This window comes from Streptomyces sp. NPDC029164 (genome assembly GCF_055563995.1).
In genome coordinates, this window is record NZ_JBVHWW010000005.1 from 156,068 (window position 1) to 213,738 (window position 57,671).

Annotated in this window: 40 protein-coding genes and 1 pseudogene (1 of these 41 cut by a window edge); 28 read left to right on the forward strand and 13 right to left on the reverse strand. The window is 70.6% G+C overall.

The features are described from left to right. Nucleotides 1–251: 251 nt before the first annotated feature. From ACZ4VT_RS07220 to ACZ4VT_RS07230, 3 genes are all read left to right on the forward strand, one after another. Nucleotides 252–1,454, forward strand: coding sequence for a cytochrome P450 family protein (locus ACZ4VT_RS07220; RefSeq protein WP_467947402.1), 1,203 nt, complete (start codon nt 252–254; stop codon nt 1,452–1,454). A 66-nt stretch (nt 1,455–1,520) separates the two neighbouring features. Then, nucleotides 1,521–2,786 (forward strand): beta-ketoacyl-[acyl-carrier-protein] synthase family protein, encoded by a 1,266-nt coding sequence (locus ACZ4VT_RS07225; RefSeq protein WP_467947404.1) that lies wholly within the window; start codon nt 1,521–1,523, stop codon nt 2,784–2,786. Further along, nucleotides 2,779–4,011, forward strand: a complete 1,233-nt coding sequence (locus ACZ4VT_RS07230; RefSeq protein WP_467947406.1) for a ketosynthase chain-length factor — start codon at nt 2,779–2,781, stop codon at nt 4,009–4,011. Before ACZ4VT_RS07225 ends, ACZ4VT_RS07230 begins: the two co-directional genes overlap by 8 nt. Before the next feature lie 115 nt (nt 4,012–4,126). On the opposite strand, the gene ACZ4VT_RS07235 is transcribed toward ACZ4VT_RS07230, so the two are convergent. After that, on the reverse strand, nt 4,127–5,131 hold the full coding sequence (locus tag ACZ4VT_RS07235) for a ketoacyl-ACP synthase III family protein (RefSeq protein WP_467947407.1): 1,005 nt from the start codon (nt 5,129–5,131) through the stop codon (nt 4,127–4,129). Nucleotides 5,132–5,333: 202 nt separating this feature from the next. Between ACZ4VT_RS07235 and ACZ4VT_RS07240 the strand changes: the two genes are divergently transcribed. From ACZ4VT_RS07240 to ACZ4VT_RS07255, 4 genes are all read left to right on the forward strand, one after another. Continuing rightward, nucleotides 5,334–5,591 (forward strand): acyl carrier protein, encoded by a 258-nt coding sequence (locus tag ACZ4VT_RS07240; RefSeq protein ID WP_467947408.1) that lies wholly within the window; start codon nt 5,334–5,336, stop codon nt 5,589–5,591. Nucleotides 5,592–5,634: 43 nt separating this feature from the next. Next, a complete protein-coding gene (locus ACZ4VT_RS07245; RefSeq protein ID WP_467947410.1) occupies nt 5,635–6,444 on the forward strand; it encodes a methyltransferase domain-containing protein in 810 nt (269 codons plus the stop codon). Nucleotides 6,445–6,952: 508 nt separating this feature from the next. Continuing rightward, on the forward strand, nt 6,953–7,609 hold the full coding sequence (locus ACZ4VT_RS07250) for a response regulator (RefSeq protein WP_467947412.1): 657 nt from the start codon (nt 6,953–6,955) through the stop codon (nt 7,607–7,609). A 198-nt stretch (nt 7,610–7,807) separates the two neighbouring features. Continuing rightward, the gene (locus ACZ4VT_RS07255; protein WP_467947413.1) at nt 7,808–8,557 is read left to right on the forward strand and encodes an SDR family oxidoreductase; all 750 of its coding nucleotides are present in this window, start codon (nt 7,808–7,810) and stop codon (nt 8,555–8,557) included. Nucleotides 8,558–8,638: 81 nt separating this feature from the next. Here ACZ4VT_RS07255 and ACZ4VT_RS07260 read toward each other — a convergent pair whose 3' ends face one another. Further along, nucleotides 8,639–9,451 carry an AfsR/SARP family transcriptional regulator gene (locus ACZ4VT_RS07260; protein ID WP_467947414.1) on the reverse strand — a complete coding sequence of 271 codons (813 nt, stop codon included), beginning with the start codon at nt 9,449–9,451 and terminating at the stop codon, nt 8,639–8,641. Nucleotides 9,452–9,671: 220 nt separating this feature from the next. On the opposite strand from ACZ4VT_RS07260, the gene ACZ4VT_RS07265 reads away from it, so the two are divergent. Then, entirely contained in the window at nt 9,672–23,036 is a 13,365-nt protein-coding gene (locus ACZ4VT_RS07265; RefSeq protein ID WP_467947416.1) for an SDR family NAD(P)-dependent oxidoreductase, read from the forward strand. Nucleotides 23,037–23,055: 19 nt separating this feature from the next. Beyond that, complete coding sequence (gene fabV, locus ACZ4VT_RS07270; RefSeq protein WP_467947417.1) at nt 23,056–24,276, forward strand: enoyl-[acyl-carrier-protein] reductase FabV; 1,221 nt, start codon at nt 23,056–23,058, stop codon at nt 24,274–24,276. 24 nt (nt 24,277–24,300) lie between these two features. On the opposite strand, the gene ACZ4VT_RS07275 is transcribed toward fabV, so the two are convergent. From ACZ4VT_RS07275 to ACZ4VT_RS07305, 7 genes are all read right to left on the reverse strand, one after another. After that, complete coding sequence (locus ACZ4VT_RS07275; RefSeq protein ID WP_467947419.1) at nt 24,301–25,122, reverse strand: enoyl-CoA hydratase/isomerase family protein; 822 nt, start codon at nt 25,120–25,122, stop codon at nt 24,301–24,303. Then, a complete protein-coding gene (locus tag ACZ4VT_RS07280) occupies nt 25,119–26,366 on the reverse strand; it encodes a cytochrome P450 (protein ID WP_467947420.1) in 1,248 nt (415 codons plus the stop codon). Before ACZ4VT_RS07280 ends, ACZ4VT_RS07275 begins: the two co-directional genes overlap by 4 nt. 104 nt (nt 26,367–26,470) lie before the next feature. After that, entirely contained in the window at nt 26,471–27,859 is a 1,389-nt protein-coding gene (locus ACZ4VT_RS07285) for a cytochrome P450 family protein (RefSeq protein WP_467947422.1), read from the reverse strand. Nucleotides 27,860–27,869: 10 nt separating this feature from the next. After that, complete coding sequence (locus tag ACZ4VT_RS07290; RefSeq protein WP_351287091.1) at nt 27,870–28,430, reverse strand: GTP-binding protein; 561 nt, start codon at nt 28,428–28,430, stop codon at nt 27,870–27,872. Nucleotides 28,431–28,433: 3 nt separating this feature from the next. Continuing rightward, nucleotides 28,434–28,826 carry a DUF742 domain-containing protein gene (locus ACZ4VT_RS07295; protein ID WP_467947424.1) on the reverse strand — a complete coding sequence of 131 codons (393 nt, stop codon included), beginning with the start codon at nt 28,824–28,826 and terminating at the stop codon, nt 28,434–28,436. Next, nucleotides 28,819–29,661, reverse strand: coding sequence for a roadblock/LC7 domain-containing protein (locus ACZ4VT_RS07300; protein ID WP_467947426.1), 843 nt, complete (start codon nt 29,659–29,661; stop codon nt 28,819–28,821). Before ACZ4VT_RS07300 ends, ACZ4VT_RS07295 begins: the two co-directional genes overlap by 8 nt. Then, nucleotides 29,658–30,845 carry an ATP-binding protein gene (locus ACZ4VT_RS07305; RefSeq protein ID WP_467947427.1) on the reverse strand — a complete coding sequence of 396 codons (1,188 nt, stop codon included), beginning with the start codon at nt 30,843–30,845 and terminating at the stop codon, nt 29,658–29,660. The genes ACZ4VT_RS07300 and ACZ4VT_RS07305 overlap by 4 nt, the downstream gene beginning before the upstream one ends. 838 nt (nt 30,846–31,683) lie before the next feature. On the opposite strand from ACZ4VT_RS07305, the gene ACZ4VT_RS07310 reads away from it, so the two are divergent. The 19 genes from ACZ4VT_RS07310 to ACZ4VT_RS07400 all read left to right on the forward strand — a co-directional run bounded on the left by ACZ4VT_RS07310 (nt 31,684) and on the right by ACZ4VT_RS07400 (nt 52,925). Then, entirely contained in the window at nt 31,684–32,346 is a 663-nt protein-coding gene (locus tag ACZ4VT_RS07310) for a hydrolase (RefSeq protein ID WP_467947429.1), read from the forward strand. A 5-nt stretch (nt 32,347–32,351) separates the two neighbouring features. Next, complete coding sequence (locus ACZ4VT_RS07315) at nt 32,352–32,858, forward strand: DoxX family membrane protein (RefSeq protein ID WP_467947431.1); 507 nt, start codon at nt 32,352–32,354, stop codon at nt 32,856–32,858. 92 nt (nt 32,859–32,950) lie between these two features. Then, nucleotides 32,951–33,529: a Dps family protein gene (locus tag ACZ4VT_RS07320; protein ID WP_467947433.1), complete on the forward strand. Its 579-nt coding sequence runs from the start codon at nt 32,951–32,953 to the stop codon at nt 33,527–33,529. After that, nucleotides 33,529–34,968 (forward strand): dihydrolipoyl dehydrogenase family protein, encoded by a 1,440-nt coding sequence (locus ACZ4VT_RS07325; protein WP_467947435.1) that lies wholly within the window; start codon nt 33,529–33,531, stop codon nt 34,966–34,968. The genes ACZ4VT_RS07320 and ACZ4VT_RS07325 overlap by 1 nt, the downstream gene beginning before the upstream one ends. A gap of 224 nt (nt 34,969–35,192) precedes the next feature. Beyond that, the gene (locus tag ACZ4VT_RS07330; RefSeq protein WP_467947437.1) at nt 35,193–36,146 is read left to right on the forward strand and encodes an alpha/beta hydrolase; all 954 of its coding nucleotides are present in this window, start codon (nt 35,193–35,195) and stop codon (nt 36,144–36,146) included. Then, complete coding sequence (locus ACZ4VT_RS07335) at nt 36,143–38,029, forward strand: amidohydrolase (RefSeq protein WP_467947439.1); 1,887 nt, start codon at nt 36,143–36,145, stop codon at nt 38,027–38,029. Before ACZ4VT_RS07330 ends, ACZ4VT_RS07335 begins: the two co-directional genes overlap by 4 nt. Before the next feature lie 16 nt (nt 38,030–38,045). After that, complete coding sequence (locus ACZ4VT_RS07340) at nt 38,046–38,780, forward strand: GPR1/FUN34/YaaH family transporter (RefSeq protein WP_467947441.1); 735 nt, start codon at nt 38,046–38,048, stop codon at nt 38,778–38,780. A 46-nt stretch (nt 38,781–38,826) separates the two neighbouring features. Beyond that, nucleotides 38,827–39,141, forward strand: a complete 315-nt coding sequence (locus tag ACZ4VT_RS07345) for a GNAT family N-acetyltransferase (protein ID WP_467947443.1) — start codon at nt 38,827–38,829, stop codon at nt 39,139–39,141. A gap of 76 nt (nt 39,142–39,217) precedes the next feature. Beyond that, entirely contained in the window at nt 39,218–39,943 is a 726-nt protein-coding gene (locus ACZ4VT_RS07350; protein ID WP_467947445.1) for an alpha/beta fold hydrolase, read from the forward strand. A 104-nt stretch (nt 39,944–40,047) separates the two neighbouring features. Further along, a complete protein-coding gene (locus tag ACZ4VT_RS07355; protein WP_467947447.1) occupies nt 40,048–40,248 on the forward strand; it encodes a hypothetical protein in 201 nt (66 codons plus the stop codon). Between the two features lie 26 nt (nt 40,249–40,274). Beyond that, nucleotides 40,275–43,013 (forward strand): helix-turn-helix transcriptional regulator, encoded by a 2,739-nt coding sequence (locus ACZ4VT_RS07360; RefSeq protein ID WP_467947449.1) that lies wholly within the window; start codon nt 40,275–40,277, stop codon nt 43,011–43,013. 134 nt (nt 43,014–43,147) lie between these two features. Then, nucleotides 43,148–43,984, forward strand: coding sequence for an alpha/beta fold hydrolase (locus ACZ4VT_RS07365; RefSeq protein WP_467947450.1), 837 nt, complete (start codon nt 43,148–43,150; stop codon nt 43,982–43,984). Nucleotides 43,985–44,086: 102 nt separating this feature from the next. Then, complete coding sequence (locus ACZ4VT_RS07370) at nt 44,087–45,172, forward strand: LLM class flavin-dependent oxidoreductase (protein ID WP_467947452.1); 1,086 nt, start codon at nt 44,087–44,089, stop codon at nt 45,170–45,172. Next, a complete protein-coding gene (locus tag ACZ4VT_RS07375) occupies nt 45,169–45,783 on the forward strand; it encodes an FMN reductase (protein WP_467947453.1) in 615 nt (204 codons plus the stop codon). Before ACZ4VT_RS07370 ends, ACZ4VT_RS07375 begins: the two co-directional genes overlap by 4 nt. Before the next feature lie 59 nt (nt 45,784–45,842). Further along, nucleotides 45,843–48,716: a helix-turn-helix transcriptional regulator gene (locus ACZ4VT_RS07380; RefSeq protein WP_467947455.1), complete on the forward strand. Its 2,874-nt coding sequence runs from the start codon at nt 45,843–45,845 to the stop codon at nt 48,714–48,716. A gap of 136 nt (nt 48,717–48,852) precedes the next feature. Further along, the gene (locus ACZ4VT_RS07385; protein WP_467947457.1) at nt 48,853–50,100 is read left to right on the forward strand and encodes a PucR family transcriptional regulator; all 1,248 of its coding nucleotides are present in this window, start codon (nt 48,853–48,855) and stop codon (nt 50,098–50,100) included. Nucleotides 50,101–50,238: 138 nt separating this feature from the next. Next, on the forward strand, nt 50,239–51,090 hold the full coding sequence (locus tag ACZ4VT_RS07390; RefSeq protein ID WP_467947459.1) for an alpha/beta fold hydrolase: 852 nt from the start codon (nt 50,239–50,241) through the stop codon (nt 51,088–51,090). A gap of 41 nt (nt 51,091–51,131) precedes the next feature. After that, complete coding sequence (locus ACZ4VT_RS07395; RefSeq protein WP_467947461.1) at nt 51,132–52,040, forward strand: helix-turn-helix domain-containing protein; 909 nt, start codon at nt 51,132–51,134, stop codon at nt 52,038–52,040. Between the two features lie 171 nt (nt 52,041–52,211). Then, nucleotides 52,212–52,925: an alpha/beta fold hydrolase gene (locus ACZ4VT_RS07400; protein WP_467947462.1), complete on the forward strand. Its 714-nt coding sequence runs from the start codon at nt 52,212–52,214 to the stop codon at nt 52,923–52,925. A 231-nt stretch (nt 52,926–53,156) separates the two neighbouring features. Here ACZ4VT_RS07400 and ACZ4VT_RS07405 read toward each other — a convergent pair whose 3' ends face one another. From ACZ4VT_RS07405 to ACZ4VT_RS07420, 4 genes and pseudogenes are all read right to left on the reverse strand, one after another. Then, nucleotides 53,157–53,345, reverse strand: a complete 189-nt coding sequence (locus ACZ4VT_RS07405) for a hypothetical protein (protein WP_467947464.1) — start codon at nt 53,343–53,345, stop codon at nt 53,157–53,159. A gap of 35 nt (nt 53,346–53,380) precedes the next feature. Further along, nucleotides 53,381–53,473, reverse strand: a pseudogene (locus ACZ4VT_RS07410) (CorA family divalent cation transporter); the annotation flags it as partial. A 461-nt stretch (nt 53,474–53,934) separates the two neighbouring features. Next, on the reverse strand, nt 53,935–54,399 hold the full coding sequence (locus tag ACZ4VT_RS07415; RefSeq protein ID WP_467947466.1) for a hypothetical protein: 465 nt from the start codon (nt 54,397–54,399) through the stop codon (nt 53,935–53,937). Next, nucleotides 54,386–57,671: the 3' portion of a putative T7SS-secreted protein gene (locus ACZ4VT_RS07420; protein WP_467947468.1), read on the reverse strand. Its footprint extends 1,304 nt past the window's final position; the window shows 3,286 of its 4,590 coding nt (coding positions 1,305–4,590); its start codon lies off the right edge, out of view; it ends in the stop codon at nt 54,386–54,388. Before ACZ4VT_RS07420 ends, ACZ4VT_RS07415 begins: the two co-directional genes overlap by 14 nt.

Sequence of the window (57,671 nt, forward strand, 5' to 3'; positions counted from 1 at the left end):
GTTCTCACGGCGGGCACGGCCATCGCTTGGGCTGTCCTTTTGCCGTTCGGCGGCCGTACGCCCCCCGAACCGCGTTCGTCCGGTTCGAACCGGACACGAACTCCTCTCGAACCGGTGCCGCGAAGCTGGGCGCACAACGTCGCCTTCCTGGCTGTCCGCGCATGCGCGCCGCCCTACCGCACCTTCGGCACAGCACGGCGGGCCGAATCATCCCGGTTGTGAACTGAGCACCAATGCAGAGGAGGCGGACGATGGACTTCGGCGCGGATCCCTATCCCAAGTACGCGTGGCTGCGTGAGGAAGAGCCGGTCCGGCAGGTCATGGAAGGCCAGGGCCTCTACGGATTGCTGGTGACCCGGTACGAAGACGTACGGATGTTGCTGGGCGATCCCAGGATGAGCAAGGACCCGCGCAACGCGCCGCTCGACTGGCAGGCGGCGGGCAAGGGACGCCCGCTGGAGGACCGGACCGGGCTCGGGACGCACCTGCTCACCACTGACGGGATCGAGCACACACGGCTGCGCCGGCTGGTCTCGACCGCCTTCACCGCCCGCCGCGTCGAGGGCCTGCGCGGCCAGGTGCAGCAGATCACGGACGGGCTGCTCGACGAGATCGTGCCGAGGGGACGCGTCGACCTGGTCACCGAGTTCGCGTTCCCGCTGGCGATCACGGTGATCTGCGAGCTGCTGGGAGTACCCTCGGCGGACCAGGACGTGTTCCGCCAGTGGACGAAGGACTTCCGCCGGTGGACGAACAACACCGGCTCCGGCCGGACCGACAACGCGAACGCGCGGCCGGTCGGACTGCGTGACCTCCTCGGGTACCTCACCGAGCTGGTCGCCAAGCGCCGCGACGAGCCGGCGGACGGTCTGGTCGACGCGCTGATCGCGGCCAGGGACGACGACGACCGGCTGAATGAGACCGAGCTGCTGTCGATGATGTCCCTGTTGCTGGTCGGGGGCTTCGAGACGACCGTCAACCTGATCGGGAACGGCACGCTCGCCCTCCTGCGCCACCCCGACCAACTCGCGCTGCTGCGCGAGCAACCGGATCTCGTGGATTCGGCCCTGGAGGAGATGCTCCGGTACGACGGGTCGTTCGAGACGGCGACCTGGCGGTTCCCGCTCGAGCCCATGGAGATCGCGGGTACCCGCATAGAGAAGGGCCACCCGGTGCTCTTGTCACTGGCCTCGGCCAACCGGGATCAGGCGAAGTTCAAGGAAGCGGACCATTTCGACGTCGCCCGTTCCGAGAACGGGCACGTGGCGTTCGGACGTGGTGCGCACTTCTGCCTCGGCGCCCCGCTGGCCAGGCTGGAGGGCCGGATCGCGTTCGACGGGCTGCTGCGCAGGCTGCCCGGACTCGCGTTGGCCGTACCGCCTGAGCAACTGCGATGGCAGCGGAGCCTCACGATCCGCGGATTGGAATCGCTGCCCGTCACGTTCGATGCCTGACCTCCGCTATCAGGAAGAGATTCCCATGCCACGTGTTGAATTGAGCGCGCGAGCGGTGAGCACACGATGAATCGACGGGTCGCCATCACCGGCATCGGCGTGCGCGCCCCGGGCGGTGGAAACGCCAAGGAGTTCTGGGAGCTGATCTCGTCCGGCACCGCGGCCATTCGCACCATCTCGCTGTTCGACCCGTCCGGGTTCCGTTCCCAGGTCGCGGGCGAGTGCGACTTCGATCCGGTGGCGGAGGGCTTCTTCGCGCAGGAGATCCGGCGGATGGACCGGAGCGCGCAGCTCGCCATCGCCGCGACCAGGGAAGCGGTCGCGGACGCCGACCTCGACATGGACACGATTGACCCGCATCGCACCGGGACCAGCATCGGCAGCGCCATCGGCGGCACGATGAGCCTGGACCGGGAATACAACGTGCTGTCCGACGGCGGCCGCAAATGGCTCCTCGATCACGAGTACGCGATACCGCACCTGTTCAAGTATCTCGTCCCGACGTCGATCGCCGCCGACGTGGCCTGGGAGGTCGGTGCCGAAGGCCCCGTGGCGCTGGTGTCCACGGGGTGCACCGCCGGCATCGAATCGGTGTCCCACGCGGCGCAGCTGATCCGCGAAGGCTCCGCCGACGTGATGCTGGCCGGCGGCACGGACGCGCCCCTCTCGCCGGTCTGTGTCGCCTCCTTCGACGCGATCAAGGCGACGACGCCTCGTAACGACGACCCGGCCACCGCGTCCCGCCCGTTCGACCGCACCCGGAACGGGTTCGTGCTCGCCGAAGGCAGCGCGATGCTGGTGCTGGAGGAGTGGAACCACGCCAGGGCACGCGGCGCGCGCGTCTACGCGGAGATCGGCGGCTGGGGCGTGCGCTCGAACGCGTTCCACATGACCGGGCTCCGGCCCGAGGGCACCGAAATGGCCGAGGCCGTCGAGGTGGCGCTGCGGATGGCCAAGCGCGCCCCCGAGCAGGTGGACTACGTGAACGCGCACGGCTCCAGCACACAACAGAACGACCGGCACGAGACGGACGCGTTCAAGCGCAGCCTCGGCGACCACGCGTTCCGGACGCCGGTGAGCTCCATCAAGTCCATGATCGGCCACTCGCTGGGCGCGATCGGCTCGATCGAGATCGCGGCCTGCGCCCTGGCCATCCAATCCGGGCTGATCCCGCCGACAGCCAACCTGCACGAGCCCGACCCGGCGCTGGGCCTCGACTACGTTCCGCTGGAAGCGCGGCCGGCGGACCTGCGCACGGTACTCAAGGTGGGCAGTGGGTTCGGTGGTTTCCAGAGCGCCATGGTGCTGACCAAGGGGGATTCCGATGAGTGACACCGTCCCCGCGCCGACGCGCCAGCGCGCGGTGATCACCGGCATCGGGGTGGTCGCGCCGAACGGGTTCGACGCCGACGAATACTGGGACGCCGTGCTGCACGGGCGCAGTGGCATCGAACGGATCACCCGGTTCGATCCGGCGCCGTACCCGGTCAGGCTGGCGGGCGAGGTCGCCGACTACGACGTCGGCGAGCACGTCCCCGGCCGGCTGGTGCCGCAGACCGACCAGGCCACCCGGCTGGCGCTGATCGCGACGGACGCCGCCGTCGGCGACTCCGACCTGGAGCTGGCCGCCATCCCCGGTGATCAGGTCGGTATCGTCACGGGCATCTCCGCGGGCGGGCTCGAGTACAGCCAGCGCGAGTTGGAGAAGCTGTGGAGCCTCGGCAGCCACCGTGTGAGCGCCTACCTCTCGTTCTCCTGGTTCTACGCGGTGAACACGGGCCAGATCTCCATCCGGCACGGACTCCACGGCGCCGGCGGGGTGTTGACCGGCCAGACGAGCGGGCTGGACTCCATCGCGCAGGCCCGCCGGTACGTGGCCGACGGTCTGCCGGTGGTGATGTGCGGCGCGACGGACAGCACGATGTGTCCGCTCGGGTGGGTGATCGAGCTGACGACCGGCAGGATGAGCACGGTGAGCGACCCGGCGCGGGCCTATCTGCCGTTTGACGCCGCCGCGTCCGGCCACCTGCCGGGTGAGGGGGGCGCCATGCTCATCGTCGAGGAGGCCGGGCACGCACGCGCTCGTGGGGTCCAGCCGTACGGAGAGATCGCCGGGTACGCCTCCACCTTCGACCCACGGCCCGGTTCGGCACGGGAACCCGGGCTGCGCCGGGCGATCGAGCTCGCGCTGTCGGACGCCGGTGTGAGGCCGGCCGACGTCGACGTGGTCTTCGCGGACGCGGCCGGGGTCGCCGAACTCGACCGCGCCGAAGCGGCCGCCGTGACCGCCGTGTTCGGACCGCGGGCCGTTCCGGTGACAGCGCCGAAGACGATGACCGGCCGGCTGTATTCCGGTGGCCCGGCGCTCGATGTGGCCACAGCGTCGTTGAGCATGCGCCATGGCGTCATACCACCCATGATCAATGTGACCGAGCCGGTCGGGTCCGATCAGCTGGACCTGGTCCTCGGCCGGCCGAGGGAAACGACCGTGTCCACCGCTCTGGTACTGACCCGCGGCGACGGCATCAACTCCGCGATGGTGTTGACGGCGGCGTAGCGCACGCCGGTACCGCGGCCGAGGGATCCTCTTCCGGAGCCGACGCCGTTCGGCCGGGCAGCCGTCAGCGACGGCTGCCCCGTACGGCGTCGGCCCGGAATGGCCATCGCCCGGTTCACGGCTTGGCGGTGATCTCCACGATGCCGGCCGTCCAGGTGAAGCCGGCGCCGACGCCCGCCAGCAGGCAGGTCTGACCGGGTTCGAGGGCGCCCTCGGAGACGAGGTGGGCCAGCCCGGCGAACTGGTCGCCCGCGCCGAGATGCCCGACCTGCCTTCCCCAGGACCAGGTCGATCGCTGCGGGTCGATGCCGAACGGGTCGAAGTACTGCGCCCGCATCCGGGTCCGGCCCAGGTTCGGCAACACGTACCAGTCGATGTCGCTGAGCTTCACGTCCGCTTGGGCGCAAGCCCCTTCGAACGCCTCCCGTTGACCCGTTTCGATGCGCTTGAGCAGGGCCTCCACCCCGAGCTCGCGCACCAGGGAGTCGCTGTTCAAGTCGACCGGGGATCCGGTGGCCAGCGGCGCGTCGCTGAACCGCTCACCCCGACTGCCGTGCTCCAGGCCGGAGTCGGACACCGTGACGAGTCCGCGGAGCCTGGCGAATCCGGTGCGGGTGGACAACACCACCGCGGTGCCGCCGTCGCCGCAGATGGTGCTCGGGTCGCTACGCCACCGGTCGAAGCCGGGGAGGCAGAACCGGTCGGCCGTGGTGACCAGCGCCGCCGGCCGATCGCCGGCCTTCAGGTAGTGCGCCGCGAGCTCCAGGGCGATCATGCCGCCGTTGGACATCTGGCGGACCTCGATGGCCGGATAGGAGCCGCCGCCGGTGAACCGCTGGATGTACGACGCCGGCGGCCACATGTCGTGACCCTGGTGGTACGCGCAGGCGTGCAGCAGCAGCCGGAGGTCCTCCGGCTCGGACCCGGCGCGTTCGAGCGCGGCCCGTGCGGCCAGCACCGCCATCTCCGGCGCCGACTTGTCCGCCGAGACGCACACCGACTCGATGCCGGTATTCCAGACCCGCGCGCGGTCGGCGAGGCCGGCTCGTTCCGCCTCGTCGAGTGTCATGCGCTCGGGCAGCCACGAACTCGCGGCGGCTATGTAGAGCCCGTCGCTCATTGTCGTCCTCCCAGGATCGAATCGGGTACCCGTATCCGGTCAGGGTCGTCATGTCCGGCGGAGGCTCGTTCGAGGCCCAGGCGAGGCCTCACACGCGCGCCGGGTCCGAAGGACAGCGGGTCGCCGTCGATCGGAACTCGATCGGGTGTCGAAGCACCCCGGCCATGTTGGTTTCGACGTCAACGAGACGAAGGGGGCAACAATGGCGACGTTCACCCAGGCGGACCTGGTGGGGTACATCCGTCAGGCGGCGGGCGAGGACGACGGGGTTGACCTGGACGGCGACATCGCCGAGCTCACGTTCGCCGACATGGGCTACGACTCGGTCGCGATGGTGGAGGTGACGCTCCTGGTCGAGCGAGAGCTCGGGATAGCCCTGCCGGAGGACAGGACGGGCAAGGACGCGACCCCGAAGGAGTTCGTCGAGCTGGTCAACGAGTTGCTGCACGCATCGATCTAGCCGCGGGCCCCGGTGGCGCGGCCGGCCCCATGAGGAGGTGCCCATGTACAGCACAGAGCACAAGCAACGCTTCGACAACGACGCGCCGGTGGCGACCGAGCAGCTGAGCCTGCTCGCGGAGATCCTCAACCGGGAGACGTTCGGCATCCTGGGCGAGGAGGTGCGTGTCGGTCACGGCTGGCGCTGCTGGGACGTGGGCACCGGGGACGGCTCCGTCGCCCGCTGGCTGGCCGCCAGGGTGGGAACGTCCGGTCATGTGGTGGCCAGCGACCTCAAGCCGCAGCACGTGCCCGACCATCCACGGATCGAGGCGATCCGTCACGACCTCACCCGTGACCCGTGGCCGGAGCCGAAGTTCGACCTGATTCACGCCCGGCTGTTGTTGATGCACCTGGCCGACAGGGACGCCATCGCCGCGAAGCTGGCCGCACACCTGCGGCCGGGCGGTGCGCTGGTGCTCACCGACTGGTACTCCGCTGCCGCCGAAGAGGGCCTGATCAAATCCCCGGTTGACGCATACACGGCGCGCATCTTCCAGGATTACCACGACGGCGTGCAGAAACTCGCAGGGCAGACGGGTATGGACTTCGACTGGGCGCGGCGTACGCCGGACGTGCTCGCCGCCGCCGGCTATCGGGACATCACGGTGCGGGACTATCAGGCGCCGGGGGAGGGCGGAAAACCGACCGCCCTGCTCGCTCGGCTGCACACCGGCATGCTGGAGCCCTTTCTGCTGAGCCAAACCGATCTGACCGCCGCCGACCTTGCCGTGATCCGGGAAACGCTTATGGATCCGGAATTTGAGATGGTGCCCAACCATACGTATACGACCATCGTTCGGCTGCCGAAGTGAGGGTGGGCAATAGGGAACAGGCCGCGGCCGGAAGGTAGGCGCGCAGGAGCCCGGGCGATGTCGGCCGCCCGTGGCGGTCGCGGCGGCGGCACCGAGACGGTCCCGCCTTGAGCGTCTCGACTGTGGCCGCCGCACGTACCGACTCGAGGAGCCGCAGCAGGTCAGAAAGGCCATCGTGCACCCCGGGGTTTGAGCCTCACGGTTCTCCCCGAGCCCTGCACGGTGGCCCCTGCCTGTTCAGGGGGTACGCACCGGAGCGGCGGAAGCGCGTGTAGGGCTCACCTACGTGGGCTTGGCGCCTTGATCCGCTTACGGCGATCTTGTCAGGAGGTGGGGCCACGGACTACCGTGTCGTATGCCAGCGAGCATACGGGGGAATTAATGGCAGCTTATGCGGCACGGTTGGCGACGGGAATGCGGAACGCGAGTTTCGCGGTCGATGACGCAGGCAGAGTTCTCAGAAATCCGGCACCGTCGTGGAAATGGTCATTACGATTAGGGCCAGGCCATGCAGCCTGACCACGACGGTCGGTTACGTATCGTGCTGATCGACGACCACACGCTGCTGCGCGAGGTGATGCGCGAGGCGCTCGACATGGAACCGGACATGACCGTGGTCGGCGACGCCGCCACCGGGGCAGCCGGCATCCTCTATTGCAAGACCGAACAACCCGACGTCGTACTGCTCGACGTGAACATTCCCGACTGGTCGGTCACCGAGACCGTGCCGACGATCCGCTCGATATCGCCGAACGCCAGGGTCCTGATCGTCAGCATGCATGACGATCCGGTGCTGGTGCGGCAAATGCTCGACAGCGGAGTTCGCGGCTATCTGAACAAGTCGGTAAGCCGGACCGACCTGGTGTCCAGTATTCGCGCAGTGTGCGGGGACGACATCCGCATCGTGCTGCACGTATCCGCCGAGGCACTGACCCACATTGCCTCGGCGTCGAACTCCCCGGAGACGCTCACCAAACGGGAGCTGGAGATCCTGACCCTGGTGAGCAAGGCCATGAGCAATCGGCAGATCTCACGGCGACTGGCCATCGCCGAGGGTACGGTAAAGCGTCACCTGGGAACCATCTTCACAAAGCTGGGCGCCCGTTCCCGGCTCGACGCGGTCAACAAGGCGATTTCCATCGGTCTCATCACCCGCGTCGGATAAGACTGTTACCCGAGCCATTGGAGGCACACTCGTAGCGCATTCGTGGCTGGTACGAGTATCGAACCAATCGGCGCGTCCCCGGGTTGTTGCCGACCCTTGGTGCTGCTCTAATCGCTTTCCGGAGAACCTTCGTCCCCTGTTCCCAGGGGAGGTAATCCAGAAGTAGCTGAGGCACCACCAAGGGGAGGTTCGCAGGCTATGGCAAGCTTGAATGGCAAGACCGCGCTGGTGACCGGCGGTCGGACCGGAATTGGTTTCGGGATCGCCAAGGCGTTGGTCGAGCGCGGCGCGAATGTGGTGATCACCGCACGCAGTGAGGACAAGCTGCGTGAGGCGGCCGCCGAACTCGGCGACGAACGGGCCATCGGCGTTGCCGGCGACGCCAATGACCCCGAGCACCAGCGGATCGCGGTCGCGACCACCGTCGAACGGTTCGGTTCGCTCGATCTGCTGGTGAACAACGTCGGCGGCACGGAACGCAACAGCCGCCGGCTGGTCGACACCGATGTGGCGGCGTACCGGCGCACCATCGAGCTCAATCTGATGTCCGCGCTGACCTGGGTCCAGGCGGCCTGGCACGGCTGGCTTGGCGAGCACGGCGGCGCCATCGTCAACATATCCTCGATCGCCAGCATGCTCGCCGTTCCCGACGGCACCTCCTACGGGACGGCCAAGGCGGCGCTGAACCATTTCACCCAACAAATGGCGAACGAGCTCGCGCCCGGGGTCCGGGTGAACGGCGTCGCGGCCGGCACGGTACTCACCGATTTCACCAGGGTGAACGTCGAGGGCAGGGAGGAGAAGGTGGTCGGCTCCGTCCCGCTGAAGCGACTCGGTACACCCGCTGACGTGGGTGCGGCCGTGGCCTTCCTGCTCTCGGACGAAGCGGCCTGGATCACCGGGCACACCCTCGTCGTCGACGGCGGCCGGCTCCTCCACAACAGGTAGGACTGCATCGGACCGATCGAGGATCGCCTGCCGGCGATCCTCGATCCGTCATCGTCACGGTCGCCTACGGCAGAGCGGGAACTACCAAGTGGCCTGCTCCGAAAGGTACTTCTCCGACACCCCCCGTCCCGTCCAGGAGTCGCGTCCGGCCAGGACCTCCTGGTGCAGCTCCTGCAGCACCTCGGACGGTTCGAGCCCGAGCTCGGTCGACAGCGTCTTGCGCAGGTGCTGGTACGCGACCAGCGATTCGTTCCGTCGGCCGCTGGATGCCAGCGCCTTGATCAGTTGCGCGTGATACCACTCGTTGAGCGGGTCGGCCAGCAGCATGGCCTTCAGCTCCCCGACGAGTTCCCGGTGCCGGCCCAGCATCGCGTCGGCCTGGATGCGCAGTTCAACGGTGTGCGCCCGCTGCTCCGTGAGATGGACGACGTGCGCTTGGATCGACGGGCCGGCCGTCACGTCGGCGAGCGCGGGTCCCGACCAGAGGCCGAGCGCCTGCCGCAGCAGTCGCCCCGCCGCGGCCGGATCACCGGCGGCGAGCGCGGTGCGCCCCTGCTTGGCCAGCCGGAAGAACGCTCCCAGGTCGAGCTGCTCCGGTTCCACCCGGAGCATGTAGCCGGTGCCGCACGTCGCGAGCACCTGCTCGACCGAATGGTCCGGCACCCACGGTTCGAACTGACGCCGCAGCTGGTAGATGTACGTCTGTGCGGTGGGGACGGCGCTCTTCGGCGGCTTGTCACCCCACAGTTCGTCAATGATCGCGTCGAGCATGACGATGTTGTTCGCGCACAGGAGCAGCTGCGCCAGCACACGCCGCGCCATGGGCGCGGTCGGTGTGCAGTCGCCCAGATCGTTGGTGACGGTCAGGCGGCCGAGTACCTGGTATTGCAACACGGGCTAATGCCTCCACACGATGATCGTTGGGACGGGCCTCGACCCAGACTCTGCCGAGCGCTTTGCTCGACAAGCAATGCTTCGGGGCGAAGGTCCCACTCCGGTGACCGTGTCGGGCCGCGTCGACTACAACCTTCGTTGCATCTCCGTGGACGAGAGGTTTGCGTGCGGCGGCACCGGCCGAGCCCGCCCCCTGAGAGCAGAGTGAGAATCCGCTGTCATGACGGAGAACTTCGTGAAAACGAGTGGTCAGGATGTCGTCGCGGTAGTCGGTCTGTCGTGCCGCCTTCCGGGCGCGAGCTCCCCCGAGGCGTACTGGGACCTGCTTGCGGCCGGCCGGGAGGCAGTCGGCGAGGTTCCCGCGGACCGCGCCGTGCACGTCGGCGCACGAGTGGGCAGGGCCGGGCTGATCGACGGGGTCGCGGACTTCGACGCGGGCTTCTTCGGGCTGTCGCCACGCGAGGCCGCAGCGATGGATCCGCGGCAGCGGCTGATGCTGGAACTGGCCTGGGAAGCCCTCGAACACGCGGGAATCGACCCGTCGCTGGTGCGCGGCGACCGGGCGGGAGTCTTCCTCGGGGCGATGGGAGACGACTACGCCGGGCTGGTGCACGACCAGGGCGTGGGAGCGATCGACAGCTTCACCCTGTCCGCGCTCCAGCGCGGCATCCTCGCGAATCGCATCTCGTTCTTCCTCGGACTGTCCGGCCCGAGCGTGGTCGTGGACTCGGCGCAGTCGTCGGCTCTGGTCGCCCTGCACCAGGCGTACGAGAGCGTGCGCCGCGGGGAGTCGGCGTGGGCGCTGGCGGGTGGGGTGAACCTGATCCTCTCGCCGGAGTCGACGGCGGCCGCGAGCGAGTTCGGTGCGCTGTCGCCGGACGGCCGGTGCTACACGTTCGACGCACGCGCCAACGGCTACGTACGGGGCGAGGGCGCCGGCTTGGTGGTGCTCATGCGGCCGGCGGACGCCCTCGCGCACGGCCACGAGGTGGTGTGCGTGATCCGCGGCGGCGCGGTGAACAACGACGGCGGTGGCGAGCAGCTGACCACGCCGAGCCGGTCGGGGCAGGAACAGATGCTGCGGACGGCCCTCTCCGCCGCCGGGACGGACCCCACCGAGGTCGGATACGTGGAGCTGCACGGCACCGGCACGCCGGTGGGGGACCGGGTGGAGTCGGCCGCGCTGGCCGCGGTCTTCACCGACCGGGAGCGGCCGCTGGTGGTGGGGTCGGCCAAGACCAACGTAGGGCATCTGGAGGGAGCGGCCGGGGTCGCCGGCTTCATCAAGACGGCGCTGTCCGTGCAGCGGGGGCAGGTGCCGGCGAGTCTGAACTTCGCCGCTCCTCCGGACGACATCCCCCTCACCGAGCTGGGCATCAAGGTCGCTGCCGAGCTGCGCGAGTGGCCGGGCGACGGGCCGCGGGTCGCCGGCGTGTCCTCGTTCGGGATGGGAGGGACGAACTGCCATCTGGTGCTCGCACAGGCTCCGGATCCGTCGCCTGCCGAGGAGGGCCGCCCCGGGAAGGCGGGCGCGATCCCGTGGCTGCTGTCCGGCGCCACCGCGCAGGCATTGCGCGGCCAGGCTGAGCGGCTGTCCGCTCATGTCGCCGCACAGGACGATCCGGATCCCCTCGACACCGGACTCTCGCTGGCGACCACCCGCGCCGCGCTCGCGCACCGCGCCGTCGTGATCGGCGCCGACACGGCCGAGCTGAGCGAGGGTCTGACCGCGCTGGCAGCGAACGAGCCCGCGTCGAACGTCGTGTCCGCAGTGGTCTCCGAGGGCGGCACGGCCTTCATGTTCACCGGGCAGGGCGCGCAACGAACCGGCATGGGCCGGGACCTGTACGCGGAGTTCCCGGTGTTCGCCGAGTCCTTCGACGCGGTGTGCGCGGAACTGGATCCGCTGCTGGGCCGGGGGCTGCGGGAGATCGTGTGGTCCGACGATGCGGACCCGCTCGGCCGGACCCGGTACACGCAGGCGGCGCTGTTCGCGCTGGAGACCGCGTTGTTCAGGCTGGTGCAGTCGTTCGGAGTACGTCCGGACCACCTGATCGGCCATTCGATCGGTGAGGTCACCGCCGCACACGTCGCGGGGGTGCTGTCGCTGCCCGACGCCTGCACGCTCGTCGCGGCGCGCGGACGGCTGATGCAGTCGGCGCCGTCCGGTGGGGCGATGGTGGCCGTCAACGCCGACGAGGCCGACGTGCGGGCGCTGCTGCCCGAATCCGGGGTCGGCATCGCCGCCGTTAACGGGCCCGGGTCGGTGGTCATCTCCGGTGACACCGGCCCGGTGCTCGCGATGGCGGAATCCTTCCGCTCCAAGGGAGTGAAGACCAAGCAGCTGAACGTCAGCCACGCGTTCCACTCCCACCATCTCGACGGGATCCTGGACGAGTTCGCCGACGCCATCCGCGGGCTGACCTTCCACGCCCCCCGGATCCCCGTCATCTCGAACCTCACCGGGCGCCCCGCCACCACGGACGAGCTGAGCGACCCGGACTACTGGGCGCGCCAGATCCGCGGCACCGTCCGCTTCGCCGACGGCATCCGCACCCTGCACGACGCGGGCGTCTCCCGGTACCTCGAGCTCGGCCCCGACCCCGTACTCGCCGGCATGGCCCGGGAAACCCTCGCCGAGCCGGCACGGGCGGCGGTGTCCACGATGCGCGCCGGGCAGGGGGAAGTCCGTACGCTGCTCAGGGCGCTCGGCACCCTGCACGCCACAGGGGCGGAAGTGGACTGGACGCCCCTGCTGAACGGCGGCCGCAGGGTCGCGCTGCCCACCTACGCCTTTCAGCGCCGCCGCCACTGGACCGGCGAAGCGCGCGAGGCCACACCCGTCGCGGAGCCGGCACCCGTCCGTGACCGCGAGGGCCTGCTCGATCTGGTGCGCACGCACCTCGCGGCCGTCCTGGGGTACGACGCGGTCGACATGACGCCGCTGACCTCGTTCAAGGACCTCGGGCTGACGTCCCTCACCGCGGTCGAGCTGTGCGCCCAGCTCTCCGGAGAGCTGGGTCTGGCCCTGTCCGGATCGCTGGTGTTCGACCATCCCACCCCTGACCGGTTCGCGGCGTACCTGCATGCGGAGCTCACCGGCCACGGTGATGCGCGTGACACGGTGACCATCCAGGTGCCCGGCGACAGCATCGCCGACGATCCGATCGCCATCGTCGGGATGGGCTGCCGGTTCCCCGGTGGCGCGTCGTCGCCGGAGAAGCTGTGGGAGCTGGTGCGGTCGGGCCGGGACTCCATCTCCGGGCTGCCGGGCGATCGCGGCTGGGACCTGGACAACCTGTTCGACCCGGACCCGGAGACCTCAGGGCGGACGTACGCTCGGCACGGCGGATTCCTCGACGACATCGCCGGTTTCGACGCCGAGTTCTTCGGGGTATCGCCGCGCGAGGCGCTCGCGATGGATCCGCAGCAGCGGTTGCTGCTGGAGACCGCGTGGGAGACGTTGGAGGACGCCGGGATCGAGCCCGGTTCACTGCGCGGCAGCACGACAGGCGTCTTCATCGGGGCCATGGCGGGCGACTACGGCCCGCGGCTCGACACTCCGCACGGTGGGGTCGACGGATACGTGCTCACCGGCAACAGCGGCAGTGTCACATCCGGCCGGTTGGCGTACTTCCTCGGCCTGGAGGGGCCGGCGGTGACGGTGGACACGGCGTGTTCGTCGTCTCTGGTCGCGTTGCACCAGGCCGCTCAGGCGGTGCGCAGCGGTGACTGCGCTCTCGCGGTGGCCGGTGGCGTGACCGTGATGTCCTCGCCGGGCATGCTGGTGGAATTCTCCCGGCAGCGGGGGCTGTCCGTCGACGGGCGGTGCAAGGCGTTCGCCGAATCGGCCGACGGCACCGGGTGGGGCGAAGGCGCGGGACTGGTGGTGCTGGAGCGCCTGTCCGATGCCCGCGCCCATGGGCATCGGGTGCTGGCGGTGCTGCGGGGTTCGGCGGTGAACCAGGACGGCGCCTCGAACGGGCTGACCGCGCCGAACGGTCCCTCGCAGCAGCGCGTGATCCGCCGGGCGCTCTCCCATGCCGGACTCACCGGTGCGGATGTCGACGTGGTCGAAGCACATGGCACGGGCACCAGGCTCGGCGATCCGATCGAAGCACAGGCACTGCTGGCCACGTACGGGCAGGAGCACACCGAGGAACAGCCGCTGTGGCTGGGTTCGCTCAAATCGAATATCGGCCACACCATGGCAGCGGCCGGCGTTGGCGGTGTCATCAAGATGGTGGAAGCACTGCGTCATGGTGTGCTGCCTCCTACGTTGCATGCTGACGAGCCGACGTCGCAGGTGGACTGGAACGCCGGGGGAGTCCGGCTGCTCACCGAAATGCGGGAGTGGCCTTCGACGGGCCGGCCGCGTCGCGCCGGCGTGTCGTCCTTCGGCATCAGCGGCACCAACGCACATGTGATCTTGGAACAGGCACCCGAGACGGAGCAGACCGAGCCGGTGCTGTCGCCCGCTCCGGAGCGGGCCGCGGACGGTGCGGCGGACGCGCCGGTCGGGTGGGTGCTGTCGGCGCGGACCGAGGAGGCCTTGCGGGCGTACGCGGGGCGGATCGCCGAGGCCGCTGACTCTGGGCTGTCGGTCGTGGACATCGCCACGACGCTCGCTGCGCGCACCGCGTTCGAGCATCGCGGTGTTGTGGTGGGCTCCACCCGCGCGCAACTGCTGGCAGGACTGACGTCCGTGGTAGAGGGCCTTCCCGCGGATACGGTCGTGACCGGACGCGCACGAGATGGCAAGACGGTGTTGGTGTTTCCGGGGCAGGGTTCGCAGTGGGATGCGATGGCCCGGGATCTGTATGCGGCGGCTCCGGTGTTCCGGGCTCGTCTCGATGAATGTGCGCAGGCCCTGTCCGCGTATGTCGAGTGGGACGTGCTGGAGGTCTTGCTGACGGATGAGGGTGCGTCGCTGCTGGCGCGGGTGGATGTGGTGCAGCCGGCGTTGTTCGCGGTGATGGTTTCGCTGGCGGCTTTGTGGCAGTCGTATGGGTTGAAGCCGGATGCGGTGTTGGGGCATTCGCAGGGTGAGATCGCCGCGGCGTGTGTCGCCGGTGCGTTGTCGCTGGAGGACGCGGCGCGTGTGGTGGCGTTGCGCAGTCAGGCGATTCGTGCGCTGGCCGGGCAGGGCGGAATGGTTTCCGTCGCGCTGTCGGTCGAGGAGGTGCGGCCCCGGTTGAAGCGGTGGGACGGTGATATCGGCATCGCGGCGATCAACGGTCCTGCTTCCACGGTGGTTTCGGGCAGTGCGCAGGCCCTCGACCAGCTGCAAGCCGCTTGTGAGGTCGACGGCGTACGCACGTGGCGCATCCCCGTCGACTACGCATCACATTCCTGGCACGTCGACAGGATTCGTGATCAGGTGCTGGACCTGCTGGCGCCGATCCGTCCTCGGCCCAGTGACGTCCACTTCTATTCCACCGTGACGGGGCAGCGGATCGACACCAGGGAATTGGATGCCGACTACTGGTTCCGTAACCTGCGGAGCACCGTCGAGTTCGAGGCCACCACCCGGCTGCTCCTGGCGGACGGCTATGGCACGTTCATCGAGTCCAGCCCGCACCCCGTTCTGGTTCCGGGGGTGCAGGAGACCATCGACAGTACGGACAGCCCCGGCCGCAGCATCGGGACGTTGCGTCGGGACAAGGGTGACCTGACCAGCTTCCTGCGCTCCACCGGCGAGGCGTTCACCGCCGGCGTCACCTCCCACTGCATTCCTGCTCATCAGCGCGAGGGCCGTCATGTCACGCTGCCCACCTATCCCTTCCAGCGCGCGCACTACTGGCTCACCCCCGACACCAGCCGACGGGACATCGGCGCCGTCGGACTGACGTCAGCCGGCCATCCACTCCTCGGTGCTGTCGTCGAGGGCGCGGCCAGCATGGTCTTCACCGGCCGGATCTCCCTGGCAACTCATCCCTGGTTGGCCGACCATGAGGTCGCGGGCACCATCGTGCTCCCCGGTGCCGCGTTCGTCGAGTTGGCGGTGCATGCCGCCGACCGGGTTGGTTGTGGCGGTATCCGGGAGCTGACCGTGCAGACCCCGCTCGTTCTGCCCGAGCACGGTGCCGTGCGGCTCCGGGTGGAGGTCGGCGAGCCCACCACCGCCGACGGCGCACGTCCCGTACGGATCGACGCACGCCCGGACACCGGCGCGGACACGTCCTGGACCTGCCACGCCACAGGCGTCCTGGACGTCGATATGCCTTCCCCCGACTGGGACCTCACCGCCTGGCCCCCCACCGGCGCAGAGCCAGTCGACGTCTCGTACGACACCCTCGCCACCTACGGATACCAGTACGGCGAAACCTTCCAAGGGCTGCAGCGGATGTGGCGGCACAACGACCACGTCTACGCCGAGATCAGCCTCCCCACCGACCCGGACTCCTACAACATCCACCCGGCCCTCCTCGACGCCACACTCCACGCCGCACTCATGGGTCAGGTCCTGCCGAACGACGGCCGGATCCGACTCCCCTACGCCTGGGAAGGCGCGACGCTGCACGCGTCCGGGGCCCGCACGCTGCGGGTGTCGGCGACGGCCGTGGGGGACAACGCCCTGCGGTTGCGCGCGGCGGACGGCGCCGGCATGCCCGTCGCCGAGGTGGCGTCGCTGGCCCTGCTTCCGGCAGACCTCGCCGCACTCGGTGCCCCGACCGTGAACCGGGACTCCCTGCTGCGCCTGGAATGGATCCCCGCGCCGTCGGCAGACGCAGTGGCGCCCACCGGGCTCTCGCTGCTCGGCACCGACCCGTTCGGCCTGCGCTCGGTGACGGGAGCCGACGTCGGCCGGCACGAGTTCACCGAGCTGTCCGCGATCCCCGACGACTCGCCCGACGTGGTCGTGTGCGTCGAAGGCGACGACACGCCGGACATACCGGCAGCCGCCCGCGCGGCGCTGTACGGCGCGCTCGATCTGGTCCAGGCATGGCTGTCCGACGACCGGTTCACCGATGCCCGGCTGGTCGTGGTGACCCGGCGTGCGGTGATGACCGGGCACGGCGAGCCCGGACCGGACCTCTCCGCCGCGCCCCTCTGGGGGCTGCTCCGCTCCGCGCAGAACGAGCATCCTGGTCGGCTGGTCCTCGTCGATGTGGACGACGACGATCGCTCACTGGCGGCGCTGCCCTTCGCGCTGGCCGGTGACGCCACCCAGTTCGCGCTGCGTGAGGGACAGGTCCTGGTGCCGAGACTGGCCAGGGCGACTTCCAAGGACCGACGACGGGAACCGGAGGGTGTGCCGGGACGGTCGGACTTCGAGAGCCAGAGCGGGCCGGAGTCGCCGGCACGGTGGGACACCGACGGCACCGTGTTGATCACCGGCGGTACGGGAACACTCGGCGGCCTGTTCGCCCGGCACCTGGTCACGCACCACGGGGTGCGGAACCTGTTGCTGGTCTCCCGGCGCGGACCGGACACTCCCGGAGCCGCGGACCTGGTCGCCGAGCTGTCCGGACTGGGCGCCGGGGTGACCGTCGCCGCGTGCGACGTCGCCGACCGGGCCGCGCTCTGCGCACTGCTGGCGGAAATCCCGGCGAACCACCCGCTCACCGGCCTGGTTCACGCCGCAGGGACCCTGGACGACGGGCTGATCTCCGGGATGACGCCGGAAAGGCTCGACGCGGTGCTGACGCCGAAGCTGGACGCGGCATGGAACCTGCACGACCTGACCCGAGACCTCGGGCTGTCCGCGTTCGTACTGTTCTCCTCGATCATGGGCACGATCGGCAACGCGGGCCAGGGAAACTACGCCGCCGCGAACGTCTTCCTCGACGCTCTCGCCCAGTACCGCCGCGCCACCGGACTGCCGGCGACCTCGCTCGCGTGGGGTTTCTGGAGCGAGCGCAGCGAACTGACCGGCGACCTGGGCGACGCGGACATCGCTCGCATGGCACGCACCGGACTGAAACCGCTGCCGTCGGACGAAGGCGTCGCGCTGTTCGACGCGGCGCTGGCCGGCGGTGAGGCCACCGCGGCACTGGCCGCACTCGACCTGGACCGGCTGCGCGCGCAGGCCGCGCAGACGAGCCTGCCGGAGGTCCTGCGCGGGCTGGTCCGGGCGCGGCGCGCGGCGACCGCGGTGACGGCGACAGGCTCCACGCTCGCCGACCGGCTGGCCGGCCGCCCGGCCGAGGACGTCGACCGCGAGCTGCTCGACCTGGTGCGCTCCCACACCGCCACCGTGCTCGGCCATGCCGGCACCGGCTCCGTACAGCCGGACGTCGCGTTCAGGGAACTCGGCCTCGACTCGCTGTCCGCGGTGGAGCTTCGCAAGCGGCTCAACGAGGTCACCGGGCTGCGGATGCCGGCCACCGTGGTGTTCGACCACCCGACCCCGACCGCACTGGCCGCGCTGCTGCGCGAGGAACTGCTCGGCGGGAGCACCCGGGCCGTCACTCAGGCGGCTGCGGCGCCCGCCTCGGCAGGGGACGACGAGCCGGTCGCCATCGTCGGCATGGGGTGCCGCTATCCCGGTGGCGTTCATTCGCCGGGGGGATTGTGGGACCTCGTGCGGTCGGGACGGGATGCCGTTGGCGGGCTGCCGCGGGACCGCGGCTGGGACGTGGAGAACCTGTTCGACCCGGACCCGGGGCGCACAGGCAAGAGCTACGTCGACAAGGGCTACTTCCTCGACGACGCGGGGGAGTTCGACGCCGGGTTCTTCGGTATTTCACCCCGCGAGGCACTGGCGATGCATCCGCAGCAGCGGTTGCTGCTGGAGACCGTATGGCAGACCCTGGAGGACGCCGGGATCGAGCCCGGTTCGCTGCGCGGCAGCGACACCGGCGTGTTCATCGGCGCGCTGTTCCAGGAGTACGGGCCGCCGATGCACGAGGGTTCGGCGGAGGCCGACGGGCTGCTGCTCACCGGTACCAGCGGGAGCGTCCTTTCCGGCCGGTTGGCGTACTTCCTCGGCCTGGAGGGGCCGGCGGTGACGGTGGACACGGCGTGTTCGTCGTCTCTGGTCGCGTTGCACCAGGCCGCTCAGGCGGTGCGCAGCGGTGACTGCGCTCTCGCGGTGGCCGGTGGCGTGAGTGTGATGTCCTCGCCCGGAGTGTTGGTCGAGTTCTCCCGGCAGCGGGGGCTGTCCGTCGACGGGCGGTGCAAGGCGTTCGCGGAGTCGGCCGACGGCACCGGGTGGGGTGAGGGCGTGGGCTTGGTGGTGCTGGAGCGCCTGTCCGATGCCCGCGCCCATGGGCATCGGGTGCTGGCGGTGCTGCGGGGTTCGGCGGTGAACCAGGACGGCGCCTCGAACGGGTTGACCGCGCCGAACGGTCCTTCGCAGCAGCGCGTGATCCGCCGGGCGTTGGCTGATGCCGGGCTCACCGGTGCGGATGTCGATGTGGTCGAGGGGCATGGCACGGGCACCAGGCTCGGCGATCCGATCGAAGCACAGGCCTTGCTGGCCACGTACGGGCAGGAGCACTCCGAGGACCGGCCGCTGTGGCTGGGTTCGCTCAAATCGAATATCGGCCACACCATGGCGGCGGCCGGCATCGGTGGTGTGATCAAGATGGTGGAAGCGCTCGGGCGTCGTGCGCTGCCTCCCACGTTGCATGTCGATGAGCCGAGCTCGCATGTGGACTGGAGCGCCGGGGGAGTCCGGCTGCTCACCGAAATGCGGGAGTGGCCTTCGACGGGCCGGCCGCGTCGCGCCGGCGTGTCGTCCTTCGGCATCAGCGGCACCAACGCTCATGTGATTCTGGAGCAGGCACCCGAGACGGAGCAGGTCGGAACGTCTCAGTCGTCCGCTCCGGAGCCGCCCGAAGAGGGTGCGGGAGAGGGGCCGGTCGGGTGGGTGCTGTCGGCGCGCACCGGGGAGGCGTTGCGGGCGTACGCGGGGCGGATCGCCGAGGCCGCTGACTCTGGGCTGTCGGTCGTGGACATCGCCACGACGCTGGCTGCGCGCACCGCGTTCGAGGAGCGGGGTGTTGTGGTGGGCTCCACCCGCGAGCAGCTGCTGGCGGGATTGAAATCCCTCGCGGACGGTGTTCCTGCCGAAGATGTGGTGACGGGGACCGCTGGGACCGGTAAGACGGTGTTGGTGTTTCCGGGGCAGGGTTCGCAGTGGGATGCGATGGCCCGGGATCTGTATGCGGCGGCTCCGGTGTTCCGGGCTCGTCTCGATGAATGTGCGCAGGCCCTGTCCGCGTATGTCGAGTGGGACGTGCTGGAGGTCTTGCTGACGGATGAGGGTGCGTCGCTGCTGGCGCGGGTGGATGTGGTGCAGCCGGCGTTGTTCGCGGTGATGGTTTCGCTGGCGGCTTTGTGGCAGTCGTATGGGTTGAAGCCGGATGCGGTGTTGGGGCATTCGCAGGGTGAGATCGCCGCGGCGTGTGTCGCTGGTGCGTTGTCGCTGGAGGACGCGGCGCGTGTGGTGGCGTTGCGCAGTCAGGCGATTCGTGCGCTGGCCGGGCAGGGCGGAATGGTTTCCGTCGCGCTGTCGGTCGAGGAGGTGCGGCCCCGGTTGAAGCGGTGGGACGGTGATATCGGCATCGCGGCGATCAACGGTCCTGCTTCCACGGTGGTTTCGGGCAGTGCGCAGGCCCTCGACCAGCTGCAAGCCGCTTGTGAGGTCGACGGCGTACGCACGTGGCGCATCCCCGTCGACTACGCATCACATTCCTGGCACGTCGATCAAATCGAGGAAGAAATACGGGAGTTGCTGGCGCCGATCCACCCTCAAGCCGGCACCATCCGCTTCTACTCCACCGTCTCCGCCCAGCACATCGACACGACCGCGCTCGACGCGGACTACTGGTTCCGTAACCTGCGGAGCACCGTCGAGTTCGAAGCCACCACCCGGCTGCTCCTGGCGGACGGCTTTGACACGTTCATCGAGTCCAGCCCGCACCCCGTTCTGGTTCCGGGGGTGCAGGAGACCATCGACAGTACGGACAGCCCCGGCCGCAGCATCGGGACGTTGCGTCGGGACAAGGGTGACCTGACCAGCTTCCTGCGCTCCACCGGTGAGGCGTTCACCGCCGGCGCCACCTCCCACTGCATTCCTGCTCATCAGCGCGAGGGCCGTCATGTCACGCTGCCCACCTATCCCTTCCAGCGCGCGCACTACTGGCTCACCCCCGACACCAGCCGACGGGATGTGAGCACCGCGGGCCTGACCGCCGCTGAACATCCGATGCTCAGCGCCATCACGGACGGCGCCACCACCACGGTCCTCACCGGCCGGATCTCCCTGGCAACCCATCCCTGGTTGGCCGACCATGAGGTCGCGGGCACCATCGTGCTCCCCGGTGCCGCGTTCGTCGAGTTGGCGGTACATGCCGCCGACCGGGTTGGTTGTGGCGGTATCCGGGAGCTGACCGTGCAGACCCCGCTCGTTCTGCCCGAGCACGGTGCCGTGCGGCTCCGGGTGGAGGTCGGCGAGCCCACCACCGCCGACGGCGCACGTCCCGTACGGATCGACGCACGCCCGGACACCGGCGCGGACACGTCCTGGACCTGCCACGCCACAGGCGTCCTGGACGTCGATACGCCTTCCCCCGACTGGGACCTCACCGCCTGGCCCCCCACCGGCGCAGAGCCCGTCGACGTCTCGTACGACACCCTCGCCACCTACGGATACCAGTACGGCGAAACCTTCCAAGGGCTGCAGCGGATGTGGCGGCACAACGACCACGTCTACGCCGAGATCAGCCTCCCCACCGACCCGGACTCCTACAACATCCACCCGGCCCTCCTCGACGCCACACTCCACGCCGCGTGCACCGAGGGCCCTCGGCTGGCGACGTCGTGGCGTGGAGTCGCCGTGCACGCGGTCGGCGCGTCCGCCCTGCGGGTGCGGATCGGCCCCGACCGCACCGGCTCGGTGTCGATGATGCTGGCCGACACCGTGGGCGATCCGGTCGCCGAGCTCGGAGTCGGCACCACCCCCATCGACGCGAGGGCGCTCCAGGCCGCCAGGGTCGCGCAACTCGACGCGCTCTACCGGGAGGTGTGGGTCGACCACGTCGCGAAGGCGCTGCCTCGCAAGGCGAACTGGGCCGTCGTAGGCGCGGATCCGCTCCACGCCGTGGCGGGACTGACGGCCGCGGGCGTTCACGCCCAGGCGTACCAGGGGCTCGACGCCCTGGCCGAAGCCGGCGGGGACGCGCCGGACTACCTCGTGCTCACCGTGCCGGCGGGCGCGGAGGTCGCCGCCACCGCACGGGAGACACTGCGCGGGCTGGACGACCTGCCGGCGACCGAAGGGTTCGCCGCGGTGACCGTGGTGTTCCTGACCACCTCCGCGGTGCCGGCGTTCGACCATGGCGGCACCGACCTCGCCGGCGCCGCGGTGTGGGGGCTGGTCCGGTCCGCGCAGGCGGAGAACCCCGGACGGTTCGTACTCGCCGACGTGGACGCCGACGAAGCCTCGTGGCGTGCGCTGCCGAGGGCCGTCATGTCAGGCGAGCCACAGCTGGCTCTGCGCGAGGGCCAGGCCAGGGTGCCGCGGCTCGCACCGGTCAAGACGGCCGGCGGTACGGGGCAGTTCGCCGGGGACGGGGGCACGACGCTGATCACGGGCGGGACCACGCCGATCGGTGAACGACTGGCGCGGCACCTGGTGGCCGCGCACGGCGTGCGCCACCTGGTGCTCACCGGCGCCGAGGCCCCCGTGCTGACCGCGGAGCTCACCGCGCTGGGCGCCACCGTCACCACCGCGGCCTGCGATCCGGGCGACCGCACGGCGCTGCGCGAGCTGATCGACGGTCTGCCCGCGGAGCATCCGCTGACCAGGGTCGTGCACATACCGCAGGCGCTGCCGAGCGGCGCCGCGGCTTCACCGACACCCGCTCCGACACCTGCTCCGACACCGGATTCGATCGCCGAGGCGGTGCGTGCGACGGTCGGCGCCGCGGAGGTCCTCGACCAGGAGGTCGGGGCCGCGACCCTCGTCCTGTGCTCGTCGTTCGCCGGGACCGTCGGCGGCCATGGAACCGCCGCCTCGGCGGCGTGGGCGGCCGCACTGGACGCGCTCGCCCGACGGCGCCGGGCGGGCGGCGCCCCCGCGGTGTCGCTGGCCTGGGGCCCGTGGGCACTGGGCGACGCACCGTCCCGTACCGGGATCGCAGGAGTGGGCGTGCTGGGGGTGCGGGAGGCCGTCGCGCTGTTCGATGCCGCCTGTCGCGCGAGCGAACCCGTGCTGATTCCGGCCAGGCTGGATCTGCCCGAGCTGGCCCGGCAGGCCAAGACCGGGACGGTGCTGGCGCCGGCGTTCAGGTCGCTGGTCAGGACCACCGGCAAACGCACGGCGGGCGGGGGCGCGGTCTCGGCGACATCGCTGCGGCACCGGCTCGCGTCGATGGCGGACGCCGACCGGGACCACATGCTGTCCGACCTGATCTCCACGCAGATTTCGGCGGTACTGGGGCTCCAGTCGGCGGCGGCCGTGCGGCCGAACTCGATGTTCCGTGAGCTCGGGTTCGACTCGCTGTCCATCCTGACCCTGCGAAACCGGCTGAACTCGGCGACCGGCCTGAGTCTGGACACCTCGTCCGTGTACCACCAGTCGACACCGGACGCCCTGGTACGGCACCTCAAGCAGGCACTGCTCGAGAACTGATGCGGCAGAGGAGACGACCATGCACCCACCCCTTGCGCAGTCCGAACGCGTCGTCAGCCCAACGGGACGCGGCTATCTGCTCCTCGAGTCGCATCCGGCGGGATGCGCCCGCAGCGTCGCGCTCATGCGGGCCGAGGTGCCGACGCCCGTGAAGCCACCGGCGCGGCGGCCGACGGCGCTGGTGATCGGGTCGAGCGCGGGCTACGGCCTGGCGAGCACGATCGCCGGGCTGGTGCGGTACGGCATCGACGGCGTCGGCATCGGGTTCGAGCGGCCGGCCGGGCACCGCAGTGCGACCGCCGGGTGGTACCGCACCATCGCCACCCGTGCGATCGCCCGCGAGCTCGGGTCGGACTTCTCTTTCCGCAACGCCGACGCGTTCGCCGACACCACCAAGACCGAGACGCTGGATCTGCTGGCCGAACGGTTCGGCGGCGTCGACTACCTGATCTACAGCGTGGCCGCGCCCCGGCGCACCGATCCACGGAGCGGCACCACCTACCATTCGGTGCTCAAACCCCTCGGCGCGCCGTACACCACCCGGAACCTGGAGTTCGCCGACGACGGAGCCGCGTACGTGCGCCAGGTCACCGTCGACCCGGCCACCGCGGCCGCGACCGCCGCGACCGTACGTGTCATGGGTGGCGAGGACTGGTCCCGCTGGGTCACCGCGCTGACGGAGCGCGGGCTGCTGCGCGACGGCTTTCGTACGGTCGCCCTCAGCTACATCGGCTCGCCGCTGACCTCGGCGATCTACCGCGAGGGCACGATCGGCGCCGCCAAGGCCGACCTGGAGTCCACCGCCGTCGCCCTGACCGAGCGGCTGGCCGCGGTGGGCGGCGCCGCCTACACCTCGGTGAACGGAGCGGCGGTCAGCCAGGCGTTGACCGCCATCCCGGGCATCCCGCTCTATGTCAGCCTGCTCCGTGGCGTCCTGGGCGACCGCTTTCCGTCCCCCGTCGAGCAGTCGCTCGAGCTGTGGAACCAGCTCACCGCGCACCGGCCCGAGGTGGACGAGGCCGGCCGCGTCCGCCTCGATCGCTGGGAGCTGTCGGAGCCCGTCCAGGCCGCCGTGGCCGAACGCTGGCGGTCGATCACGCCCGAGACCCTCACCGAACTGGCCGACATCCCGTGGTTCCGTACCCAGTTCCGTTCCCTGTACGGCTTCGACGTCCCCGGTGTCGACTACGCTGCCCCGGTCGAGACCGACCTGCCCTGGCCGAACTCGTCGACTCCTTGAACTCACCGCGGAGGGCGTGGGCGATCAGCCCCGTGCGTGCTGGTGGAGGGTGGCTGCCAGGAGATGGGAGTCGAGGAGGGAGACGTCAGCCGTCCGGTCCGCCCGTGCGTAACCGGCCAGCATCCGCTTCGTCAGGACGAGCGCTTCGGGCGAGCGTCGCACGAGAGGCCTGATCCAGGAATCGATCACCTTGTCCAGCTGGTCGAGCGGGGCGGTCCGGTGGAGCAGACCGATGCGGTGGGCCGTGTCGGCGTCGAAGACGTCGCAGGTGAGCATGAGCTCGCGAATCCTGGAGGTGCCGGCCTCGGAGACCAGGCGTCCCATCGCCCCGCCCCACGCCGGCGGCAGCCCTATGCCGACCTCCGGCATGCGAAAGCGGCTGGTGTCGGCACCGGCGCGCAGATCGCAGAAGGAGGCGAGGGCGAGACCCGCTCCGATGACCCGCCCGTGCAGCCGGGCGATGGTGACCGCGTGGGTGTTCTCCAGGGCCTGGCACAGGCGGTGCGCCTTGTCGGCGATGCGCCGCAGGCCCACTCCGGACGGATCGGCGGCCATGGCCTCCTGGTACTCGCCCCGGTCGGCACCCAGGCAGAAGTCCGTACCCCGTGACGACAGCGTCAGGATCCGGACGTCGGGTCTCTCGTGCAGGTCGTCGAGCAGGCTGATGAGGTCGTCGAGGACCGCGGTGTCCAGCGTGTCCTCCTGCCCCCAGGGGTTGAGGCGGACGTGGAGTACGGGGCCGTCCTGCTCGGTACGTATCGCCTTGGGAGCGGTCCGGGCGTGTGCGGGGGCGGGAGTGGGAGTGGGGGCGGGGGCGGGGGTGGGAGTGGGGGTCGATTCGGTCATGCGAGGGCTACGTCCAGATTCAGCAGGCGCCGGAACGCCACACGGGGCGCCATCGACGGGGGGCGTACGAGGGTGAGGCGGGGGAGGCGCCGGATCAGTTGGCGGAGCAGGGTCTGGGCCTCGAGGCGGGCCAGCGGCGCGCCGAGGCAGTAGTGAATGCCGCCGCTGAATGCGAGGTGGGCGGCCGTGCGTCCGGGGTCGAACCGGTCCGGGTCGCTGTGTCGGGCCGGGTCCCGGTGCGCCGCCCCGATCATGAGGTGGACCATCTCGTCGCGGCGGATCTCGATGCCTCCCAGCACGCAGTCCTGCGATGCGACCCTGCTGATCACGTGGGTGGGCGGGTCGTAGCGGAGGGTTTCCTCCACGAACCCGGGCACGAGGTCCGGATTGTCGGCGACCATGTCCCAGCGTTCCGGGCTCTCGACGAGCCGGAGCGTCATCGTCGAGAGGAGGGTCGCGGTGGTTTCCAGCGCGGCCAGCAGGACGAACAACACCAGGAAGTAGACGGCCTCGTCGGCCTTGTCCTGGTCGGGCTCGATCGCGTCCCACGCTTGGATCCACCGGGTGACGGGGTCATCGCCGGGGTGGGAGCGCCGATCGCGCACCAGGGCCATGAAGTAGGTGCGGAGTTCGGCCGTGGCCTCGTCGGACAAGGCCAGTTGGCTGGCCGAGGGCAGCAGCTCCTGGGTGAAGACCTGATCGTGTGTCAATGCGCGGAGCCTGGGCCAGTCGGCCTTCGGCAGGCCCAGCCATTCGCCTATGGTGGCGACCGGCAGCTCCTCGCAGACAAGCTCCGAGAAGTCCGCCTCGCCGGTGCGTATTCGTTCCGTGAAGGCGTCGAGGAGCCGATTCGCGGACCGGCTCACATTGCGGCCGATGCGCTCCACCGTGCCACGGTCGAACGTGCCGGCCGCCCGTCTCACCGTGGTGTGGTCCGGGGCGTTGAGCGCGGCGAGCGTGCTGCTCATCTCCCGTGAGGAGGGCGCGTTCCAGCGTGTCCCGGCCCCCTGGCGCTCCCGCCATTCCCGGTCGGGCTCCAGCCATTGGCGGCTGCGCAGGACCTGGTCGCAGGCGGCGAAGCCCGTCACGGCGAAGCCGCCCCAGGGAGCGGGCACGACCTCGCCCCGCGCGAGGAGTTCGGCGTAGATCGGGAAGGGGTCTGCCTGCCCTCCGGCCGTCCGCAGACGGGAGAAGAGGGAGGCGGACGCCCGGCGGTCATATGAGGGAGTGGTGGCAACGCCCATGACGGAGGCTCCTTTCTGAGAACCGGCCGCCATGCATACCCGCGTGATCATTAGAGCATCCCCTACCACTGGGTACTCAGGGGGTGGTGAGAATCACACTCGCCTCACTCGCCCCTGGTCCAGGCCAGGAACCGGCTGAACAGGCCGCCCTTGGGCTGTGGCGCGAAACCGGCGTTCGTACGCGAGGGTCCGGCGCCGGCGGGCGAGGACGCGGCTGTCTGCTGCTGGGGCATCTGACCCGCGTTCGATCCGGACGGTCCGGCCGATCCGGTTGCCTCGGGAGCGGTCCTCGGGGAGAAGCGGATCGGGAGGGTGACCAGCGAGCGGCTCCACGGGCTCGGCGCCCAGGTGAGCGCCTTGAACGGGACGCGCAGCTCGACATCGGGCAGCTGATTGAGCAGCGCCTCGACGGCCGTCACGGCGATCATGAAGGCCGGGTCCTTGGCGGGGCACGCGTGCGGGCCCGCCCCGAACGCCAAGTGCGCCTTGGCGCTGAGCTGTTCGCGGTGCTCGGTCAGCTTCGGGTCGGTGTTGGCCGCGGCGAAGGAGACGAGGACCGGGTCGTTGGCCCGGAGCATCCTGCCGCCGAGCTCGACGTCGTGAGTCGGGTAGTGCGCCGCGTAGTTGGCGATCGGCGCGTAGTTCCAGAGGGTCTGGGAGATCGCCTCCTCCACCGGGAGGCCGACCTGCCAGTCCTCTCCGAGGTACAGGGCGCTGCTGGTGCCGATGGTCGCGGCCAGCGGAGCGGTGCCACCGGAGAGCAGCGTGACCAGCTGGTGCAGCATCTCCTCGTCGCTCAGCTGGGCCGAGTGCTCCATCAGGCGCGTGGTCAGGTCGTCCGTCGGGCGCCGCCGCTTGAGGGTGATCAGCTCGGTGAGCGCCCCGCCGAGCACCTCGTCGGCCCCGGGGGTTCCCTCGAAGATGCCACTGATCCCGGCGATCACGCGGTCGCCGATCTCGGGCGGGCAGCCGAACAGGTCGCTGAAGACCAGCAGCGGCAGCGGCTGGGCGTACTCGGCCATCAGCTCCGCCTGGCCGAGGACGTCGGTACTGAACTGGCTGATCAGGTAGTTGGCGGACTGCTGTGTCTGCCTGATCAGCTGGTGTTCGTTGACCGTGGCGAGACTGTCGGTAACGGCACGGCGGAGTCGGGCATGTGCCGCACCGTCACTGAAGAGCGCGTTGGGGCGGTAACCCATCATGGGCAGTGCCGGGCTGTCGGCCGGGACGCGCCCCTCGTTGAGCGCGTTCCAGCGGCGGGAGTCGCGCACGAAGGAGGCGGGGTTCTGCAGGACGTACAGAGCGGCGTCGTAGCTCGTGACGAGCTCGGCCCGGACGTCGGGGGCGATGTCCACGGGCGCGCTGTGACCGAAGAGACGCAGCTGTGCGTAGTGGCCTTCCGGGTCGGCTCCGAACGAGGGACCGTACATCTGGACGTTCCCGTGCGCGGGGCAGCCGGGGGGTATCTCCTGCGTTTCACGTGGCTGTTGCATTCCTGCGCTCCTAGCCGAGTTGGGACATGAGGTGTTGCACGAGGGTGATGAGGGCCTGCGCCGAGGAGGTCTCGTCCCGTACGTCGCACTCCACGACAGGGGTCTCGGCGGTGAGGTTCAGGGCCTCGCGCACCTCGTCGAGCGGGTAGTGCGTGGTGCCCTCGAAGTGGTTCACGGCGATGGCGTAGGTCAGGCCGAAACGCTCGACGAGGTCCAGGATGGGGAAGGACTCGTGCAGGCGCTCGGGGTCGACGAGGACCAGCGCGCCCAGAGCGCCCCGGGAGAGCTCCTCCCACATCTCCTTGAAGCGCTCCTGGCCGGGCGTACCGAAGAGGTAGAGGACCAGGGTGTCGCTCAGGGTGAGCCGGCCGAAGTCCATGGCGACGGTGGTGGTCTTCTTGTCGGGGGTGCCCGACAGGTCGTCGAAGCCCACGCTGGCTTCGGTGATCTCCTCCTCGGTCCGCAGCGGCTCGATCTCGGAGAGACTGCCGATGCAGGTGGTCTTGCCGACCCCGAAGTGCCCCACTATGAGGATCTTCACCGCGTGGGAGACGTGTGGATCCAGGTACACGCGCTACGCTCCGAATCGATTCTTCAGGCCCTCGAGCACGGCGCTGACCAGTTCTCTGTCGACACGTTCGGCGCGCGGTATCGGTGTCCTCGCGAGGATGAGGCCGTCCTCCTCCAGCTGCGCCAGCAGGATGCGGACGATGCCCAGGGGCAGGTGCGTGTGCCCGGCCACCTCGGCCACGGAGAGGAAGCCGTTCGCGACCAGGTCCATGACCTGCCCCGCTTCCGGGGACAGCGTGCGCGCCGCGACCTGTCCGTTCTCCGCCGCCATCGTCACGAGCGTCGTGTGCTCGTACTCGTGGTCCGGGGGGAGGGCTCGTCCGTTGGTGATCACGAAGAGGGGGACTAAGGGAGACGTCAGTTCCAGCTCGTCATCCTGTTCGAACCCATCACGCATGGTCAGTCGCCTTCCCCGGTGTCGCCGCCGAGGTCAGTCCGGGAACCACCTCGTGCAGACGCGTGGTGAACTGTTCTATGTCGCAATCGTGTTCGGCGGCAGCGGCCAGGAAGGCATCGGGACCGGCCGCCATCAGGAAGATCCAGCCGTGCTGGAACTCGATGACCGTCTGACGCCATTGCGCGTCCTCGACGACCCCCGCGAACTGGGACGTGACCCGGCTGTAGGCATGGATGCCCGTCATGGCCGCGGAGACCGTGTCCGCGAGGTCTCGGCCCATCCCCTTGGTCGCCCCGCGCGGAAGGCCGTCCGAGCCCAGTAGCACGGCGTGGCGGGCACCCTTGACCTCGGACATCACCTGGTCGAGCTCGTCCAGGGCGAATCCTCCGTCACCGGAGCTCCGCTGCCGGGGTGCGCTCCCCCGGGGACCTCCGGCGTCCTCGCCGCCCACCCGCGGCGGCGAGGTGAGGTTGTTGCCCAGTCGCGCGACGAGGCGGTGCATGCGGAAGGAGATCTGCTGCATGTCCACATCGGGCGCGGCCGCGGCGGCGAGGTACGAGCCCTGCCCTGCCCCGATCAGGAAGATCCAGCCATGGGAGAACTCGATGACGGTCTGGTTCCACTGCCGGTCCTCTTCCGGGCCGGCGAAGTGGGCCGTCGCCCGGCTGAGCGACTGCATCCCGGCCATGGCCGCGGAGATGGTGCGCACGTCCTTCTCGGCCAGGCCTTCGGCCGCGCCGCGAGGAAGGCCGTCCGCGGACAGCAGGACGGCGTGCCGTGCATGGGGCACGTTGTGCACGATGTCCTCGAGCATCCACGACAGGTCTGCGGTCATGCCTCTTCGGGCCCTTCGGACGAGGTGACGTCAAGATTGCGGCCGGAGAGCGTGCCGCGCTGGAAGGCCCCCAGGCTGCGCCCGGAAGCGCGGCCCGTCTCCCCCGAGGTCCGTGGCGCCGGTGTGGTGGAGTCGGGATCGGGGACGCTCGCGATGGGCGCCTGGCGTGCTCCGCGCTTGGGCAGACCGTGCATCGTGCGCGACGCCACGCTCGGGGGCCTGTTCTCGGTGGCGCGCCGGATGTCGGCGACCGGAGCCTCCGGGGCGGGCGGCGTCTCCTCCATGGTCCACAGCTCCTCGGGCAAGAGGACGACGGCCCTGACGCCGCCGTACCGGGAGACCCCGGTGACGTCGACCTTGAAGCCGTGCTGACGCGCGATCAGGCCGATGACCGGGAAGCCGAACTTCGGCTGCGTGCCGAGCTGCGACAGACGGGGGGCGACTTCCCCGGAGAGCAGCGCGGTCGCCCGCTGGCGCTCTTCGTCGTTCATGCTGACACCGGCGTCGTCGATGACGATGCACAGGTTGTTCTGGACGCGCTGAAACGTCACTTCGATCGGTGCGTCGTGCTGCGAGAAGCTGGCGGCGTTGTCCAGCAGCTCGGCCACGGCGAGGGCGACGGGCGCGACCGCGGACGCCTTCAGGGCGAGACTGGTCTGCTGCATGACGGCGACCCGGTGGAAGTTGCGGATCTGGCCCTGGGCATTGCGCACCACGTCGTAGACGCTGGCGGGCCTGTTGCGGCGGCCGAGCGGCGCACCGCACATGACGGCGATGCCCTGAGCCTTGCGCGCCATCTGGGCGTTGGCATGGTTGACGTCCAGCAGGTCGCTGAGGACGGCGTGTCCGCCGTACTTGCGCTGGATGCCGTCCAGGAGCGTCGTCTGCTCGGCCGCGAGGCTCTGCAGGAGGCTGGCGGCACCCTTGAGGACGGCCTTGGTGTTCTCCTCCGCCGCTTCCTTGGCCTCGCGGAGCGTGGCGTCCTGCTCGTACCGGATCCGCTGCAGCTCGGCGTGCGACGCGCGCAGGTGGCCGTCTGCCGTGAGGAGCTGGTGCCTCAGCTCGGCCTCGTTGTGCTTCTTCTTCGCCTCCAGCGCTCTGTTGCGGGCGACGAGTGCCACGACCGCGACAACGGCTATCGCCGCCACCGCAACCAAGCACCACACAAGTGCGTCTCGATTCATGGAAACCTTTCCCGGCGCATGGCATGCGGACGGCTGCAGATACACCTCGCGAGGCCCCGCAACACAGCTGATCGGCACAGCCCACCTGCTGTGAGGCGGAGAGCATGCGCCGATCACACATCAGCATCTGCGTCAAATTGGATCAAGATCACAGATGTCGGGATGCTATCACCGGACCTTCGCCCCCTCAGACGCCTGCCAAGGCGTCAGATCCGGCCAACCCGGCTGTCACAACAGCGGGTTGACAAGGCCTTTCAGTCACGCATCCGCCACCGGCCACCCTTCTCGTCAACGATTCGTCAAGCAGTTCTTCACGAAAGGAGTGGCAATCTCTCACATCGCTCCGCGACACCGTCAACCGCCCCCTGGACAGGGCGCATCGGCAGGTGGCGGAGCCCCGTTCGTGCGGGACGCGGTCGTCGGCGCGGGAGAGGGCTCCCCCCGAGTGGGCCCGAGTGCGTCGTGGCGTTCGCAAGGGCGAAGTCGACCAACTGTGTGATGCGCCGCTACAGCCAGTCGCGCTTCCTGAAGATGACGTACACAACGCACTGACCCGCGCAGATTGCTGTACGAGCCGGGCCGACCTGCGAATTTGCTCGTTCCCGGGGCTTTCGCCGTGATGCCGTCCTCCGCGGTCGATTCTCCCCAGCCGCTCCCCGAGGCTTCGCGGCCCTTTCTGAGGGTGTTTCCGCGACTCTGGTCCTTGACCGGTTGTGCGCTGTCGTGCCAACTCCTCGGCGCAGGAGGTCAACCCGGTCGGTCGGGTCGCTCGTAGCTTGAAGAAGTGCCGAGCCGCGGACGCGGCGGGCCGTTACCGATTGCTTCGAGAGGACCCCTCATGTTCGACATCAACAAGGTGCAGGCCGCCCCGAGCAAGGATCTGCTCACGCCCGACAACTCGGTCATGCTCTTCGTGGACCACCAGCCGCAGATGTTCTTCGGCACCGGGAGCGGCGATCGCGCCGCGATCATCAACAGCACCGTGGGTCTCGCCAAGGCGGCTCAGGCGTTCGATGTGCCGGCCGTCCTGACCACGGTCGCCGCCGAGTCGTTCTCCGGGCCCCTGCTGCCCCAGCTCGCCGAGGTCTTCCCCCAGCACGAGGCCATCGACCGTACGACCATGAACGCCTGGGAGGACGAGGCGCTGGTGGCGGCGGTCAAGGCGACCGGGCGCAAGAAGATCATCCTGTCCGGCCTGTGGACCGAGGTCTGCCTGGTCCTGCCCGCGCTGTCCGCGCTTGAGCAGGGATACGAGGTGTACGTGGTCTCCGACGCCTCCGGTGGCGTCAGCCCGGCGGCCCACGAGCACGCGCTGCAGCGGATGATCGCCGCCGGAGCGGTGCCGGTGACCTGGGTGCAGGTGCTCCTGGAGCTACAGCGCGACTGGGCGCGCCAGGAGTCGTACGGCGCGGTCATGGAGATCGTCAAGGCCCACGCGGGTGCGTACGGTCTGGGCGTCGTGTACGCGCAGAGCGTCATCGGCGCGCACGCCGCCGGCTGACCCCTGTGGACACCGGCATTCTGATGCTGCGTCTGCTGGTGGGACTGCTCGTCGCCGGCCACGGTGTGCAGAAGATCAGCTCACACCTGGGCGGCAAGGGACTAGAGGGCGGCACGGAGGAGTTCCGCGCGGACGGTTTCCGCGGCGGTGCCCTCACCGCCCTGGCGGCGGGCGGTGGTCAGATCGGATCGGGCCTGCTGCTCGCCGCCGGCCTCCTGACCCCGCTCGCCGCGACCGGCGCCATCGGGGTCATGACGGTCGCGCTCACCGTGAAATGGCGCCACGGGCTCTGGGGGCAGAACGACGGATATGAGTACCCGCTCGTCCTCATCGGCACCGCCGCCGCCCTCGCCGCCACCGGCCCCGGCGCCCGGTCCCTCGACGCGGCCCTCGGCCTCACGCCGTACCCGCTGTGGTGGGCCGCCCTCGCGCTCGTGGCCGGTCTCGGCAGCGGACTCCTCACCCGGCTCGTCCTGCACCGGTCCCCCGCCCCGGTGATCGCCGACCGCTGAGCGCGAGCCGCACCGACCGGGTCCGGCCGCCCGCGTACCCCCGACCGGGCGGCCGGGCCCTTCCCAGCCTCTCTCCCGAACAGGAGCACCCGATGGACACCCGCACCACCCCGCACGGCGGCGGCCAGCCGCTGTTGCACCAGAAGGGCGCCGAGACCCAGGCGTTCGGCACGCTCAAGCAGCTGCCGATCGGCCTCGGCCACGACACCCGCATGTACGCCTGCCGGCGGCTGAACCGCGTCCTCGCCGACACGCAGATCCTGTACTCCCTCTACAAGAAGCACCACTGGCTCATGCGCGGGGCGACCTTCTACTCGCTCCACCTGATGCTCGACAAGCACGCGGAGGCCCAACTGGCCATCGTGGACGCGCTGGCCGAGCGGGTCCAGAGCCTCGGCGGCGTCGCCGTAGGGGACCCGCGCCACGTCGCGGAACTGACGGCGATCCCCCGTCCGCCGGACGGCGTCGAGCCGGTGCCCGTCATGCTGTCGCGGCTCCTCGACGCGCACGAGCGGATCCTGATCGACGCCCGTGACGCCGCCGCCCGGCTCTCCGGGGAGGGCGACGAGGGCAGCGCCGACCTGCTCGTCTCCGATGTCATCCGCACCGGCGAGGGGCAGGTGTGGTTCCTGGCCGAGCACCTCGTGGACACCCCTCTGGTGCGCGGCTGATGGAGGACGCGTACGAGGACACGTACGACGTCGTCGTGGTCGGCGGCGGTCCGGCCGGCGAGGTCGTCGCCGACCGGACCGTCCGGTCGGGGCTGACCGCCGTCGTCGTCGAGGCCGAGGCGGTCGGCGGCGAGTGCTCCTACCGTGCGTGCGTGCCGAGCAAGGCCCTGCTGCGACCCGGCGCCGCCCGAGCGGCGGCCCGGTCGGTCGACGGGGCCCGGCAGGCGGTCACGGCGGCACTCGACCCGGCGCGCGTCCTGGCCCGGCGTGACCGTTTCACCGGGCGCGGTGACGACACCGGCCAGGCCGAGTGGCTCGACGGTGCGGGCATCGCGCTCGTACGGGGGCACGGACGGCTCGCCGGTGAGCGCCGGGTGGAGGTGACCGGGGCCGACGGCACGATCCGTACCCTGCGGGCCCGGCGCGCGGTCGTGGTCTGCACCGGCACGGAGCCCGCCCTTCCACCGGTCGAAGGGCTCGACCGGATCGGCGTGTGGACCAGCCGGCAGGCCACCACGGCCGACGCGGTGCCCGAGCGGCTCGTCGTCATCGGCGGGGGAGTGGTGGCCTGCGAGATGGCCACCGCGTGGCGCTCGCTCGGCTCCTCCGTCACTCTGCTGGTCCGCGACCAGGCCCTGCTGACCGGCTGGGAGCCGTGTGCCGGCGAAGAGGTCACCCGGGGGCTGAGCGATCTGGGCGTCACGATCCGCTTCGGGGTGTCGGCCGTCCGGGTCGCCCGTGACGCCGGCACCCGCACGGTGACCGTGACCACGGACGACGGCACCGCCCTCGTCTGCGACGAGGTCCTCGCCGCCGTCGGCCGGCGCCCGCGCACCGCGGACCTCGGCCTGGACTCCGTCGGACTGCCGGCAGGCGACTGGCTCCCCGTCGACGACACCTGCCGGGTCACCGCGGCCCGCGGCGCATGGCTCTACGCCGTCGGCGACGTGAATCACCGTGCGCCGCTGACCCACATGGCCAAGTACCAGGCCCGCGCCTGCGCCGCGGCGATCGCCGAGCGGGCAGCGGGGCGCCCGGCCGTCACCGGCGGCCGGCAGCCGTGGAGCGCGGAGGCCGACCACATTGCCGTCCCCCAGGCCGTCTTCACCCGTCCCGAGGTCGCGAGCGTCGGTCTCACGGAACGCGCGGCACGCGAAGCGGGTCTCGCGGTACGCACGGTGGAGTACCGCATCGACGACGTCGCCGGCGCCGCGCTCCACGCGGACGACTACCGCGGCCTCGCCAAGCTCGTCGTCGACGAGACCCGGGGAGTCGTCGTCGGCTGCACGCTCACCGGCCCACTGGCGACCGAACTCATCCACACCGCCACCGTGGCCATCGTGGGCGAGGTCCCCCTGGAGCACCTGTGGCACGCCGTGCCCGCCTTCCCGACGGTGAGCGAGGTCTGGCTCCGGCTCCTGGAGGCGTACGGCCTCTGAGGCGAGGCCCCGCCCGACCGCCGCACCCGCTCGGCCCCATCGGCGCACCCTCCCGCCAGCCCGGCGCACCCCGCCAGCCCGGCGCACCCCGCCCGCCCGGCGCACCCCGCCCGCCCGGCGCACTCCGCCCGTCCGAGCGCACCCCGTGATCCCAGGCGCCGTACGGGCTACCCGCTGAGCCCCGACCTGCGCCCTCTCGTACATCCCCAGAAGGAGAACCCCTCATGAAGCACCGTCCGATCCTCGAACCCGCCGCCCAGGCCTTCGCCGACGCCACCGCCCAGCCGCCGTACCTCTACCAGATCCCCGCCGCCGAAGGCCGTGAGGCCGTGGACGGTGTCCAGAGCGGTGAGGGCGTCCCCCTGCCCGAGGTCGACGAGGAGTGGATCACCGTCCACGGCGGTCCGACCGGCGACGTCCGCGCCCGGATCGTCCGCCCCCGCGGCGCCACCGGCCCGCTTCCCGTCATCCTCTACATCCACGGAGCGGGCTGGGTCTTCGGCAGCGCCCACACACACGACCGGCTCGTCCGCGAACTCGCCGTCGGCACCCGGGCGGCCGTGGTGTTCCCCGAGTACGACCTCTCGCCCGAGGCGCGCTACCCCGTCGCGATCGAGCAGAACTACAGCGTCGCCCAGTGGGTCGCCCGCGAGGGACACCACAAGGACCTCGACGGCACCCGGATCGCCGTCGCGGGCGACTCTGTGGGCGGCAACATGAGCGCCGCCCTCACCCTCATGGCCAAGCAGCGCGGCGACGTCACGCTCGTCCAGCAGGTCCTCTTCTATCCCGTCACGGACGCGAGCTTCGACACCGACTCGTACCACCGGTTCGGCGAGGGCTACTTCCTGCGCCGTGACGCCATGAAGTGGTTCTGGGACCAGTACACGACCGCCGAGGCCGAGCGGGCCCAGATCACCGCCTCCCCGCTGCGCGCCTCCACCGAGCAGCTCAGCGGCCTGCCGCCGGCCCTGGTCATCACCGCCGAGGCCGACGTCCTGCGCGACGAGGGCGAGGCGTACGCGGCCAAGCTCCGCGCCGCCGGCGTCCCCGTCACCGCCCTGCGCGTCCAGGGCGTCATCCACGACTTCGTCATGCTGAACGCACTGCGCGAGACCCAGGCCGCGGAACTCGCCATCGGTCTCGCCACCGACACCCTGCGCAAGGCCCTCGCATGACCGGGCCGTCGACGAGCATGCCGGTGACGGGCCTCGTCCCCGCCCCGCGTCGGGAGCACGAGCACGCCGACCTCCTCGTCCGTAACGCCAAGGTCTTCACCGGTGACCCCGACCGGCCCGGGGCCCGCGCCGTCGCGATCCGCGACGGCAAGGTCGCGGCCCTCGGCGACGACCACGATCTCGCCCACCTCGTCGGGCCGGGGACCAAGGTCGTCGACGCCCTCGGCCGCCGGGTGATCCCCGGCCTCAACGACTCGCACCTGCACGTCATCCGGGGCGGCCTGAACTACGTCCTGGAGCTGCGCTGGGACGGGGTACGCAGCCTGCGCCACGCCCTGGCCATGCTGCGCGAGCAGGCCGGTCGCACCCCCAAGGGACAGTGGATCCGCGTCGTGGGCGGCTGGACCGCCGAACAGTTCGCCGAACGCAGGATGCCGACCGTCGCCGAGCTGAACGCCGCCGCCCCCGACATCCCGGTGTTCGTCCTTCACCTGTACCAGTCGGCGCTGATGAACCGGGCCGCCGTCAAGGCCGCCGGATTCACCCGCGAAACCCCCGACCCGCGCGGCGGGCAGATCGTCCGGGGCCGGGACGGCGAACCCAACGGCGTCCTCCTCGCCGCCCCGAGCGCCCTCATCCTGTACTCGACCCTGGCCAAGGCGCCGGCCCTGGACGAGGCCGACAAGCGGACGTCGACGCGCCACTTCCTGCGCGAGCTGAACCGCTTCGGACTGACGTCCGCGGTCGACGCCGCCGGCGGGTTCCAGAACTTCCCCGACAACTACGCCACGGTCGTCGACCTCGCCAGGTCGGGGGAGCTGACCCTCCGGATCGCCTATCACCTCTTCCCGCAGACGGCCGGGCAGGAGCTCGCCGACCTGAAGCGGTGGACCGAGATGGTCAAACCCGGTGACGGGGACGAGTGGCTCCGGCTCAACGGCGCGGGAGAGAACCTGACGTGGGCGGCCGCCGACTTCGAGAACTTCTCCGAACCCCGGCCGGAACTCGCCGCCGGCTACGAGACCGAATTCGAGAGCGCCGTCCGGCTTCTCCTTGAGAACGGCTGGGGCTTCCGGCTCCACGCGACCTACGACGAGACGATCCGCCGCGACCTGGCAGTCTTCGAGAAGCTCGCGGCCGAAGGGCTCTTCCCCGGCGGCAACCGCTGGCTCTTCGACCACGCGGAGACGGTCTCGGCCGACAGCCTCGACCGGATCGCGGCCCTCGGCGGCGCCCTCTCCGTCCAGAACCGCATGTCCTTCCAGGGCGCCGCGTTCCTCGACCGTTACGGTGCCGAGGCCGCCGCCCACACCCCGCCGGTCCGGGGCATGCTCGACCGAGGCCTGACCGTCGCCGCCGGAACCGACGCCACCCGCGTCTCCTCGTACAACCCCTGGGTCGCGCTCCACTGGCTGGTCACCGGGCGCACCGTCGGCGGCACGGCCCTCTACCCGGCCGGCAACCTGATCGACCGGGCGACCGCCCTCGGCCTCTACACCCGCGGCGGGGCGGAGCTCACCGGTGAGCAGGACGTCAAGGGCGTGCTGCGGGAGGGGTGTTACGGCGACCTCGCGATCCTGTCGGACGACTACCTCACCGTGCCCGAGGCCGTCATCCCCGACATCGAGTCCGTCCTCACCGTCGTCGGCGGCCGCATCGTCTACGCGACCGCCGAGTACGAGGGCCTCGACGAGGCAGTCCCGCCGGTGAGCCCCGCGTGGAGCCCGGTGGCCCACTTCGGCGGTTACCGGAGCGGTGCGCGACAGGCGTTGTCCGTGGCCGAGGCCGTCGCCGAGTCCGAGCAGCACCGCCGCTGGCGCGTCGCCCGCGGCCGCGTCCCCGACACGACGCCGTCCTTCGTCGATCCCTGCTTCGAGCACTGAAAGAGAGATCCACCCGATGTCCGCAGCCTCCCCCGCCGCCGGCGACGACACCCCGGTGACCTCGCCGGACGCGCCCCCGGGACGCCGTTTCGAACCGGACCTCCGGTCGATGACACGGATCAACCTGCGCCCCATCGCCTCACCCATGCCGCTCGGCTTCTTCACGATAGCCATCGCTTCCGTGATGACGGGCTGCCTCCAGCTCGGGCTCTTCGACGAGGCGGCCCGCGCCGCCGTCGCCTTCACCGTGCTGCCGGCCTTCGTCCTCCAACTCCTGGTGAGTTTCCTGGCCTTCGGCGCCCGTGACGTGATCGCGGCAACGCTGATGGCGGTCTTCGCCGGCAGCTGGCTGCCCTACTCGCTCATCATGCTCAGCGGCGCGGCCGACGGCCTTCAGGTCCTCGGCGTGTTCAACCTGGCGCTCCTCTGCTTCGGGGCCCTGATGACCGCCGTGACCCGGCCCAAGCGCGCGCTGTGGCTCGTCCTCGCGGTCTCCCTCCCCCGCTGGGCGGCCACCGGCCTCGGGGGCATCACCGGCGCCGAATGGCTGACGCGCACGTCCGGTGCGCTCGGCCTCGTGGTCGCGCTGGTCGCGATGTACACGGCGTTCGCCCTGATGCTCGAGGACATGCGCAGCGAGCAGGTCCTGCCCATCGGCCGCAGCGGCCCCGCTCACCTCGCCGTGGAAGGCGACATGGCCGTCCAGCTCCGCAACCTGGAACGGCAGGCCGGCGTACGCCGCACGCTCTGACCGCGCCCACCCCCCGGCGTCACACCCCGACCGCACAGGAGCACCCATGGAACCGCAGGTGACGGACCGGCCCCAGAAGTCCCGGTACGAGATCCTCGCCGGCGACGACGGCCCCGAGACCGCGGGCTTCGCCGAGTACCACCTCTCGGAGGGCGAGATCGCCTTCATCCACACCGAGATCGACAGCCGGTTCGCCGGCCAGGGCTTGGGCGGCCTCCTTGCCCGGGGAGCGCTCGACGACGCCCGGGCCCGTGGGCTGCGCGTCCTGCCGTACTGCCCCTTCATCCGGGGCTGGATCGGCAACCATCCCGAGTACACCGACCTGGTGCCCGAGGCGAGGCGCGCCCGCTTCGGCCTGTGAAGCACCACACGAACACCACACATCCGCCTCCCGCATCCCCGGCCCCATCCCCCGTCACGCACCGAGGAGTTTCCCCATGTCCCGACACGCCCGTCCCACCGTCGTCCTGGTCCACGGCGCCTTCGCCGACGCCTCCAGCTTCGCCCGCGTCATCCCCGAACTGGCCGCCGCCGGCATGGAAGTGGTGGCCCCGGCCGTGCCCAACCGCAGCCTCGTCGACGACGCCGCGTACATCGCCTCGGTGATCCGCGCCGTCGAAGGCCCCGTGATCCTGGTCGGGCACTCCTACGGCGGCGCCGTCATCACCCTCGCCGGCACGGAGGACAACGTCCGCGCGCTGGTGTACCTCGCGGGATACGCGCTGGAGGAGGGCGAGAGCCTGGGCGAGCTGCAGGGCCGCTTCCCCGACTCCGGACTCGCCGACGCGCTCGTCTACACCCCGTTCCCGGTGGCCGGCTCCACCGAGACCGGCACCGACGTCTCGGTGGAGATCGAGAAGTTCCCCGCCCTCTTCGCGGCGGACGTCGACCCCGACCTCGCCGCGGTGCTCGCCGTCTCCCAGCGCCCCCTGGCCGCACGTGCCTTCTCGGAGGCGGCGCCCGTCGCGGCGTGGAAGACCAAGCCCTCGTGGGGTCTGGTCGCCTCCTGCGACCGCACGATCAACCCCGATGTGGAGCGCTACGGGTACGAGCGCGCCGGCATGACCACCGTCGAGGTCGACTCCTCCCACCTGGTCATGCTCGCCCAGCCCAAGGCCGTGGCGGAGCTGATCCAGGACGCGGCCCGGTCCACCGCCCACTGACCCGATCGTTCAGGATCGAACGATTAGTCGATAATGTTCGCGCGCTGGTAGCTTCTGATCGCCCCCCGAGGATCCTTCGGCGGGCGATCGGAGGAGCCACACCCATGAGGTTCGGCGCGAGGCTCGGGCTCGCCGAGACCGCGCCGATGACGGTCAGACTGGCGAGCCTGGCCGGGACGTACGGCAACGAGTGGCAGCGGCTCACCGCAGGAGCCTTCGTGGCGGCGTTCGTCCCGCTGCTCGTCTTCTTCTCCCTCCGGCGGCACTTCGCACGGGGACTGCTCGCCGGACCGGTCAAGGGATGAGCCCCGACCGGGCCGGGGGAGAAGGCATGGCGGTGCCCGGGAGCGCGGGGCTGAGCCGGCCCGGGCTGCGGGGCCGCGAAGCCGAGCTGGAGCGGCTGCGCGCCCTGGTCGAGGCGGTGCGGGGCGGCGAGGGAGGAGCGATCGCGCTGCTCCTGGGCGAGCCCGGGATCGGGAAGACCGTACTGCTGCAGGAGACCGTCTCGATCGCGCGGGCTCACGGGTTCGTCGTCAGCCATGGACGCGCCGAGGAACTGCACGAGCTGGCACCGCTCGCCTCACTGGCCTCCGGCCTCCTGCACGGCGACCCGCCGCTGCTGTCCAGCACGGACTTCGCAGACCTCGCGGGCCATCACGGCCAGCGCATCTGGCTCGTCGAACGACTGGCCCAGCTGATCGAGGAACGCTGGGCGGGCACACCCGTACTGATCGCGGTCGACGACGTCCAATGGGCCGACCCGCTGAGCCGGTTCGCCCTGAGTGTCATGCCGGCACGGCTGCTCAGCTCCCCGGTCCTCTGGCTGCTCACGGGCAGGAACGACCCGGAACTGTACGGGCAGGGGCCGCGGACGACGACCCTCCCGCTCCGGCCGTTGTCCGACACGGCCCTGGCCGAGCTGGCACGGGACGTCCTCGGCGGGGACGTGCCGACGCAGGCCGCGGAACTTCTCGACGGGGCGGGAGGCAACCCCTTCCTCGCCGCCGAGATGCTCACGGGCATCGCGGCGTCGGGCGCGGACGCGCCGGAGCCGCCGGAGCGGCTGGTCCTCGGTGTACGCGACCGGCTGACCGACCTCCGGCCGGACACCCTCCACTTCCTGCGGATCGGCTCGGTCCTCGGCCGCGCCTTCTCGCTCGCGGACGCCGCCGCCCTGTGCGGCCGGCCCGCCTCCGGGCTCAGCGCCGAAGTGGACGAGGCGATCGCCGCCGCCCTCCTCCACGACGACGGCGAACGCCTCCTGTTCCGCCACGACCTGCTCCGCCAGGCGGTGTACGCCGATCTCGCCCCCTCCGTACGCCGGGCGCTCCACCGTGAGGCCGCGAGCCGGCTCGTCGCGGCGGGCCGGAGCTCCACCGACGCGGTCCCGCATCTGCTGAAGAGCGCCGAACCGGGCGACCAGGAGGCGATCGGGCTGCTCGGCACGGCCGCCACGGACGTGATCGCCGTGATGCCCGACCTCGCCGCCGACCTGGCCGTACGCGCCCTGGAACTCGTACCGCCCCACGCGCCCATGGTGTTCGACGTGGGAGAACGGGCCATCGTCGCGCTCACCCGCGCGGGCCGGTACACCCGGGCACGGGATACCGGCGACACGCTGCTCGCCCGGCAGCCGCCCCTGGACGTCTTCGCCCGTCTGCAGTCCGTACTCGGCGACACGCTGTGGCACCTCGACGACGTCCACGAGCTGACCCGCCGCTCGACGGCAGCACTGGCAGCCGTCACCGACCCGGTGATCCGCGCCCGGCTCACCGCCCGGCAGGCCCTCGCCAGGTCCCGCGGGCGCGACCTCGGAGCCGCTCGCGAGACCGGCGAACGGGCGCTCGCCGAGGCGGAGCGGTCCGGTGACCGGGAGGCCCGTGTCCTCGCGCTGTGGGGCCTCGGCGAGATCGCCCTCAACGCGGGCGACTGCGCCGCCGCCGTCGAACACCACACGGCGCTGAGCGTGTTCGACCCGGCCTTCCTGCCCGAGGAGGCCGTCGCCCGGATCCACATGGACGACTTCGACACCGTACGGCGACTGCTCCGGACGGCGGGCGACGCTCCCCTGCGCCCCGCCATGCTGATCTGGGCCCAGGGAACCCTGAACATGGGGCTCGGCCGGCTCGACGACGCGGACGCCGACCTCGTCACCGCCGAGCGGCTCGAAGCGGACCTCCACGTGCCCGGCAACCTGGTCAACATCCGCGTCAACCGCGGCCTCCTCGCGATGCTGCGCGGCGACCGCGAAGCCGCGCGGGAACACCTGGACGTCGTGCGGGCGGCCGTGGCCGAGCGGCCGAACACGGGCAACCACGCCACGCACCAGTACTTCGAGGCCTTCGTCGCCGACGCCGACGGTGACCACGCGGCAGCGGCCGAACTGGTCCGATCCGTGCAGCGTGACCATCCCTTCCTCCGATGGCGGCTCCTGCGCCCCCATGTCGTCCAGGCCGTGCGGATCGCCCTGCGCGGCGGAGACCGGAACCTGGCCGAGGACCTCGCGGCCCAGGCGGCAGAGCACGCCACCCGCAACCCTTCCGTGCCGACCGCCCGGGGAACGGCCGCCCACGCGGCCGGCCTGGTGAACGCCGACCACGGACTCCTGGAGCGGTCGGTCCGCATCCTCCTCACCGGCCCCCGGCCGCTGCCCCTCGCCGCCGCATCCGCCGACCTCGGACGCGCTCTTCTCGCGGCAGGCGACCCCGCCGCGACACCCGCCCTGACCAGGGCCCACGACATCTACGCACAGGCGGGGGCCGACGCCGAGGCAGACCGGGTCCGGGCCGGTCTGGAACGGGCCACAAGCCGCTCCGGCCGGCGCACCGGAGGCCTCCGGCCGCGCCCCGGCCAGGGCTGGGACGCGCTCACGGCCTCGGAACGCAAGGTGGCCCGGCTGATCGCCGCGGGCCACACCAACCGGTCGGCCGCGGAGGCCCTCGTCGTCTCCCCGCACACGGTCAACACCCATCTGGCGTCGATCTTCCGCAAGCTCTCGGTGCGTTCGAGGGTCCACCTGGCCCGGATCGCGCTCGCGGAGGGCCACGCCGGAACCGTCACCGGCGGCTGAGTGACCTCTGCGCCCCCGTGCAAGGGGTGGTGCGCGGTACGGCAACAGGAGGTGCGGGACCGGTCCTAGCGTGACGGGCATACCGCGCCGCTTCGACGCGCGGACCAGCCGACCCGAATCGAGGAAGCATCCCCATGCCGTACATCACCGTGGGCCAGGAGAACACCAACCCCGTCGAGCTGTACTTCGAGGACCGGGGCGCCGGGCAGCCCGTCGTCCTCATCCACGGCTTCCCGCTCGACGGACACTCCTGGGAGCGTCAGAGCGCCGCGCTGCTCGACGCCGGCTACCGCGTGATCACGTACGACCGCCGCGGATTCGGGCAGTCCTCGCAGCCGACGACCGGCTACGACTACGACACCTTCGCGGCCGACCTGAACACCGTGATGGAGACCCTCGACCTGAACGACGCCGTCCTGGCCGGCTTCTCCATGGGCACCGGCGAGGTCGCCCGCTACGTGTCCACGTACGGCTCCGGCCGGGTCGCCAAGGTCGCCTTCCTGGCCTCGCTCGAGCCCTGCCTGCTCCAGAGCGACGACAACCCGGACGGCGTCGCCCCGAAGGAGTTCTTCGACGGCGTCGTCGCCGCAGTCAAGGCCGACCGCTACGCCTACTACACGGCCTTCTTCACCGACTTCTACAACCTCGACGAGAACCTGGGCACCCGCATCAGCGAGGAGGCCGTCCGCAACAGCTGGAACACCGCGGCCGGCGGCGGCTCCTTCGCCGCGTCCGCCGCGCCGGCGACCTGGTACACCGACTTCCGCGCCGACATCCCCGCCGTCGACGTGCCCGCCCTGATCCTGCACGGCACCGCCGACCGCATCCTGCCGGCCGACGGCACCGCGCGCCCCTTCCACAAGGCGCTCCCGTCGGCCGACTACGTCGAGATAGAGGGCGCCCCGCACGGTCTGCTGTGGACCCACGCCGAGGAGGTCAACACCGCCCTCCTCGCCTTCCTGGCGAAGTGACGCCGCACCGTTGACCCGCCGGGTGATGCCGGAGCCCCGGCGTCACCCCGGCCCCCGGTTCCCGGCGCGGGAACCGGACGAGCCCAGGAGAGCAGACACCCCATGCAGTTCGGCATCTTCACCGTCGGGGACGTGACCCCCGACCCCACCGACGGTCGCACTCCGACCGAACGCGAGCGCATCAAGGCGATGGTCGCGATCGCCCTCAAGGCCGAGGAAGTCGGCCTGGACGTCTTCGCGACGGGCGAGCACCACAACCCGCCGTTCGTCCCGTCGTCGCCGACGACCATGCTCGGCTACATCGCCGCCCGCACCGAGAAGCTGATCCTGTCCACGTCCACGACGCTGATCACCACCAACGACCCGGTGAAGATCGCCGAAGACTACGCGATGCTCCAGCACCTGGCCGACGGCCGGGTCGACCTCATGCTGGGACGCGGCAACACCGGCCCGGTCTACCCGTGGTTCGGACAGGACATCCGCCAGGGCATCAACCTCGCCAAGGAGAACTACGCGCTGCTGCGCCGGCTGTGGCGCGAGGACGTCGTGGACTGGGAGGGCACGTTCCGTACGCCGCTCCAGGCCTTCACCTCGACACCCCGGCCCCTGGACGGCGTCCCGCCCTTCGTCTGGCACGGATCCATCAGGTCCCCCGAGATCGCGGAGCAGGCCGCCTACTACGGCGACGGCTTCTTCCACAACAACATCTTCTGGCCGGCCGACCACACCAGGCGCATGGTGCAGCTCTACCGGCGCCGGTTCGCGCACCACGGTCACGGCAGGCCGCAGGACGCCATCGTCGGCCTGGGCGGACAGGTCTTCATGCGCAAGAACTCCCAGGACGCCGTACGGGAGTTCCGGCCCTACTTCGACAACGCGCCGGTGTACGGCCACGGCCCGTCGCTGGAGGACTTCACCGAGCAGACCCCGCTGACGGTGGGCTCTCCCCAGCAGGTCATCGAGCGGACCCTGTCCTTCCGGGAGGGCGTCGGCGACTACCAGCGCCAGCTGTTCCTGATGGACCACGCGGGCCTGCCTCTGAAGACCGTCCTTGAACAGCTGGACATCCTCGGCGAAGAGGTCGTGCCCGTGCTGCGGAGGGAATTCGCCAAGGGGCGTCCGGCCGACGTGCCGGAGGCCCCCACGCACGCGTTGCTCCGCGCCGTCCGGGAGGTGTCCGCCGCATGAAGCTCATCGTCGTCTCCGCGGGGCTGAGCACCCCCTCCTCCACCCGCCTGCTCGCGGACCGGCTGGCCGAGGCGGCCCGCGACGAACTCGCCGCCCGGGGGCACGCGGTGTCGACCGAGGTCGTGGAGCTGCGGGAACGGGCCGGCGACATCGCGGGCCACCTCGTGACCGGCTTTCCGCCGCCGCGGCTGAGCGCCGCGATCGACGCGGTGACGGCGGCCGACGGCCTGATCGTCGTGACTCCCGTGTTCGCGGCTTCCTACAGCGGTCTCTTCAAGTCCTTCTTCGACGTGATCGATCCGGACGCCCTCACCGGGAAGCCGGTCCTGACCGCGGCGACGGGCGGTACCGCCCGCCACTCCCTGGTCCTTGAGCACGCCGTGCGTCCGCTCTTCGCCCATCTCCGCGCCGTCGTCGTCCCCACCGCCGTGTTCGCGGCCTCCGAGGACTGGGGCTCGGGGGGAGACCAGTACACCGACGGCCTGCCCGGCCGCGTCCGCCGGGCGGGCGTCGAGCTCGCCGCGCTCATGGCGGCGCGCCCGGTCGGTGAAGTGCCCGAGGACGACGTCACCGTCCTCGAACGACGACTCGCCGGCCTGCGCTTCGACTGAGACGGGCCCCTGGGCCGGGTGACGGCGGGGGATTCGTATGGTTCATACTGTTCCGCCGTATGAGCGTGAACCGAGTGACGACAAGGACCGTGCCCGAGGAACCCGAGGGCGTACGGACGCCGCTGCGCGGCCGGGACGCCGAACTGGCGTTCATCGAGGCGCGGCTCGACGCGCTCGACCGGGGCGAAGGCGGGATCATCCGCGTCGAAGGACCCGTCGGCATCGGCAGGTCCAGGATCCTCGCGGAGTCCGCGGCAGCCGCGAGGCGGCGCGGGACGAGGGTGTTCGAGGGAGCGGCGGACCCCGACGAACAGTTCGTGCCGCTCGGACCGCTCCTCGACGGTCTGCTCTCCGGCGAGGAACCGCTGACGGGCGCCGTCCGTCTCAGGGACCTCGCCACGACGCCCGGCCAGCGCTTCTGGCTGCTCCAGGAACTGGGGGACCGCCTGCGGGAGACGGCTCGAAACGGCCCCCTGCTCGTCGTCCTCGACGACCTCCAGTGGTGCGACGACCTGACCCTTCTCACCTTCAACACCCTCGCGGCCGGACTCTCGTCGTACGCCATCCTGTGGCTGGTCGCCGTGCGCGGCGGCAGTGTGCCGTCGGGAGTGCGCACGACCCTGGACCGGATCCGGCGGGCAGGCGCACACGAGCTGGCGCTGGGAACGCTGGACGACCAGGCGACCACACGGATCACCGAGGACGTCCTCGGCGCCGCTCCCGGCCCGGACGTCCTCTGCGTCGTCCGCCGCGCAGAAGGAGTCCCGCAGCTGCTGGTCGAGCTGCTCGGCTCGCTGCGGGAGGCAGTGACGAGGGAAAACGGCACGGCCAGGCTGTCGGCCGGACCACCCGCCCCGCGGGAACTCCCCTCGGTCGTGCGCCGCCTCGACCAGCTCTCCGACGAGGCACGGGGGCTGGTGCAGACGGCGGCCGCCGTGGGCGCCCCGGTCACCGTCGCGCTGCTGGCCGAACTGCTCGGCAGGTCCCCGGCGGCGCTCATCACAGCGGTACGGGAATCCCTCGACGCCGATCTGCTCACCGAAAGCGGCGATCGCCTCGCCTTCCGCCACGACCTGATCCGCGAGGCGGTGGAAGCCGGCCTCCCCTTGCCCGTGCGTCAGGCCCTGCGTGGTCAAGCCGCCGAGCTGCCGCCGGGGAGCGCGGCCTCCCCCGCCGAGCGTCCCGGGCCTTCGGCCGGGAGAGCACCGGCAGACGCGGCGGAGGCCGGGAGAGCGGGGCCGGGAGCCGCGGCGGAGGCCGACCGGCTGCGCACCGCCGCGGCGGAACTCGCGGCCACCGCTCCCGGACCCGCCGCGGAACGCAGCCTCAAGGCCTTGGAGCTCACCACGGCGGACGCTCCGGAGCGGCCGAGGATCATCTCCGAGACGATCCCGCTGCTCTGGCAGACGGGCCGGGCCGCCCAGGCGCGTGAGCTGGGAGCCTCCGCCCTGGCGACCGGCGGTCTCGGACCTGAGGACGAGGCGCGCATACGCCTTGCCCTGGCACGCCTTGCCGCACCGTTCGACTTCTCCGAGGCGGTCCGGCAGGCCCGCGCCGGGGCGGCACTGCCCGGGATCCCCGGGGACGTCAGGGGGCGATTGCTCGCCATGCTCGCTGTCGGCCTGTCGATGTCGGGCGAGCACTCGGCGGCCGAGCAGGTCGCCGCGGAGGCGTGGGAGGCCGCAGCGTCAGCGGGGGACCGCTCCGCCGAGGCCACGTTGACGACGGTCCGCTCGGCCGTGAGTTTCCACCGCATGGACTTGACCGAGGCGTTCCGGCAGGCCGAGCGGGCCGCCGCGCTGGCCGACGCCCTGGGCGTCAGCACCTCGCTGTGGGTTCCGGAGGCCTTGTGGCACGCTCTCCTGTCGAACACCACCGGGCGCTCGGCGGAGGCGCTCGCCGCCGCGGAGGACGGCATCCGGATCACCGGGGAGCAGGGCCGGACGGCGGCCACCTGTATGTGGCTCATGACCAGGTCCCGCATCCTTCTGGAGGCCGGACGGCTGACGGACGCCCGGGCCGACGCCGAGGCCGCGTCCGCGACGACCGACGATCTCGGCCCGGGCAACTTCGCCGACGTCACGCTCCGGTACGTGATGATGCGCGTCGCCCTCCACACCAACGACCAGCAGACCGCACGCACGTACGCCGCGGAGGCGAGACGCATGCGGAGCGACGGCGCACCCGTCGTCCGGCACTTCGGCTCCTGGATGCTGGCACTGATGGCCGACTTCGAAGGCCGGCCCGACCGTGCCATGGCCGAACTCGACGAGGTGATGACGTCGCCCGCCGCGGACCGGCCGGCCTACGCCGGCTTGGTCGACCCCGCCGACGCCCCGTTCCTCGTCCGCCTGGCGCTGCGTGCCGGCGCGCACGAACGGGCCGCGCAGGCAGTGGCCCTGGCCGAGCGACTGGCCGTGCTCAACCCCGACCTCACGTTCCTCGCCGCCACCGCCGCGCACGCCCGGGGGCTCCTCGACAACGACCTCGCCCTTCTCGTACGCGCCGTCCGGCTGTACGAGGACTGCCCTCGGCCGTTGGCCCGGGCGTCGGCACTGGAGGACGCAGGACGCAAGCTGGCGGCCACCCGCACGTCCGAAGCGGTGCCGTACTTCGACACGGCCCTCGCGCTCTACGCGCGAGCGGGCGCCGAGCGGGACGCGGCACGCGTCCGCCGGCGCCTGCGGGCCGCTGGTGTCCGCCGCCGGCCCTCGATGCCCGGACTCTCCGGTGCATGGCCCGAGCTGACGGCCGCGGAGATACGGGTGGTACGGCTCGTGGCCCGAGGGCTGACCAACCAACAGGTGGCCGAGCACCTCTCCCTCTCGCCGCACACGGTGAGTTCGCACCTGCGCCGGGCCTTCACCAAGCTGGACATCACCTCGCGCGTGGAGCTGACGCGGCTGGTGAAACATCGCGACAGCGGAGCGTAGTCGCTTCGTATCCCCCTTGGGCGTCAGGGCAATGGACGATTCGTGTGATGTGCCGACGTCGTCGTTTCCTCAGAATGATCAAGAGCCGCGGAATGGAGAAGTCCGCGGGGACCGTTGGTCGAGAGAGGAACAGCGCATGACGGTAAGGCTCCAGCGAGCCCGCCCCGGCAGCCCCGAGCTCCAGGCGCTTGTCGACGAGCTCGCGGAGCGGCTCGGCCGGTCCGTCGCCGTCGACGACCCGCTGGTCCGCATGGTCTGCACGAGCCGCCACTTCGGCGACGAGGACCCGGTCCGCATCGGCACCCTGTTGCAGGGCCGCGCCGACAACGCGACCATCCGCTACGTCCTCGCCCAGGGGGTGACCCAGTGGTCCCGAGCCGGATTCATCGACGGCCGTGACGATCTCGGACTGCTGCCCCGTTACGTCGTGCCCCTGCGCGAGCGCGGGCACCTCCACGGACTGCTCCTGGTGGTCGTGCCCGAGAAGACGCTCCCAGAGCACGAGACACATGCCATCGCCCGGGCCGCGGAGGCCATGGCCGCCCAGATGCACGGAGAGCACATCGCCACCGACACCCGGAAGGCCGACGAGCGGGACCTCGTCCTCGAACTCGTCGGCACCCACGTCGCCGCCCGTACCACCGCACGGCGGCGAGGCAAGGAACTCGGACTGCTCGGAGCAGCCGAGCACACCCTGGTCACCGTCGTCCAGCTGAGCTGCGCGACCGAGCTCGTGCGGCAGTCCGAGGCGGCCCTGTGGGGGGCGCTGGAGGGGTTCCGGCAGACGCGTTCGGCCCAGGGCCTCATCGCGATCGGCAAGGAGCGGGCGACACTGCTCCAGCTGCGCGACCGCCCACCCGGCCAGGACGAGGTCACCGCACAGTCCGCCCGCATCCTGGAAGAACTCCGCACCTTCCTGGGTCCGTCGGCGGACCCCGTGATCGGCGTCGGGGGCCGGCACCCCAGCCTGGACGACGCATGGACCTCGTACGAGCAGGCGCTCGTGGCGGCACGCGCGGCACGCCGACTGCCCGCCCTGAAGAACGCCGGTGACTGGGAGCTGCTCGGGGAACTCGCCGTGCTGCTCCAGCTCCCCGAGCACGCCCTGAACGCGGCCCTGCTCCCGAAGCCGCTCCGTACCCTGAGCGAGGCTCATGGCGGCGACCGCCTGCGGGAGACCCTGCGCTGCTTCCTCGACCACGCGGGATCGATTCCCAGGACGGCGGACGCTCTGGGAATCCACCGCACCTCGCTCTACTACCGCCTGCGCCAGATCCAGGAGATCACCGGACTCGACCTCGACGACGGCGCCCACCGGCTCACGCTGCACCTCGGCCTCAGGATCGGGGAACTCCTCGCCCCGGGCGACGACGAGGCCGTCTGACCACGGACTCGCTTCGACAAAGCGAGAAGGATCCTCGCTCCGATTCCTACAGCTCGCGGTGGTGCGGGCGGCGGGCCCCATTCGATGATGTTCGGGACGGGCGGCACCGACGTACCGCCTCTGACCAGGGGAGAGGTCATGAAGGACCTGATCACGACGGACGGCGCACGGCTCGCGTACCAGGACACCGGCGGCGAGGGCGTCCCGCTGGTGATGCTGCACGGCTGGGGGCAGACGCAGGCGATGTTCCGCCACCAGACCGAGGGGCTGGCGCCCGGCCGTCGCGTCGTCACCGTCGACCTCCGCGGCCACGGGAAGTCCGGCAAGCCGCGTCACGGCTACCGCATCGCCCGGCTCTCCCGCGACGTGCTCGAACTCGTCGACCATCTCGGTCTCGACCGTTTCGACGCGCTGGGCTGGTCCATGGGCGTCTCGGTGTGGTGGAGCTTCATCGACCAGTACGGGACCGGACGGATCCGGCGCTTCGTCGCCGTCGACCAGCCCGCGGCGGTCGCCGCAGTGCCCTGGATGACGGAGCGGGAACAGCGGGACTCCGGTGCCATCTTCGATGTGTCGGGGCTGTTGTACCTGGGTGCGGCCCTCGCGGGGCCGGAGGGCGACACGGTCCGCGCCGACTTCGTGCGCGGCATGTTCTCCGGCGAGCCCGACCCCGAGGTGCTGGCCTTCGTCGGCGAGGAGATCCGGTCGACACCCGCCTACGCGGGCGTACCACTGCTGTTCGACCACTGCGCGCAGGACTGGCGCGACGTGCTTCCCCGGATCGACGTGCCGACCCTGGTGATCGGCTGTCAGGGGAGCCATGTGCATCCCGATTCGCAGCGCTTCGTCGCCGAGCGGATTCCCGGCGCACGCCTGCACGTCTTCGCCTCCGACGTGGCGAGCTCGCACTTCCCCTTCCTGGAGAACCCGCCGGCCTTCAACGCCGTGGTGGAGAAGTTCCTGGCCGAGGAGCCGGCGAACGGGGTGTGAATCCGCCCTCCGCCCGCACGCACCTACGGCTAGGAGTCCCCATGACCCTCACACTGATGTCTCGTGCGCCCGAACGGGTGCCCCGGCAAACGCCCGATCCGGCCTCGCCCTCCTCCCGCTCGGGGTGGCTGGTCCAGATGCTCTCCGGGATGCCGGAGACGAACGACCGGACCGACGTCTACCTCGGCGTCCATGTCCGTGGGCGCGTCACCGTCGTCCACGAGCGTGCCACAACCCTGTTGGAGCCGAACGACCTGGTCTTCTGCGACCCCGCCCGACGGCATCTGCTGCGGTTCGGCGAGGACTGCCAGATGATCTTCTTCCGGATGCCCCGGTGCTATCTGGGCGTCACGGAGTCGGAACTGGACCGGGTGCTCGGCGTACCCGTACGCGGCGGGGAGGGGCTCGGGGCGCTGGCGTCCGACTTCCTGACCGCGCTCGCCGCCAAGGCGGAGTTCCGCCAGTCCACGATCGGGGACCGGCGTGCCCGGACGGCCGTACATCTCCTCTCCGTCCTGGTCATGGAGCTCCTCGAAGCGGACGCGACGGACGAGGCCGACGACGCGTCCGGGTCCGTCAACAACATGCTGACGCGCATTCGCGCCCACATCGAAGAACATCTGCTGGACCCGGACCTCTCACCGGAGTCGATCGCACGCGCCCACCACATCTCGGTCCGGTACCTGCAGAGGCTCTTCCAGAACGACGGCAGCACGGTGAGCCAATGGGTGCGACGGCGCAGGCTCGAGTTCTGCCGGCTCGAACTGGGCCGCTCCAACCGGAGGATCACCATGGCCGCGGTGGCACACCGCTGGGGCTTCAGAAGCCCCTCGCACTTCAGCCGCACCTTCCGTGGGGCCTACGGCATGAGCCCCAGCGAATGGCAGGCGCTGGCGACCTCGGCCTTCGCGACGACGACCGCCGGCGCCCAGGACGAGCGAAGGCGCTGAGACGCGTGTGCGCTGTCATGACAGCGCGGCTGCGCGCACGTACAAGAGGAGCCACTTCCACGGCTCTACCGTGAGTAACCGTCGCACGGACCTCTTGCCGAATTCCGGGCCGCGACCCGACCGTCGTGACGACGCCCCCACACGTGGCCCGACACCGAGAAGAGAACTCGCATGACCAACCCCACCGTCGTCCTCGTGCACGGTGCCTTCGCCGACGCGACAGGCTGGATAGGCGTCATCTCGGAACTGCGGAGCAGCGGTATCCCGGTGATCGCTCCGTCGAACCCGCTGCGGGGGCTGACGTCGGACGCCGCCTACCTCGCCTCCGTCCTGGCCCAGGTCGAAGGCCCGGCCGTACTCGTCGGCCACTCGTACGGCGGTGCGCTGATCACCGTGGCCGGCGCCGCGGAGAACGTCGTCGCGCTCGTCTACGTGGCCGCCTACGTGCCCCACGAGGGCGAGAGCCTCGGCCAGCTCCAGGGGAGCTTCCCCGAGTCCCCGCTGACGGGCCACCTGAAGGAGTGGACGTACCCGCTCCTCGACGGCGACTCGGCGGTCGAATTCACCATCGAGGAGACGGCCTTTCCCTCCGTCTTCGCGGCGGACGTGCCCGAGGACGTCGCCGGTGTCCTGGCTGCGACCCAACGCCCGCTCGCCGCGGCCGCCTTCACCGAGACCGCGTCCGCGGCGGCGTGGCGGACCAAACCGTCCTGGGCCCTGGTGGCCGGGGCGGACCGCACGATCAGCCCCGAGGTCCAGCGCTTCGGCGCCGCACGGGCCGGCGCCGTCGTCGTCGAACTTCCGGACGCCTCCCACGCCGTCGTCCTCTCCGAGCCCACCCGGGTCGCCGACCTGATCAGGGACGCGGTACGGGCGGCGAGCTGACCGACCGACCTCCGCGACGACAGGTGCGGGACCGGGCCGGTCGGGGTCCCCCCCTCGCTCGGGCGCTCGGACCGGAAACGGACCGGAAGGCCTCCCCACCTGGCTGCGCGAGCGCAAGTAGCGGTACATCGGTGCCCGGCGCTGGCGCAACGGATCGAAGACACTCGCGGACCTCGCGACCGCGCTGCACGGCCTTGGCCAGGCCCTCGCTGCCCAGGACGAGCGCGCCGCTCACGCGGCTGCACCGGCGCCGGAGGACGTACCGCCGGTGAGCGTGCCCCTCTTGGCCGCCACGGCCTCGGGATCGGCGGGGCTCCTGACGTCGTCGAAGTCGGCGATCGACTCGTCGAGGTTGTCCCACTCGATCTGCCGCTGCGCGGCCCTCTCCAGGTAGGCGGACTGTGGGTGATGCGAGAGCAAATCGCGAGGAGAGCTGAGCGGGATGCGACCCACTACAGTTCCGGCATGGTTTCGAAGTTCATGCCGTAGATGGTTCCCACCAGTGTGGGTGCAAAGAGGATGGCCGCCCACGAGGAAATCTTCTTGAAGTCGTCACCCACAGGCCGCTGACCTGCGGAAGTCGCCCGGAGAGGCCCTCTGATCTGCGGCGATCAGCCTTTCCGTCCCTTTCACCGTGCTGCCCGTTTGTACGGCCGATCCTCCCCAGCCGCTCCCCAACGGGGCTTCGCTCTCCCCACGTTCTCCCCAGCCGCGACTGCCTCTGAAGACGGATCGCCGCTGGTCGGGACCGCGAACCGCCTGGCGTGACCGGCTGCGCGACGTAGCGGCAGCGAGGCAGGAGTAGGTGGCCGTCAATCGCTTGGCAGTAGCTCCTGACTGGGTACGGCTGCTCGTTCACAGGGGACAATCGCTGCGCTCCCCGACGCCCAGGGCTGTGGCGCAGCCCCTAGGCGCAGGCACGCGCGGCGCTCCTCCACGGCCCGGTTGAGGCGTTCTCGCGCCCCGGGTGTCTCCACCGCCGTGATCAAACCTCCGACGACCGGGCCGATCAGGTGGCGAACAGGCCGTCGAGCAGCGCCGAGGCCGAATCGACCTCGTCCCCGCTGTACCCGGTCCTGAACCGCAACTCCTCCGCGCCCAGCGATTCGACCGCCAAGCCGATCAATGGCCGCCAGCACCTCGCGGTCGCGGCAGGGAATTCCCTGAGGGCTTCCGTCCCGTCTTCCGCTCCCGCTGGGCCCGAAACGCGCAGGGTTCGCCCGTCCGGGAAGTCCGGCGAGACGATGTGCACATCCACCGGGCCGACGGCAACGCTCTTCTTGATGTCGCGTGCCAACTCCAGGACGTCGACGGAGCAGTGCGGCGGGATCCCGGCCGCCGCCAGGCGCTCCTCGGGGATGCTGCCGAACTCCTTCGTCACCTGGAAGACGATTTTGAACTGCTGCGCGGTCATCGTCACGTCGGGCGTACTGCTGCGCACTTCCTGATGCCTCATCCCGTCATTCCAGCTCATCGAAGTACGTCTTCCCTTCCTTCGGTGTGAAGACCGTACCCTTGTCCCCCTCCTCGATGACCACGGCGTTCTTGTCCGTGTCCCAGTACGCCACCCGGCCCCGTTCCAGGAACTTCGGTTGCAGCACCGTGGGCACGTCCCCGTTGATGACCCCGTCGACGTAGAACTCCAAGGCCTTCGGGTCGACGTCCTTCACGTAGTGTTCGAAGCCGCCCGGATCGTTGAATCGCTTCCGGGAATGGTCCGCGATGTTCTGGGAGATGGGGTCGACCTGCGGGCAGGGGGAAAGCCCCAGCGGGTCCGCCCATGTCAGCGGGTTGTGGACATAGGCCGTGGCATTGGGCGCCGGACCCAGACCGAGCGGGTCCACACTGAGGTAGCGGCACGCCTCCGGGTCGTAGTGGCGGTGGAAGTTGTAGTGCAGGCCGGTTTCCGGATCGAAGTACTGACCGGGGAATCGAAGGGGGGTGTAGGTCGTGCTCGACGCCGCCCAGGCCGTCGTTCCCCACAGCGTGCCGCGGGCCCGCCATGCAAGGGTTCCCGACTCGTCGATGAGTTCGCTCGGTGTGCCGACGAGATCGGTGACTATCGCGAAGAAACGCTCGTCGATAGCCTCCTGCGGGGCGTCCGCCCGGAAGAGCCGCTCCGTCTGGGCCAGCGGCCGGAGGCCGCTGTGGTCCCAGGTGAGTGTCATGGCATGCGGCAGGTTCTGCGATTCGGTCGTCTGTTCGCAGAGGATGGTGGCGTCCCAGGTGAAGGACACCTGCTCCAGAACGCTCCGGCCGTCGGCGGCGAGGCGTCGCTTCGCGATGCGGCGGCCCAGTCCGTCGTACAAGTAGCGCCATACCGCACCGTCCGGTGTCGTCACCATGACGAGCCGGTCCTGGGCGTCCCACTCGTAGCGCCACGTGTCCGGCTTGCGTGACAGCCGGGTCTTCTGGCGCAAGACGACGCGCCCTTGCGCATCGTGCTCGTAGCGCACGCTCCCGGCCCGGGTGATCCGAGTGCCGGTGTAGGACCGGCTTCCGGTTGCCTCTTGGACCGGGTGGGTGCGGGGCCAGGAGGCCTCGGTCTGGTTGCCGGCTTCGTCGTAGGCGTAGCGCTCGGTCCAGTTCGCCGCGTGGACCGCGGTGACCCGCCCCGCCTCGTCGAGGTCGAAGCTGCGGCTGCCGGAGAGCCGGTCGTCGACGGCGGACAGGTTGCCGTCCGCGCGATAGGTGTACGCGCGGCGCTGAAGGACGCCGCCCCCACCACTGATCTGCTGATCGGTGAGCCGCCCCCGCACGTCGAACTGGTGCCGGAGAGTGAGGGTCTGGCCGATGTGGCGCGTGAGTTCACGGCCGACCGCGTCGTGCTCGAACGTCAAGGTGCGGCCGGAGGTGGTGAGCTCCGACCTTCGACCGGCCGCGTCGTACGCCCAGGTGCTGCGTACCCCGCTCGGGGTCGTCCTGCCGGTCCGGCGCCCCAGGGCGTCGTGGGTGAAATCGAGCGTACGGCCGTTCACCGTCTCGGATACGACCCGCCCGAAGCGGTCGCGCAACCGGGTCGTCACGGCGTCGGGAGCCGCGGCCACGGCGACTTCGTCGAAGATGTCGTACTCGTACGTGGTGACCGCACCCGCGGCGTCCTTGCGAAGGACCTGGCCGAGTTCGTTGTGTTCGTACCGGACGCGCTCGCCGAGTCCGTTCGTCCGGGTGACGAGACGGCCGGCAGCGTCGTAGGAATAGGAGAGCGTCCGGCCATCGAAGTCCGTCTCGGATATGAGTCGGCCGACCGGATCGTACGCGTAGTTCCACGTCAGGCCCTGCGGGTTGGTGACCTGGGTGAGTCGCAGGTTCGTGTCGTGGGTGAACTCGTAGCGCACGCCGTCCGGCCCGGTGCGCGCAATCAGGAAGTCGAAGTCGGTGTACTCGTAGGTCGAGACGCCTCCCATCGCGTCCCTGTGACCGACGCAGTTTCCCTCGCCGTCATAGGTCCACGACTGCTGGGTACCGTCGGCTTCCGTACGGGTCGACAGCCTGTTCTCCGCTCCCCATCGCAGGTGGACGGTCGCTCCGAGCGGGTCGGTTATCGCGACGGGGCGGTTGAAGGCATCGCGTTCGTACCGCGTGGTCGCCCCCAGTGGATCGGTGACGGTGACGGGCAGCCCCGCCTTGTCCCGCCATACGGTGGTGCTCCGGCCGAGGGCGTCCGTGATCACTTCGAGGTTACCCGCCTCGTCGTAGCCGAAGCGGGTCGTCGCCCCTGACGGATCGGTGACGGATGTCCGGTTTCCCCGCGCGTCGAAGGTCTGGCGCGTCACGTTGCCGTCCGTGCCGATGATGCGCACCGGCATTCCCAGCGCGTCGTACTCGGCACGCGACTGCCGGCCGTCCGGTCGTTCGACCGCCGTGAGCCGCCCGTGTGCGTCGTAGGTGTACCGGCTGACCTGGCCGAGGGGGTCGGTGCGGGCGAGTAGGCGGTCACGCCGGTCGTACTCGAAGCGGGTGACCGCTCCCAGGGCGTTGATCTCGGCGACGACCTGGGACCGGCCGTTGACGACGAAACGTTCGGTGTTGCCCAGGCCGTCCGTGAGCGCGGTGACGCGAAGGCCGGACTCGGGATCGGTGCCGTCCCAGGTGAAACGGGTTTCGAGGTGGCCGTTCGCACCCGCCTGGTACGTGCAGCGGTCCTGGTCGTCGTACTCGTAGACGAAACGGCTGCCGTTGGAGTCGGTCCATGAGGTGATGCGGCCGTGGTCGTCGTAGCCGTGGAGCAACGGGCGGCCGACGGAGTCGAAGACCTCGCCCAGCCTCCCCTCGACGTATCCGTAGCGCACGATCTCCGCGTCCTTGCCGTCAGGGGACGCACCCGCCAGACGAAGAGCGGTGACCCTGCCGTCGGCGGTTTCCAGCTTCAGGTGGTAGCCGCCGTGGTGAACGATCGATGTCGGTGCGCCGTGTTCGTCGTACTCGAAGGTGATCCAGCGGCCGTTGCGGTCGTCGATCTGCGTCAGGAGCGCGCAGGTGTCACCGTGGTCGGCGAAGTGCCGGACCGTGCCCGCGTCGGGGTCGGTGATCGTGTACCCGGCGTCGACCCGGTCGAGTGGCCACAACCGTCCGTGGGTGGGCACGACCGGTACACCGGGCGCGGGATGGGGGTAAGCGAGCAGGCTGCCCTCGTCGCAGCTGAAGACGACCCCCTCGGAGTCGATGTCCAGACGCTGATCGACCGTGGACGACCACGTGGGGCCGAACCAACGGCCGGAGCGACGGGCGGAGTCGAAGGTCCGC

Excerpts from the sequence above, each read along its gene's own strand:
- ACZ4VT_RS07220 (WP_467947402.1), top strand. The coding sequence starts at position 252 with ATGGACTTCGGCGCGGATCCCTATCCCAAGTACGCGTGGCTGCGTGAG.
- ACZ4VT_RS07225 (WP_467947404.1), top strand. The coding sequence starts at position 1,521 with ATGAATCGACGGGTCGCCATCACCGGCATCGGCGTGCGCGCCCCGGGC.
- ACZ4VT_RS07230 (WP_467947406.1), top strand. The coding sequence starts at position 2,779 with ATGAGTGACACCGTCCCCGCGCCGACGCGCCAGCGCGCGGTGATCACC.
- ACZ4VT_RS07235 (WP_467947407.1), bottom strand. The coding sequence starts at position 5,131 with ATGAGCGACGGGCTCTACATAGCCGCCGCGAGTTCGTGGCTGCCCGAG.
- ACZ4VT_RS07240 (WP_467947408.1), top strand. The coding sequence starts at position 5,334 with ATGGCGACGTTCACCCAGGCGGACCTGGTGGGGTACATCCGTCAGGCG.
- ACZ4VT_RS07245 (WP_467947410.1), top strand. The coding sequence starts at position 5,635 with ATGTACAGCACAGAGCACAAGCAACGCTTCGACAACGACGCGCCGGTG.
- ACZ4VT_RS07250 (WP_467947412.1), top strand. The coding sequence starts at position 6,953 with ATGCAGCCTGACCACGACGGTCGGTTACGTATCGTGCTGATCGACGAC.
- ACZ4VT_RS07255 (WP_467947413.1), top strand. The coding sequence starts at position 7,808 with ATGGCAAGCTTGAATGGCAAGACCGCGCTGGTGACCGGCGGTCGGACC.
- ACZ4VT_RS07265 (WP_467947416.1), top strand. The coding sequence starts at position 9,672 with ATGACGGAGAACTTCGTGAAAACGAGTGGTCAGGATGTCGTCGCGGTA.
- fabV (WP_467947417.1), top strand. The coding sequence starts at position 23,056 with ATGCACCCACCCCTTGCGCAGTCCGAACGCGTCGTCAGCCCAACGGGA.
- ACZ4VT_RS07275 (WP_467947419.1), bottom strand. The coding sequence starts at position 25,122 with ATGACCGAATCGACCCCCACTCCCACCCCCGCCCCCGCCCCCACTCCC.
- ACZ4VT_RS07280 (WP_467947420.1), bottom strand. The coding sequence starts at position 26,366 with ATGGGCGTTGCCACCACTCCCTCATATGACCGCCGGGCGTCCGCCTCC.
- ACZ4VT_RS07285 (WP_467947422.1), bottom strand. The coding sequence starts at position 27,859 with ATGCAACAGCCACGTGAAACGCAGGAGATACCCCCCGGCTGCCCCGCG.
- ACZ4VT_RS07295 (WP_467947424.1), bottom strand. The coding sequence starts at position 28,826 with ATGCGTGATGGGTTCGAACAGGATGACGAGCTGGAACTGACGTCTCCC.
- ACZ4VT_RS07300 (WP_467947426.1), bottom strand. The coding sequence starts at position 29,661 with ATGACCGCAGACCTGTCGTGGATGCTCGAGGACATCGTGCACAACGTG.
- ACZ4VT_RS07305 (WP_467947427.1), bottom strand. The coding sequence starts at position 30,845 with ATGAATCGAGACGCACTTGTGTGGTGCTTGGTTGCGGTGGCGGCGATA.
- ACZ4VT_RS07310 (WP_467947429.1), top strand. The coding sequence starts at position 31,684 with ATGTTCGACATCAACAAGGTGCAGGCCGCCCCGAGCAAGGATCTGCTC.
- ACZ4VT_RS07320 (WP_467947433.1), top strand. The coding sequence starts at position 32,951 with ATGGACACCCGCACCACCCCGCACGGCGGCGGCCAGCCGCTGTTGCAC.
- ACZ4VT_RS07325 (WP_467947435.1), top strand. The coding sequence starts at position 33,529 with ATGGAGGACGCGTACGAGGACACGTACGACGTCGTCGTGGTCGGCGGC.
- ACZ4VT_RS07330 (WP_467947437.1), top strand. The coding sequence starts at position 35,193 with ATGAAGCACCGTCCGATCCTCGAACCCGCCGCCCAGGCCTTCGCCGAC.
- ACZ4VT_RS07335 (WP_467947439.1), top strand. The coding sequence starts at position 36,143 with ATGACCGGGCCGTCGACGAGCATGCCGGTGACGGGCCTCGTCCCCGCC.
- ACZ4VT_RS07340 (WP_467947441.1), top strand. The coding sequence starts at position 38,046 with ATGTCCGCAGCCTCCCCCGCCGCCGGCGACGACACCCCGGTGACCTCG.
- ACZ4VT_RS07345 (WP_467947443.1), top strand. The coding sequence starts at position 38,827 with ATGGAACCGCAGGTGACGGACCGGCCCCAGAAGTCCCGGTACGAGATC.
- ACZ4VT_RS07350 (WP_467947445.1), top strand. The coding sequence starts at position 39,218 with ATGTCCCGACACGCCCGTCCCACCGTCGTCCTGGTCCACGGCGCCTTC.
- ACZ4VT_RS07355 (WP_467947447.1), top strand. The coding sequence starts at position 40,048 with ATGAGGTTCGGCGCGAGGCTCGGGCTCGCCGAGACCGCGCCGATGACG.
- ACZ4VT_RS07360 (WP_467947449.1), top strand. The coding sequence starts at position 40,275 with ATGGCGGTGCCCGGGAGCGCGGGGCTGAGCCGGCCCGGGCTGCGGGGC.
- ACZ4VT_RS07365 (WP_467947450.1), top strand. The coding sequence starts at position 43,148 with ATGCCGTACATCACCGTGGGCCAGGAGAACACCAACCCCGTCGAGCTG.
- ACZ4VT_RS07370 (WP_467947452.1), top strand. The coding sequence starts at position 44,087 with ATGCAGTTCGGCATCTTCACCGTCGGGGACGTGACCCCCGACCCCACC.
- ACZ4VT_RS07375 (WP_467947453.1), top strand. The coding sequence starts at position 45,169 with ATGAAGCTCATCGTCGTCTCCGCGGGGCTGAGCACCCCCTCCTCCACC.
- ACZ4VT_RS07380 (WP_467947455.1), top strand. The coding sequence starts at position 45,843 with ATGAGCGTGAACCGAGTGACGACAAGGACCGTGCCCGAGGAACCCGAG.
- ACZ4VT_RS07385 (WP_467947457.1), top strand. The coding sequence starts at position 48,853 with ATGACGGTAAGGCTCCAGCGAGCCCGCCCCGGCAGCCCCGAGCTCCAG.
- ACZ4VT_RS07390 (WP_467947459.1), top strand. The coding sequence starts at position 50,239 with ATGAAGGACCTGATCACGACGGACGGCGCACGGCTCGCGTACCAGGAC.
- ACZ4VT_RS07395 (WP_467947461.1), top strand. The coding sequence starts at position 51,132 with ATGACCCTCACACTGATGTCTCGTGCGCCCGAACGGGTGCCCCGGCAA.
- ACZ4VT_RS07400 (WP_467947462.1), top strand. The coding sequence starts at position 52,212 with ATGACCAACCCCACCGTCGTCCTCGTGCACGGTGCCTTCGCCGACGCG.
- ACZ4VT_RS07415 (WP_467947466.1), bottom strand. The coding sequence starts at position 54,399 with ATGAGCTGGAATGACGGGATGAGGCATCAGGAAGTGCGCAGCAGTACG.